The organism is Micromonospora sp. NPDC005367, from assembly GCF_040606825.1.
In the GTDB taxonomy this organism is placed as follows: Bacteria; Actinomycetota; Actinomycetes; order Mycobacteriales; family Micromonosporaceae; genus Micromonospora.
The window spans coordinates 1-56,814 of sequence record NZ_JBEXFP010000042.1; the positions used below are offsets into that span (position 1 = coordinate 1).

Genomic DNA, 56,814 nt, shown 5'->3' on the forward strand with positions numbered 1-56,814 from the left:
GCGGCGCTGGGCGCCGCCGACGCCCGGCTCGCCCCGGTCGCGGCACCCACCCTGCCCGCCCCGCGCCGTCGCCCGGCCGCGGTCCGCGCCGAGTTCGGCGTCCACGCCGAGCAGCCACTGATCCTCTCGGTCGGTCGGCTGCACCCGCAGAAGCGGTACGACGTGCTGATCGACGCGGCCGCGCGGTGGCGTACCCGCGACCCGGCGCCCGTCGTGGTGATCGCCGGCAGCGGCCCGGCCTACCTGGCGCTGGCCGCGCGGATCTCCGCGGCCCGGGCGCCGGTGACCCTGCTCGGTCACCGCACCGACGTGGCGGACCTGCTCGCCGGTGCGGACCTGGCCGTGGTCACCAGCGACTGGGAGGCCCGCCAGCTCTTCGCGCAGGAGGCGCTGCGTGCCGGCGTACCGCTGGTGGCGACCGCCGTCGGTGGCCTGCCGGACCTCGTCGGTGACGCGGCGGTGCTGGTGCCACCCGGCGAGGTGGACGCCGTCGACGCCGCGGTACGGGAACTTCTCGACGACGCGGATCGGCGGGCCGCGCTGGGCCGGCGCGGTGCGGAGCGGGCCGCCACCTGGCCCACCGAGGCGGACACCGTCGCCACGCTGGCCGCGCTCTACGCCGAACTCGCCGCGCACCCGGACGGCCCGGCCGCCGCGGACGCCGGCACACCCGGGTCGGGACCACGCTGATGCTGCGCCGACTTCTCCCCGTCGTGCTGAGCATCATGGTGGTGGTGCTCGGCGTCACGGCGCTCGCCGCCCGGCCGCAGCGCAGCCTGCCGCACCGCACCGCCGACTTCGTGGTCATCGCCGGGGTAGCCGGGCTGCGCTGGGAGGACGTGGACCCGCAGACCACGCCCACGCTGTGGCGGATGGCCGAGCAGGGTTCCATCGGTTCCCTGTCGGTGCGCTCCGCGCACCGCCCCACCTGCCCGGTGGACGGCTGGCTGACCCTCGGCGCGGGCAGCTTCGCCGCGTGGTCCGGTGACCGGCCCGCCGGCAGCTGCCCGGTCCAGACGGTGGCCGTGGAGCGGCCCGACGGCAACGGGGCGAACCTGCCCGACCAGGAGACCGTGGTCCACTTCAACCAGGAACAGCTGCCGTGGGGGGCCGTGCCCGGATCGCTCTCCGAGTCGGTGCGCTGTTCGGTGGCGGTCGGCCCCGGCGCCGCGGTGGCCGCCGCCCGGCCGTTCGGCCGGGTGGACCGGTACGCGTCGGCGCTGCCGGACGACCCGACGAAGTTGCTCGGCTCCTGCGTGCTCAGCATCGTCGACCTCGGCACCGTCGACGGCGCCACGAAGGCGCAGCGGGTGGCGGCGGCCCGGGCGGCCGACCGGCAACTGGCCCGGGTGCTCGCCGCTCGTCCACCGCGTTCGCTGGTGCTGGTCGCCGGGGTCTCCGACACCGACCGGTCGGCCCGGCTGCACGTGGCGGTCGCCGACGGGCCCGGCTGGGAGGGCGGGTGGCTGACCTCCGCGACCACCGGCCGGGACGGGTACCTGCAGCTCGTCGACCTCGCGCCGACGGCGCTGGCCGCGCTGGGCAGACCGATGCCGGAGCGCCCCTTCGTGGGTCGCCCGGCGGTGGCCGTCGACGGTCGCCCCGACCTGGCCGACGCGATCGCCCAACCGCTGGACGCCGAGCGGGAGGCGGCGAACCAGCGGGGCGTCGCCGGCTGGTTCTTCGCCCTGCTCGCCGCCGCTCTGATGCTGCTGGCCGTGGCGGTGCTGCCGCTGCTGCGCCGGGCGCGCCGACACGCCGGCCCGTACGGCCCGGAGCCGGTCCCGCGGCGGGTGGTGGTGCTGGTGGAACTGCTCCTCATCGCCGCCGCGCTGACGGTGCCGGCCGCGCTGCTCGCCGACGCGGTGCCTTGGTGGCGGGCGGACCGGCCCGGCCTGGTCTTCGCCGGGGTGACCGCGCTGCTGGTGCTCGCCGGCACCGCGGCGGTCCGGATCGTGCCGGGCTATCGCAGCACCCTCGGGCCGTTGGGCGCGGTCGCCGCCCTCACCGTGCTCGTCGTGGGGGCCGACGTGTTGACCGGGTCGCGGTTGCAGCTCAACGGTGTGGTCGGCTACTCGGCGCAGGCGGGTGGCCGGTACGCCGGGCTGGGCACCGTCGGGCTCGGGGTGTTCCTGGCCGCCGCGCTGCTGAGCGCGGGCTGGCTCGCCCAGCACGTACGCAAGGGCTGGCGGCCGGCGGTGATGGTGGCGGTCACCGGGCTCGCCGTGGTGATCGTGGGCAGCCCGTACCTGGGTGCGGATCCGGTCGGGGCGATCGCGTTGACCGCCGGGCTCAGCGTCGCGGCGGTGATCAGCGCGGGCGGCTGGCTGACGGTGAGCCGGTTGGCCTGGGCGGTCGTGGCGGCGATGGCGGTCACCGTCGGCGTCACGGTGGTCGACCTGCGCCGCCCGGCGGCGGAGCGGGGCAGCCTCGGTCGTTTCCTGGCCGCCATCGGCGACGGCTCCGGCGGGCTCACCCTGCACCGTTCCAGCGCGGCCAACTTCGACACCCTCGTGAGCAGCCCGCTGACCGTGCTGGCCCTGGCCGGCGCGTTGCTGGTGTGGTTCGCCCTGTTGCAGCCCTGGGGCGGGCTGATGCGGCTGTTCGGCATCTACCCGGCGATCCGGGCGGCGATGGCCGGCACCGCGGTGGCGGCGGTCATCGGCGGGGTGCTCGGCGGCGTGGCGCTGGACGTGGCCGGCGCGGCGGCCGCCCTGGTGGTGCCGATGGCGGCGTTGGCCGCGCTGCGGGTGCTGGACCACTCGACCGACCGGACCGTGCCGGCCGCCGGGCGGACCCGTGCCGAGGACGCGGGTGTGGCCGGCGACGGACCGGCCGACCCGTCCAACCCACCGGCCCGTCCGGCCCCGTCCGGGCAGGAGCCACCGGCCACGGATCAAGGCACGGGTTCCGGCTCGACCGCCGAACCGGGCGAGGCCCGGGCCGACCGGCGGCCGTCGGTGCCGTCGCCCCGGCCGTCGCGCCCGGTCACCGCGCGCTGACCGACCGCCGATCGCCGCGCCGTGACGGCCGTGACCTCGGTGCGGCCTGCGTACCACCGCCGTGGAGGTGTTACCGTGGAATCCCGTGGATCGCGTGATCACTTTGCTGATCGGCTCGGCGTTCTGCACGACCGCTACGGACGACACGGGAGCAGGCCTTGGCCCCTTCAGCACGGACGACCAGGCACATTTTCGTCACTGGGGGCGTTGCCTCCTCGCTGGGTAAGGGGTTGACCGCCTCCAGCCTCGGCAACCTGCTCACCGCGCGGGGTCTTCGCGTGGTGATGCAGAAGCTCGACCCGTACCTGAACGTCGACCCGGGGACGATGAATCCGTTCCAGCACGGTGAGGTCTTCGTCACCGAGGACGGCGCGGAGACAGACCTCGACGTGGGGCACTACGAGCGGTTCCTGGACCGGGCGTTGTCCGGGAAGGCGAACGTCACCACCGGCCAGATCTACTCCGAGGTGATCGCCAAGGAGCGGCGCGGCGAGTACCTGGGTGACACGGTGCAGGTGATCCCGCACATCACCAACGAGATCAAGTCGCGGATCCTCGGCATGGCCGACCCGGACGCCGACGGTGTGGTGCCGGACGTGGTGATCACCGAGGTGGGTGGCACGGTCGGTGACATCGAGTCGTTGCCGTTCCTGGAGGCGATCCGGCAGGTCCGCCACGACCTGGGCCGGGACAACTGCTTCTACCTGCACGTGTCGTTGGTGCCGTATCTGGCGCCGTCGGGTGAGTTGAAGACGAAGCCGACGCAGCACTCGGTGGCGCAGCTGCGCAGCATCGGTATCCAGCCGGACGCGTTGGTGCTGCGCTGCGACCGGGACATCCCGGACAAGGTCAAGGAGAAGCTGTCCCTGTACTGCGACGTGGACCGGGAGGCCGTCACGGCCGCGCCGGACGCGCCGAGCATCTACGACATTCCGAAGGTGCTGCACCGAGAGGGCCTCGACGCGTACGTGGTGCGCCGGCTCGGGTTGTCGTTCCGGGACGTGGACTGGGCCAGCTGGGACGATCTGCTGGAGCGGGTGCACCAGCCGCGGCACACGGTGACCGTCGCGGTGGTGGGTAAGTACGTGGACCTGCCGGATGCGTACCTGTCGGTCAGTGAGGCGATCCGGGCGGCCGGGTTCGGTCACCGGGCGCGGGTGCAGCTGCGGTGGGTGCCCAGCGACGAGTGTGTGACCGCCGCCGGCGCGTCGGCGGCGCTGGCGGGGGTGGACGGCATCGTCATCCCCGGTGGGTTCGGGGTGCGGGGCATCGAGGGGAAGATCGGTGCGTCCCGGTACGCGCGGGAGAACCGGATTCCGCTGCTCGGTCTCTGCCTCGGCCTGCAGTGCATGACCATCGACGTGTCCCGGCACCTGGCCGGTCTCGACGGGGCCAACAGCCTGGAGTTCGACGAGAAGGCCCGGCACCCGGTGATCGCCACGATGGCCGACCAGCAGGACATCGTCGCCGGTAAGGGCGACCTGGGCGGCACCATGCGCCTGGGCGCGTACCCTGCGAAACTCACCGACGGTTCGCTGGTCGCCGAGGCGTACGGCAGCACGGAGATCAGTGAGCGGCACCGGCACCGCTACGAGGTGAACAACGCCTACCGCGACAAGCTCGCCAAGGCCGGCCTGCACATCTCCGGCACCTCGCCGGACGGCCGGCTCGTCGAGTTCATCGAACTCGACCGCAGCGTGCACCCGTACTTCGTCGCCACCCAGGCCCACCCGGAGCTGAAGAGCCGACCCACCCGACCGCACCCGCTGTTCGCCTCGTTCGTCAAGGCCGCGATCACCTATTCGCAGGCCGACCAGCTCCCCGTCGACCTGGACGCGCCGGCCGCCGAGAAGGCCGCCCGCAACGGGGCCGCGGCGAAGGCGGCGTCGGCTTCGTGAGCGCCGTCGAGCACCGCTACGAGGTCCGTTCCCGCGAGCAGCGCTGGTCCGGCCGGATCTTCGACGTGGTCACCGAGGAGGTGACCATGCCGGGCGGCGGCACCGCGCCGCGCGACATCGTCCGGCACGTCGGTGCGGTGGCGGTGGTGGCGTTGGACGACGCCGGCCAGGTGGTGCTGATCCGCCAGTACCGGCACCCGGTCGGGCGGCACCTGTGGGAACTGCCGGCCGGACTGACGGACGTCTCCGGGGAGGACCTGGCCGCCGCGGCGGCGCGGGAACTGGCCGAGGAGGTGGACCTGACCGCCGGGCGGATGGACGTGCTGGTCGACCTGCACAGCTCGCCCGGTTTCACCGACGAACTGGTCCGGGTGTTCCTGGCCCGCGACCTGGCGGGCGTGCCGGCCGAGCGGCGGCACGAGCGGCGCGACGAGGAGGCCGACCTGCAGGTCGTACGGATCGACCTGGACGAGGCCGTGGCCATGGTGCTGGCCGGTGAGATCACCAACGCGTCCTGTGTGGCCGGGCTGCTCGCCGCGGCGCGGGCCCGCGACACCGGCTGGTCGGCGCTGCGCCGGGCGGACGCCCCGTTGGTGCGCTGACCTGGGAGTCTCTCGCGACGAGAAGGGGCCGTGCGGTGCGCCGCACGGCCCCTTACGTGTTTCCGGATGTCAGTCGCGCAGCGGGCGACCCTGTCCGTCGACGCCACCGTTGACCAGGATCAGGATGCCGTCGATGAAGCCCCAGAGGGCGCCGACGCCGCACGTCACCAGGGTCACGACGAGCTGCAGCACGCCGATCTTGGTGTGGCCCATGTAGAACCGGCCGACGCCCAACGAACCGAGCACGATGCCCAGGATGCCCGCGACGACCTTGCTCTTGTCGGAAACGCCCTGGGGATACCCGGGCTGGTAAGGAGGAGTGGTCATGAGGCGACACCCTAGTGATCCACAGGCGTCCTGTCCGCAGCGGCACCCTGTTGATGGGACGATGACGGACGAACACTGTCCTGACGGCTGATGGCGATGTCCACCGTGTGACACCTGACAGTCCGTCAGGGGGCTCCCGCACCGGATATCACTCTGCTGGCCCGCACGGGGTCACGGCGCGCCTAGACTGCCGCCGGCGGGACCGGTGGACCGCGGCGGCAAAGGGGCCGTCGCGCACCGCGCAGTCGGGGGAGTGCGCCGCCCCGGAGAGAGGTGTCTGCATCGTGAAGGTCGGAATCCCACGCGAGGTCAAGAACCACGAGTACCGCGTGGCGATCACGCCGGCGGGCGTCAACGAGTTCGTCCGCAGCGGTCACCAGGTCTTCGTCGAGGCCGGTGCCGGCGTCGGATCCAGCATCTCCGACGACGACTTCACCGCCGCCGGCGCCAAGATCCTCGCCACGGCCGACGAGGTGTGGGAGACCGCCGAGCTGGTGCTCAAGGTCAAGGAGCCGATCGCCGAGGAGTACCACCGGATGCGCGAGGGGCAGGTGCTCTTCACCTACCTGCACCTGGCCGCGTCCAAGGAGTGCACCGACGCGCTGCTCGACCGCAAGGTGACCGGCATCGCGTACGAGACGGTGGAGCTGCCGGACCGGTCGCTGCCCCTGCTCGCCCCGATGTCCGAGGTGGCCGGTCGGCTCGCGCCCCAGGTGGGCGCGTACCACCTGCAGGCGCAGGGGGGCGGTCGCGGCATCCTCATGGGCGGTGTCTCCGGGGTGTACGCGGCCAAGACGGTGGTCATCGGCGCCGGTGTGTCCGGCATGAACGCCGCCGCCATCGCGCTCGGCCTGCAGGCCGAGGTGCTGCTGCTGGACAAGAACGTCGGGCGGCTGCGCCAGGCCGACGCCATCTACCGGGGCCACCTGCAGACGGTCGCCTCCAACGCGTACGAGGTCGAGCGTGCGGTGCTCGACGCGGACCTGGTGATCGGCGCGGTGCTGGTGCCCGGCGCCAAGGCCCCGACGCTGATCTCCAACGAGTTGGTCTCCCGGATGAAGCCGGGCAGCGTGCTCGTCGACATCTCCATCGACCAGGGCGGCTGCTTCGAGGACTCCCGTCCCACCACGCACGCCGACCCGACGTACCGGGTGCACAACTCGATCTTCTACTGCGTGGCGAACATGCCCGGCGCGGTGCCGCACACCAGCACGTACGCGCTGACGAACGTCACCCTGCCGTACGCCCTGGAGCTGGCCAACAACGGCTGGCGCGAGGCGCTGCGCCGTGACCCGGCCCTCGCCCTGGGCCTGAACACCCACGACGGTCGCGTCACGTACGGTCCGGTGGCCGAGGCGCACGGCATGGGCGTCCTCCCGCTGGCCGACGTCCTCGCCTGACAGGGCCGCGGTCTGAGCGCTACGGCGGAGCGGGCCGGGGCGGGCGTGGAGCCCGCCCCGGCCCTGCGCCGTGCCGTGCGCACCTACCTCGACCACCTGACCGTCGAACGAGGACTGTCCGCGAACACCCTCGCCTCGTACCGCCGGGATCTGGAGCGCTATCTCGCGACCCTGGCCGGCGCCGGCATCGGCGACCTCGCGTCGGTCGGCGCCGGTGTCGTCGAATCACACCTGGCCCGGTTGCGCAGCGGGGACGACGAGCATCCGCCGTTGGCCGTCTCCTCGGCGGCCCGCGCGGCGAGCGCCGTGCGCGGTCTGCACCGCTTCGCGCTGCGTGAAGGGATGGCCGGGGCCGACCCGAGCCGGGACGTCCGCCCGCCGAAGCCGCCGCGCCGGCTGCCCCGCGCGCTGCCGGTCGACGACGTGGTGCGGCTGCTGGAAACCGCCGGCCCGGTCGCCGTGACCGGTGCGGAAGCGCCGCTCGCGTTGCGTGACCGGGCGCTGCTGGAGTTCCTGTACGGCACCGGGGCGCGGATCTCCGAGGCGGTCGGCGCCGCGGTGGACGACGTGGACCCGGACGAGGGCACGGTGTTGTTGCGCGGAAAGGGCGGCCGCACGCGGCTCGTGCCCGTCGGCGGGTACGCGGTCGAGGCGCTCCGGGCCTACCTGGTGCGGGCCCGCCCCGGGTTGGCCGCCGCTGGCCGCGGAACCCCGGCGGTCTTCCTGAACGCGCGCGGCGGCCCGCTCTCCCGGCAGGGCGCCTGGACGATCCTGCGCCGGGCCGCCGAACGGGCCGGCCTCCCGGTCGACGGGCCGGCCGCCGTCTCCCCGCACACGCTGCGCCACTCGTACGCCACCCATCTGCTCGACGGTGGCGCGGACGTGCGGGTGGTGCAGGAACTGCTCGGCCACGCGTCGGTGACCACCACGCAGGTGTACACACTGGTCACCGTCGAACGGTTGCGCGAGGTGTACGCCACGGCGCACCCGCGAGCCCACGGCTGACCGGGGTAAGTCGTCGTGGACCGGCTCGGGCGGGGCCCCGCCCGACACGCCGAACGGGTAATGAACCGCCTGCTGGCCGGTGGCGTACAGTCGGCATCGGCGCGGATCCCCTAGAGCTGTCGGGCCGGGGTGCGCAGCGGCGCCGCGAAGGACGTCGGAGGGCTCCGGCGCCGGGTGGTCGTCGGGAGGGGGCAACGAGGACATGGCTGGCAACGAGAACCGTGCCGAGACGTGGACGTCGGAGCTCCGCGAGCAGCAGGCCGCGCTCGGCAACGACCTCGGACCGGCGGATCCCGCCGCCTACACGATGCGCAAGCCGATCCCCGAGCCGATGCCGACCGACCGGCACGGCCCGGCGCGGATCATCGCGATGGCCAACCAGAAGGGCGGCGTCGGCAAGACCACCACCACGATCAACCTGGGTGCGGCGCTCGCCGAGTACGGCCGCAAGGTGCTGCTGGTCGACTTCGACCCGCAGGGCGCGCTCTCGGTCGGGCTCGGGGTCAACCCGCACAACCTCGACCTGTCGGTCTACAACCTGCTCATGCAGGACGACATCACGGCCGAGGACGTCCTGATCAAGACGGACGTGGCCGGGCTGCATCTGCTGCCGGCCAACATCGACCTCTCCGCCGCGGAGATCCAGCTGGTGAACGAGGTCGCCCGGGAGATGGCCCTCGCCCGGGTGCTGAGGTCGATCCGCAAGGAGTACGACTACATCCTGATCGACTGCCAGCCGTCGCTGGGCCTGCTGGCCATCAACGCGCTGACCGTCGCGCACGGCGTGCTCATTCCGCTGGAGTGCGAGTTCTTCAGCCTTCGTGGTGTCGCCCTGCTGCTCGACACCATCGACAAGGTCCGCGAGCGGCTCAACTTCGACCTGGAGCTCGAGGGCATCCTCGCCACCATGTACGACAGCCGCACCACCCACTGCCGGCAGGTGCTGCAGCGGGTGGTGGAGGCGTTCGGCGACAAGGTCTACCAGACGGTGATCACCAAGACGGTGAAGTTCCCCGAGTCCACCGTCGCGGGCGCCCCGATCACCACGCTCGATCCGGCCTCGTCCGGTGCCCGCAACTACCGCCAGCTGGCCCGTGAGGTGATCGCCGCGCAGGCCGAGCGGTAGGTGCCGGTGCCCTTTCGCGTCCCGTCAACTACGGTCGTCGGGTGACCGCCCCGCCCCTCGACCAGCCCGCCGCGCCCGAGCAGCCGTCGTCCGGGCCCGCCGCCCGCCCCGGTGCCGCCGCGTCGGACGCGTCGCACGTCGGGCCTCCATCGCAGGTTGAGCCGTCGTCACCGGCGGAGTCGCCGGAGGGCCCTCCAACCGGGCCTGGGGGTGAGCCGTCGTCGGCCGGCCCGCAGACCGAGCCGGTGGGCGAGTCGTCGGCCGAGGAAGCGGGGGAGAGCAGCGGCTTCACGGTCCGGCTGGCGAACTTCACCGGACCGTTCGACCTGCTGCTCCAGCTCATCGGCAAACACAAGCTGGACGTCACCGAGGTGGCGTTGCACCAGGTCACCGACGAGTTCATCGCCTACATCCGGGCCATGGGCGACCAGTGGGACCTCGACGAGGCGAGCGAGTTCCTGCTCATCGCCGCCACCCTGCTGGACCTGAAGGCGGCCCGGCTGCTGCCCGCCGCCGAGGTGGAGGACGAGGAGGACCTGGCCCTGCTGGAGGCGCGGGACCTGCTCTTCGCCCGGCTGTTGCAGTACAAGGCGTTCAAGGAGGCCGCCGCGTTCATCGCCGACCTGGAAGCGGTCGGCGGTCGGCGGTACCCGCGCGCGGTCTCCCTCGAACCCCGGTACGCCGAGGCGCTGCCCGACCTCGTGCTCGGTATCGGCGCGGAGCGGCTGCGTACCCTCGCCGTCCGAGCGATGACGCCGAAAGTGGCCCCCGAGGTCTCCATCGCCCACGTGCACATGGTCCGGGTCAGTGTCCGGGAACACGCGGCGATCATCTCCGAGCGGCTGCGCCGGGCCGGTACCGCCACCTTCTCGGCGCTCTGCGCCGACTGCGAAGCCACCCTGGAGGTGGTGGCCCGGTTCCTGGCGCTGCTGGAGCTCTACCGGGAGGGCCTGGTGGCCTTCGTCCAGGAGCAGGCCCTCGACGAGTTGACCATCCGGTGGACCGGTCCCGCCGACGGCGGCTCGGACCTGCAGATCGACGAGTACGCGGGCACGCCAGCCGAGGCTGGCACTCCGGGCACAGCACCTGCCGGACCCGCAGACCCCGCAGCCGGCCCGACCGGAAGCCGCGACCTGGGCACGAGCGAGGATTGACGCGATGAGCAACGAGGAGACCCGCAACTCCCTGGCCGACCAGGCCGCCGCCTGGGTCCCACCCTGGCAACGTCCCAGCCCACCCCGGAACGCCCCGGAACCGCCCCGACAGGAAGACCGCGCAACGGAGGCACCCCCGGCGGGGCCACCGGTTTCCGGGGGCGCGGAACCGGTCGACGTCGCGAGGACGGCCGAGCCCGACGGCATGCCGGCCGAGGAACGTGCGGCGGCGCCGGGGACGGCCGCCTCCGACGGCGTGCCGGCCGAGGAACGTGCGGCGACGCCGGAGACGACCGCCTCCGCGCCCGCGGCCAGTGACGCCGCGGCGGGGGAGGGGACGGCTGCTCGCGTACCCAGGAAACAGCCGGCGCCCCGACGGCGGGTGACCGCGGCCCCGGAACCCGCGTCGCAGCTCGACGAGGGCGAACTGCGCGGGGCGCTCGAGGCGATCCTGCTGGTGGTGGACGAGCCGGTCAGCGAGGCGACCCTGGCCGAGGTGCTGGAGCAGCCGGCAGCGCGGGTCGGCGCGATGCTGGACCAGATCGCCGCCGGCTACACCGCGTCCGGGCACGGTTTCGAGCTGCGCCGCGCCGCCGGTGGCTGGCGTCTCTACACCCGCCCGGAATACGCGGGATACGTGGAACGGTTCGTCCTTGACGGGCAGTCGGTACGGCTGACCCAGGCCGCGTTGGAAACGCTCGCCGTGGTCGCCTACAAGCAGCCAGTCACCCGCTCACGAATCTCGGCGATCCGGGGTGTCAACTGTGACGGGGTGATCCGTACCCTGGTCACCCGCGGCCTGGTGGAGGAGTGCGGAAGTGAGCCGGAAAGCGGCGCCTTCCTCTACCGGACCACCACCCTGTTCCTTGAGAAGCTGGGTTTGAACACGGTCGACGAGCTGCCGCCGCTCGCGCCGTTCCTACCCGATGATGTGGAAGAGCTGAGCGATGTCACGCGATGACCGCACCCCTCACACCGACGCCCCCGAGGGCGCCGAGCGCCTGCAGAAAGTGCTGGCCGCCGCCGGTGTGGGTTCCCGACGCGCCTGCGAGGACCTGATCTTCCGACGCCGGGTCACCGTCAACGGGCGGGTCGCGCAGCTCGGTGACAAGGTCGACCCGGCCACCGCCGTGATCCACGTCGACGGGGAGCGACTGGTCACCGACACCCGGCTGGTCTACCTGGCCATGAACAAGCCACGCGGCGTCGTCTCCACCATGGCGGACGAAAAGGGACGCACCGCGCTCGCGGACTTCCTCGGCAACCGGGTCGAGCAGCGCGTCTACCACGTCGGGCGGCTCGACGCCGACAGCGAGGGCCTGCTGCTGCTCACCAACGACGGCACCCTGGCGCACCGGCTCATGCACCCCTCCTACGGCGTGCCCAAGACGTACCTCTGCGAGGTGTCCGGGCCGATCCCGCGCAACCTCGGCAAGCGGTTGATGGCCGGCGTGGAGCTGGAGGACGGCCCGGCGAAGGTGGACTCGTTCCGGGTGGTGGACACCCTGGGACGAACCGCCCAGGTCGAACTGACCCTGCACGAAGGACGCAAACACATCGTCCGGCGAATCCTGGGCGAGGCCGGGCACCCGGTGTCCCGGCTCATACGTACCTCGATCGGCCCGATCCGCCTCGGTGACCTGCGCGCCGGGCGGACCCGCCGGCTCACCAACGCCGAAGTCGCCGCGCTGTTCAAGGCGGTGGGTGACTGACCCCGCCGAACGGGGTACGGCTGCCGGTAGGCTCCGTGGCGGTCGGGTGCCGGCCGCGCGGTGGCGCGGGTCGCGCCCGGCGGCGTCGCGCGCGCTCCGCTCGGAGCGGCGGGCATCATTGACCAGGAACATCCGCTCGCGGCGCCGGAAGGCCGGCGATCCGTGAGGTACGGGCTGAGGAGGACGACGGTGGAAGACAACGTGCGGGCCGGGCGATGTGTGGTCGCTGTGGACGGGCCGTCCGGTTCGGGAAAGTCCACCGTCTCCCGACGGCTGGCCGCTGGTATCGGCGCCCGCTACCTCGACACCGGGGCTATGTACCGGGCGGTCACCTGGGCGGTGCTGCGCTCCGGCGTCGACCTCACCGACGCCGAGGCGGTGGCCAAGGTCGCCCAGGAGGTGGACCTGCGCATCGGGACCGACCCGCAGGGGTACGGCGTCACCGCTGACGGTGTCAGCGTGGACGCGGACATCCGTGGACCCGAGGTGACCAAGGCGGTCTCCGCCGTGGCGGCCGTGCCGGCCGTACGCGCGCTGCTCGTCGCCCGGCAGCAGGAGATGATCGCGAACGCCGGACGGATGGTGGTGGAGGGACGGGACATCGGTGCCGTGGTGGCGCCGGACGCCGACCTCAAGGTCTACCTGACCGCGTCCGAGGCCGCCCGGGCGGCCCGGCGCAGCGCCGAGGACGCCACCGATGCGGTGGTCACCGCCGCGGACCTGGCCCGCCGCGACCACCTGGACTCGACCCGCAAGACCTCTCCGTTGCAGCAGGCGTCGGACGCGGTCGTGCTGGACACCACCGAGCTGGGCATCGACGAGGTCGTCCAGCAGTTGCACGCCCTGCTCACCGAGCGGGGAGTGGCATGAGCGAGCAGAACATCGGAACCAACGCGGTTGAGCCTCGTGCCGGCGCGGACCGGAAGGAGGTGTCGGCATGAGTGACGGCGGCGGTTGGGTCGAGCTTCAGGAGCCGGACCTCGACACCGAGGAACCCACCGGCCCGCAGCCGGTGGTGGCCGTCGTAGGCCGACCGAACGTCGGCAAGTCCACGCTGGTCAACCGGATCATCGGCCGCCGGCAGGCGGTCGTCGAGGACGTCCCCGGGGTGACCCGGGACCGGGTGCCGTACGACGCGCAGTGGGCCGGCCGGACGTTCACCGTGGTGGACACCGGCGGTTGGGAACCGGACGCGAAGGACCGGGCGGCGGCGATCGCCGCGCAGGCCGAGACGGCCGTGGCGACCGCCGACGTGGTGCTCTTCGTGGTCGACGCGATGGTCGGTTCGACCGATGTGGACGAGGCCGCGGTGCGGATGCTGCGCCGCAGCGCCAAGCCGGTCATCCTGGTGGCGAACAAGGCCGACAACACCTCCATCGAGATGGAGTCGACCTCCCTGTGGTCGCTCGGCCTGGGCGAACCGCTGCCGGTGTCGGCCCTGCACGGCCGGGGCTCCGGTGACCTGCTCGACGCGATCATGGCCGCGCTGCCGGAGGCGCCGGCGATCGTCGAGCACGGGCCGCGCGGCCCGCGCCGGGTGGCGCTCGTCGGCCGGCCGAACGTGGGCAAGTCCAGCCTGCTGAACCGTTTCTCCGGCGAGCAGCGGGCAGTCGTCGACTCGGTCGCCGGCACCACCGTCGACCCGGTGGACAGCCTCGTGCAGATCGGCGGCGAGACCTGGCACCTGGTCGACACCGCCGGCTTGCGCAAGCGGGTCGGCAAGGCCAGCGGCACCGAGTACTACGCGAGCCTGCGTACCGCCTCGGCCATCGAGGCGGCCGAGGTCGCGGTGGTACTGCTCGACGCGAGCGAGCCGATCAGCGAACAGGACCAGCGGATCCTGTCGATGGTCACCGAAGCCGGCCGGGCCCTGGTGATCGCCTTCAACAAGTGGGACCTGGTCGACGCCGACCGCCGGTACTACCTGGACAAGGAGATCGACCGGGAACTGCGCCGCATCCCATGGGCGATCCGGCTGAACCTGTCGGCGGAGACCGGCCGCGCGGTCGACAAGCTCGCTCCGGCGCTGCACAAGGCGCTCGCCAGCTGGGAGACCCGCATCCCGACGTCGCGGCTCAACCAGTGGCTCACGGCACTTGTACAGGCCACGCCGCACCCGGTGCGGGGAGGTCGGGCGCCGCGCATCCTCTTCGCCACCCAGGCCGGTGCGGCGCCGCCGCGCTTCGTGCTGTTCACCACCGGGCCGCTGGACGCCGGCTACCAGCGGTTCGTCGAGCGCAAGCTCCGCGAGGAGTTCGGCTTCGAGGGCAGTCCGATCGAGATCTCGGTACGCCCGCGCAAGAAGGTCGGCCCCGGCGGCCGCGGCAAGGCGCACGGCTGACCATCTGCTCCACGAAGCGGGCCGGGTCGGGGAATCCCCGACCCGGCCCGCTTCGTCCACTCGCCCTTGTCCCGTCCCGCCGGTTCGGCCTTGTCCCGGCCCGGTTCGGTCTTGTCCCGTTTCGGGCTGCTTCGGCCTTGTCCCGTTTCGGCTCGCTTGGTCCGCTCGGCCTCCCGCGTGTGCGCCCCCGGTTGATCCACTCGGGTTCATTGAAGTCGCGGTAACCAACCCGAGCCGACACCCCGACTCCATGGATCCCGAGTGGATCAAGCCGCCACCCGCTATCAACGGTGACCCGGATCGCTTGCCCGGCGACCTGGCCGACAGCCCAGAAACACCCTCCAACCTATCTCCCTAGGACGCTTCAGTGGTGGTGTGGCCGATCATGCCGGCCGCGGTGCCGAGGGGGCTGTGCGTGACCGGTGGGGCCTGTGCGGACGGCGTGAGGAAGCTGCGCTAAGCTGTACCGGCTGCCGCAGGGGAGACCAGGCGGGGGCATCGGGACGTGGCGCAGTTTGGTAGCGCACTTGACTGGGGGTCAAGGGGTCGTCGGTTCGAATCCGGCCGTCCCGACAGGTAAAGCCCTGACCAGCGGAAACCCTGGTCAGGGCTTTTGTATTCGTCTATGAGGTTTTGAACCTCCCCGAAAGCCCCTTGCGGGGCGACCACGACCACGTCACGACGGAATCCGGCGGGAACGCCTCCGGCATGACAGACATCCCTCCAGCGAGGAGCACATCCTCACAGGTCAGGAGTCGACCGAATCGGGGCAGTCCCTCTACCGCCGCGTCGGGCATGGCGGGCAGACTGCCGGCATGAGTTACGACTTGGCGGTCTGGGAAGGCGAGCTGCCGGCCGACGACGGTGCTGCTGGCAAGGTCTATGACCAGCTCTACGCCGCGTACATCGAGGGTGAGGAACTGCCACCGACCCCGCGCATCCGCGCCTACGTCCTTGCGTTGCTTGACCGGTGGGTCGACATGCCTGACGACGAGCACGATGTGAGCCGTTGGTCCGTTGGTCCGTTGATGGACGAGGCATCGGGGTCTTTCGTTTACTTCACGGTGCGGTACCGCATGTGTGAGGAGGTGTCGGCCGAGGCGGCGTGCATGGCGGCAGACCGCGGGCTGGTCTGTTACGACCCGCAGTGGGAACGCCTTCGCCCGACCGTCGACGAGCGAAACGTCGCATTCCCCTCGCGGGCCCGTTCGGTGGTTGACGACGGCCAACGCCGTTCAGCTCCTGGCATGGCTGCCAGCGTGGTGACTCAGGTCGAGCCAGGTCACTGCCGAACGACTTTCGACCGTGTCCACACTTCCTAAACCGTTGCGGATTCCTTCGCTACCTGCGCCGATCTTGGGGACCGGGTGGTCCTCGACGGCGCCATCGCCCGCACCGGCACGGGCTGCGTCCACGGCATCGCCTGGTACGCCGCCAAGCTCGGCTCAGCTCTCGCCGGTCTGTGCGCGGACCGCGACTCAGAGCCGGCCAACGCGCTGATGTACGGCATCCGGTTCACGGCAGACCAGCACCGCGACACCTGCGACCCCAGCCACCCGGCACCCTCGGCCGCGACTGCCACGCGCACGCTCAAGGACACCGCATTGGAGTACTCGGTGCTCGGCGACACGCCGACCCGTGCTGCATGAAGTGGGCGCACAACAAGCGCAGCGACGACACCACCGCCGTCTAAGCCACCCTGAGCAGCCAATACACGCGGAGAGCCGGCCGGCTGCCGGCAATGTCGGTCTCAGGACCTGCGTGACGGATCAGTCTCGGGACGTGAGTGGCAAGTCCGGCTAGGGACTGCATCGAAGTCCGGCGAGGTAGCTCTTCTCGGCCTACTCGGTGAACGCGGGGAATGAGCGCATCTTGTCGAAGCGGCCGGCGGCCAGGTCGCCGAATCTGATCAAAAAGCGTCCGAAGTGAACATCGTATTCGGTGGGGAACTGGGCGAGCGGCACCCATTCCCGAATCAGTCGGGATTCCTCTTCGCGACGCCAGCGGATCCTCTCGGACCGCGGAAGGTCAGGTTCGGTCTCCAGTCGGGCCCGGAGGCTGGCACGCGCCATCTGCTCCTCCGGAGAGTACGAGCCTCCGATTCTTTTCGTGTATCCACCGATGCGTAGGGATGACAGGCCCATCCCCGTCGGCCAGAGATCCTGGACCAGTGCGATGAGTTCATCGGTGTGTGTCAGCTCACCAACCAGCTGCTTCACGGTGTCCGACGCGAACATGAGGCGGTCGTCCATGTCCTCGTCGTCGGGCTCGAGCCCGGGTGGCAGCTCCGGTACGACCTCGGCATAAAGCCTGTACTCGGGGTAAGGGCGCAGGACCTCACGGTCGGACGGCAGCTGCCGGACCGCTGTCTCGGTGCCTGCGGGGACGTACAGGACCCGCGCGTACGCGTCGTAGCCGCGACTACACGCGTCAAAGGCTTTCTCAGGGTCCAGGAAGAAGAGCAGCGAGCCGTCCACCGGCAGGGGAAGCTTCTCGACCTTCGGAAGGGCCGCGCAGTGGAGGGACGCGACGAACGGCAACGGAATCCCGCGCTCGGACGGCCACTCCGTGCGGGCAGGTAGCCGGGGCAGCCCGCCGCTCTGCCCGACAGCATCCTCGCCGCCGTCACCGCCACCTACCCAGATCGCGAATCGCAGCTGCTCGGCGAACCTGTCAACCTGATCCGCCGGAAGGCCCCGCTCAATCGCTTCGCGGCGAAACGACCCGTACAGTTCCATAGCGGAGCATCATCCCAGAGGCGTTCCGGGTCCATTACATGCCGGTCAGCCACTTCGACATGGGCCCCTAGATCTGATGGATGCGGACTCCGTCTCAGGTGGCAGCCTGTTGTTGTGTTTGCGGAGCCGTGGAGTGACTACTCCTGGTTGTTCGACCTGACTGCGGTTGATCCCGTCGTTCGCAGCCAGGCGCTCGCCCGCCATAGGGCATTGATCGCTGCGGCCCTCGCCGCGTTGCAACGGGCGATTGCCCTGATGGCCACGACGACCCTGCGACGCGCGTCCAGCCTCAGCCGGTCGCTGACGGACCAAATTCGCGCGGAGCGGCGCTGCCACAAGGAACAGACGGGTTACGCGCACCAGCTGGCCGCGTTGGCTCAATACCGGGTAAGGGACCTGCCGACCTCGGCTTCACCATCAGCCCGCCAAGTGTCACGCAGGTCCCGAGGCCGACGGCCGGCTGCCGGCGTTGCTGGGCGGCGGATTGATGATGAAGGTCTTCTCGGCTCGGTTCATAGGTAGTCGAAGTAGCGGGTCCACCACGTGTCGCCGGGGCCGTCGTAGCGCTTCCAGAGGGGGCCTTCGGGGATGAGGGTGTAGCCGAGGTCGTCGACCGCGGCGGAAATGTCGATGCGGCCGTGGAAGCTCGCGTCTTGCACCTCCCGGTCAACGTCGCATTGGCAGCCGAAGCCGCGGTTGATTCGTTCGGCCAGTTGGTTGAACCGTGCCCTGGCTCGCTGATGGTTGTAGTTCGCGGGGAACTCGAGGTGGTTGCGGTCGTTGAGGGAGCACAGCAGCTGCCAGAGCTGGGCTTCGTCGGCCGGCATCCGGTCATTGTGCCTGCGTGTCCTTAATCTGCTGTGCTGAGGTTTGCGGGCCGTGAACCGGGCGATGAGCTTGGTGGTGGTCCGGGCGACTTCGGTGAGGCGCTGATCGCCGTCGTAGACGCGGAAGGTGGCGTCGGCGGCTTCGACAGTGACGGTGCGTCCGGCGTGGGCGATGCCGGGGCGGATGCGCCAACCAGAACGCGCCTTCGCCGCAGGGGATGCGGGTGGCCTCGGCAACCCACAGGCGGTTCGGCGCCTCAGCGGTGAACTGCCGGTTGATCAGATCCGGAGCCGGTGTCGCCTTCGGGTTCGGCCGGGTCGACGGGATGCGTCACTTCCTGCGCAGGAATGCGCCCTGCAGCCAGCGTCGCGCATCAACCGCTCGACCCGCTCGCGGCCCACTCGGCGGCCTTGGCGGCGCAGCATGGCGTGCACCCGCGGACTGCCGTAGGTGTCGCCCGACACGTGATGGATCTCCGCGATCTCCACTGCCAGTTCTGCGTCCTCGCGTGGCCGAGCGGACGGGTGGGCGACCTGGGCGAGGCAGCCGTGGTAAGTGGAGACGGCCACGCCGAGGACCCGCAGGACGGGCTCGACCCCGAAGCGATCGCGCAGCTCGTCGACAAGCGTCACGACCGCTGCCGAGTCGGGTCGAGTTCCGAGGCGAAAATGCCGACCGTGGCGGTCACGGCTGAACCTGGGCGAAGGCCTGGCCAGCCGTGCTCAGGCGAACCTGAGCCCGGCTGGCCAGGTCACGTGCGGCTAGGCGCCGCCGGACTCTGCGCCGGGCAGCCTCCGCACGACGGTCAACGTCACATCGCCGTCCTGGTAGGACACCCTGAACATGTGGCGGCCCTCGTTCAGGACCCGCCGTTCCGGCAGGGAATGGAAGTTGCCCTTGATCGAGTCGCCGCTCATGATCGTCAGTACCGTGCCCGGAGTGAGGGGCGCGCGAACGTCCAGGGTGAGTTCGCCGTCCAGCACCAGGTCACCCGCGGCGCGCACGCTCGTGTAGTCGTGGTCGCCGGAGATGGTGATGGCGAGGCGACCCGCTCGGCTGATGGTCACGTTGCCGCCGACGTTCAGGACGTTGCCGGGCGCGACGTCGGTGAGGGTGATGGACACCGCGGACGCCGCTTCCTCGGACGACAGACCGGGCTGCAGCACGCCGCGGTCGACGTCGATGCTGCCCGCCACGAAACCGGTGCCGCCGAGAGTGCCGCCCTTGACGTCGATCGAGCTTGCGTGCGAGCCGGTGATCGAAAGCTTGCCGCCTTCGACCGTCGTGCCGCCCTCGTAGGTGTCGTTGCCCGTCATGACCAGCGTCCCGGAGCCTTGCTTGGTCAGAGATGCCGTGTAGCGGTTGTTGTCGATGTTGTTCTGGATGTAGGCGGCGCGCTTGTCCATCCATTCCTTGCGCCACTTGACCGCGTCTTCATAGGTGATCTTGTCGTACAACTCGGGGTGGCCGTCAGTGATGGCCTGGATGTAAGGGTCAGCCAAAATCCCCTGAAGCATGAAGGCCTGTTCGCTGAGCGTGCCGTCTGGGCTCAGCACGTTGGGGCCGAATTCACCGGCGTAGGCCGTGCCTTGCTCCTTGTAGCCCGCCAGCCACTCCAGGTCTTCCCTTTCCCGTTCCTTGATCGCCACCTGGCCGATGTCGTTCGACCAGACGTCCAGGGGCGCTTTATCCATCTTGTAGGTCATCGGGCTCAGGAACTGGCCGGGACCGTACATTCCCTTGGCCAGATCGGGAATCCCCCAGCCCCAGCGGTCGTCCGGAAGGCCGTCGGGAGCGGTCCAGGCGATGGATGCCCCGGAGGGGGAGGTTTGCCCGGTGCCAAGGAACCTCACGCCGTCGGACATCTTGTTGTTCGCCGTGGTGAACATCAGCTCACGCACCTGCTTGGCGTCCATGTTCGGGTAGCGGGAGAGTAGAACCCCCATCGCCGCTGTCGCGACGGGTGTGGCCGGTGACGTCCCGCTCGAGTTTGAATAGTTGGTGTCACCACCGCTGTTCGTGGTCCGGACGCTGTTTGAAGGGGTGGACACGGTCCACCATTTGGCGAGCCCCCCCTCGTTGTACCCCGACTGCTTCGTGTATTCGGGATTGGCCGCCGTGGGCGGTTGCACCCCGCCGACGGATACCCACTGCCGTTCCGCCGGGGGATTGAAGAAGGGGTACGCCGGGCGGAAGAACGGGTTGCTCCAGTCGTTGTTACCGGCCGACCGTACGTTGACGGTGCCACTGTCCTTGATGGCGTCCCAGATGGCATCCATGAAAGAGCGTCCGGGGTAGTTCGGATTGTATTGAATGCCGTCTTCCAAATAGCTCTTCTTGAACAAGAAGAACTGGTACTCCAGGTCCTTCAGGTACTCGTTGGGGAGGACGGTCGCCATCGCCGTGGCGCTGGCGCTGTCCTTGCCACGCAGTTGGTAGGCGTTGGCGAGGTTGCCGTTGACCCCAAGGTCGTTCCCCAGGCCGTCGAAGCGGGTTCTGTCAATAGTCCGGACATAAGAGCCCCAACTGCTGTTGATGACCTGGGCACCTGCGTCGACCAGGGCCTTGTTGGCTGTGTGCCAGTACACGTAATCGTGGAAGGGGCCGTGGGACTGGGTATCGGAACCGCCGGTCTTGGCGACGTACATCGTCGACCCGAAGACGATGCCGTGCTGGTCCTTGCCGTCGCGGATGCCGGAGGTGACGCCAAGCATGCCGGTCCCGTGCGAGTAGTCGCTTGTTCTCGCCTGATCGCCGGCCACAGTGAAAGGCTCGCCCGCAGTGAACGGGTTGCCCGGGGTTGCTGCGTTGCGATACCCGAAGCCGGACGTGCCGTAGACACCCTCCGCTCTCACCGGAACGATGAGCCCGGTCTGGAATGCTTCGTGTGTAGTCCGGTAGCCCGAATCCATCATGCCCAGCGCGACGCCCTGCCCGAAGTACCCCAGGGCGTAGGCGGTGGACGCGTTTACCGCGACGAGCTGCCACGGTGAATCGACTGCTGTGCCGGGAGTGGCAGGATCATGGCCGGTGTAATATCCATACTCCGGCGTTTCCCAGCTGGCTTTGGCCGCGTCTAGTTCCCCTGGGTTCCTGGCGACAAAGCCCGGGTCTCCCGGGTACGTGCACTGCGTGCAGCCGGTCGGGGACGCCAGTCCGCCGCCCGTATTACCGGGGACCGATGTCGAACCTGTTTTGGGTGATGCCGAGGCGAACCCGGCCGGGAAGAGTGCGACGCCTGCCCCGGCGGCAAGGGTGCCTCCCAGCCGCTGCAGGAACTGCCGCCGACTCGTGGACCTCATGCTCATTTCGGTTCCTTCCCAAATTGGGCGATATCTCTAACGAGCGGGTGCGACCGGTTGCGTCCGAGCCGCATGATCCACACACGCTGGTCGAGACAAAATAAGGAAACACTGCCACGTCAGAACGGCGAGCTGGAACTCTCCCACGCGTGGCCTCCCCTACATGATCACCAATTAGACTGCGACGGATGTGCCTCGTCAAGAGGGCAAAATCCACCCGCCGGAAGCGACTTGAGCGACTCCTCCGCATCGATTCGCGCAACTTTCAGGGACCGGCGCTGGGGCTCCTCACGGGCCCGGACGAGTGACGGTCCTGGTCGAAACTCGACCGGTGCTGAGCTGGGGTTTCATGTCAGGGCGGGGAGTGCGGCCTGTCGTCCACGGCAGCCCGGCGTGCGCGAGGCGCGCGTGGTCTCGGGTTGCCTCAGCCCAGCACTGCCACCTCCTGACCGCAGCAGCAGGATCGCCGCCTCCTCCGCACGGATCCGCTTGCTTCAGCTCGACGGCAGGCCATCCAAGACCGGCGGGCAATGGCCCGGCTGCAGGTTGACGACATGCCCCGTCAGGTCCGCGCGATGGCTCGAACGAACGACGACGACTGCGGGCCGACCTTTTCCAACGCTGGGCGCGGGCACTGCCGACACGTTTCGGGTGGGGTTCACGCCGACTGGCCGCGACAAGGGTTCGGCCTGTTTCAGCTCTAGATCGAGGGCATCCCGATCGGAGGCGCCAGTACAACGGCGCTGCCCCGGTGCGAGCAGCTCCGGTCGCGTGTCAGTATCACCCGGTGCGGACCTGGGACCAGCTGAGTCACGCCGCGCAGTGCCTCATGGTTAACGCGCGAGAGCACGACTTGCTGCCCGCTGTGCTGTACGACTGGCGTACCGATGTCGATTTCACGGTCAGGCTACGTCTGGCGCCCGCGGAACTCGCCCCGGTCTTGATCAGACTGGTCAACGAGGGGCTCATCGAAGTACGCCGCCTGACGCCCGAAAAAGATGCCCTCGGCACCTACGAAACCGTATCGCCGGCTGACCTGCCCAGCGTCCTGGCCGACGTCGCAGTATGGGATTACTCCGACCGAGGGTGGGATGACCGAGACGACGGCCTAGCGATCGTGGAAACGCCGGCCGGACAGCAACTATCCCGGACAGACCGTTCAGGGGTGCCCAACCCCCAAGCCTCGAACCCCTACCTCAAGTAATCGAGACCGGGACACCCCTCTGTGCCCGTTGGGTGCCCCGATGCAGGGGTGAGAAGGGCCCAACAACGACGGCAGGCGCAACGCCTCGACCAGCGTGGACACCAGGTAACCGGACTGCCGACGGCAAATGATCGACAAATCCTAAACCGTGTCGCAGGTTCGCATCCTGCCGGTGGAACGATCACCGGTCAGTCACGCTGGCGTTGCCGTGGATCGGATGGACTGCATGGACGGCATGGACGGCATGGTGGTGCTGCCCAGTGTCCTACCTCGCGACCTGCCGAATTCCTCTTCAGGATCACGGCGGGCGACAAAGCGGGCCGCGCCGGCCCGGCCCCGCCCTGCTGGCGACCTGCGGCCGGTATCGGCCGGACCGGCGGGCCACGCTGGCGGACTACAAAGCTATTGCCCTCCGGGCGGGGATCTTCGAGGGAGATGGAGCAGGCCGTCCGGATGGTGCGGTGGTCGGTGGTTACGCGGGCCGCCACCTCCTTCATGAGTGCCAGGCGGAGCCGAGAGACCATGGGCCAGGGTGTGTGGGACTCATGGCGGAGATGGCTCTGAGTACCACCGTGTGACAGCAGGACCGGAAGCTCGCGGTGAGACGGTGGGATCCATCATCATCAACCGGTTTTCATCGGCAGCCAGATCATGCAGGATCAGCCCTCGGAGCGCCGAGACGTGGAGGCATCGCCATGGACGCCGACAATGCTGAGAAGGCCGCGAGGATGAGATTCCTCGTCGCCGGGACTGCCTTTTTCCGCGCCGGTCAGGTGGCCGCGTGGGCCGGAGTGGTCTACGCCCTTGTGGCGGTGGTGCAGCGGGTCATCGGCTAAGAGCAGGGCGAGCGTTCCGCATCCAGTCCGCAGGAGGTCGGCGAACGGCGGGGGAGTGGTGCGAGATGCCGAGAGGCGTTTCCGCTGCTAGAAGCTCGTTCGTACAGCTCGCCGGGTCGCTCAACTAGTGCCCCGTCATGCAGCTTTGAACGGGTAATCCGGGTGGCGGATCTTGGAGTTGATTGCGAATCCGGATTTCGGGTGTGCTCGCTGGTTGCGCCAGCGGATGTAGTCGCCGATGGCGGCGTCCTGCTCGGCGTGGCTGCGGTGGTCGGTGCCGTTGAGAGCGAAAGTACCGCACCGCGGCGAACTCGGCCTCGATCCAGTTCAGCCACGACGCGTACGTGGGCAGGAACACCAGCTCCACCTGGTTGGCGGCGCACCAGGCGCGGACCTCGGGATGTTTGTGCGGGGAGAAGTTGTCCACGATGAGGTAGAGCCTGTCGTCTGGCCAGCGGCGGCGCAGGGTCTTGAGGAAGCTGAGGAACTCGCGCCAGCGTTTGCGGTCGCGGATGCGGTAGTGCAGACGCCCGGTGGTCAGGTCGAGCGCGGCGATCATGTGCCGTACGCCCTGGTCGCGGGTGTAGGTGGCCCGCAGCCGCACCGGCTGGCCCTGCGGGCGCCAGGCACGGCCGGGGCGGGGTTGCAGGTTCAACGGGCCGAACTCGTCGACGCAGATCACCCGCCCGTCCGCTGGCGGGTGGTCGTAGAGGTCCAGGACCCGGCGCATCTTGGCCGTGAAGTCGGGATCCGTGCTGGCCTTCCACGTCTTCGTGGCCTGCCACGACACCCCGCGCTCATGCAGGATTCGCCGGATCGTCTCGACGCTGATCGTCGTGACGTAGCCGGCCTCGATCAGGTAGTCGCGCAGCTTGACCAGGGACCAGCAGGAGAACGGTTTGCCGAGGAAACGGGGGTCGCACCGGGCGATGACGCAGATCCAGTCGCGGGTCTGCTCATCGATCCGTCTCGGTGCGCCCCCGCTCCATTTTGGGTCCAGCGCGTCGAACCCCCGATCGTTGAACGCGTGGATCACATCGCGGACGTAGTCCTCGCTGGTCTTGAGCAGGTGCGCGATGTCCGGCGCCGGCTGCCCCTGAGCCGACATCAGCACCACGATCGCCCGACGTAGCTTCACCGGATCCTTCGCCGTCCTGGTGATCCGCTGCAACCGCTGACCCTCGGCCATCGACACCTGCCGGACAAACACCTCCGGGCGTCTACCCACCCGGCACCACCTCCCACAGCCTCAAACACTGGGAGACAGCCTGCCTGACTGGTCATCAGAACCGTTGGATTGCCCGATCAAGGTTCAAAGACGCGGCACTAGATCTTATGATTCGTCCATGCGGTCAAGCCAATCCGAGAGCACCAGCGCCTGGTCGTGGCTCAGCTGTTAGCGACGCGGACCAGGTGATCAGGCCGGCCAGCCAACAGCATCGAGGAACTCTTCCACGGCGACCACGACTTGACTGAGCACCGCGATCGACTCGGTGAGTGGGCCGGGCACGTACATGCCGTGATCCGCGCCTTCCACTTCCAGCAGGTGGGGCGTCAGTCGGCGGGCGATGTCACCGTCCCATCTCTTGTCGGCCGTGCCACCCACGAGTAGGAACGGCGCGGTCGCGCGGGCCAGCGCGTCGGCCACCCACGGCAGGTCGAGCAGGGGTGTGAGCCACACGGCGGGCAAGGATCTCTCGGCGGCGATCGCTGCCGCGTTGGTGCCGAGCGACTTGCCGATCAGCAGTGGGCGACCGCCGATGGTGTCGATCAGCGGAACCACGTCACCGGCGACCCAGCTTTCGATTTCGGGCTGACTGGCTGCCGGAAACTTCGGGGACCACGAGTGTCGGTGTACCGTTGCGCCCCGTTGCTCCGCAACATCGCCGGAGTACATCAGCAGGGGAGCGCCGGGTCCGTACATACCGCCTGGAATCACGACAGCGTCAGCCATGCGCGCGACCCTAACTCAAGGCACTTCCCGCGGCGCTCCACATCTGGCAAGACGGCGTCGTCGGGCCGTTCACGGGCCACAACGCGGCAGGGACACGATGCTGTGCCCGCAACTCGCGGGGGTCCGGTCGCGCGGGTCGAGGCCCGCACCGGCGACGGCAAGGCGCACGGCCCGCGGCACGCTGTGCCGGTCGAGGGCGGTGGCGGCGGGGAGGACTGAGGCGGTCGGCACCGGACCGGTGGCGATCTCAGTAGGATGCTGAGATGCCTCGACCAGTGATCTTCGATCTCTTCCACACTCTGGTCGAGGGGGCCGACGAGGAGCGTGACCGGGTAGTCGGCGAGATGGCGGTCATGGTCGGGGTGGCTCCCGCCGATCTGGTCGCCGCGTACCACGCTACCTGGCGGGACCGGCTGGTCCGGTGGGACGTGGAGGAGACGATCCACCTTCTCGCCGGACGCCTCGGCGGCACACCGACCAACGAACAGGTGGCACGGGCCGGTGAGCATCGGCGGGCCCTCGGTTGCCGGGTGCTGGCCGGCGTCTCGGCCGCCACCCTGGACGTGCTCGAGGCGTTACGCGGCGACGGGCATCCGCTGGCCCTCATCAGCAATGCCACCTCGGACACCGCCGAGGCATGGCCGGAGAGTCCGCTCGCCCAACGGTTCGACGTCGCGGTCTTCTCCTGCGATGTCGGGCTGGCCAAGCCCGATCCGGCGATCTATCACCTTGCTGCCGAGCGCCTGCTTGTTCGGCCGGCGGAGTGCGTCTTTGTCGGCGACGGCGCAGACGGCGAGCTGGCCGGGGCGGCAGCGGTCGGTATGACTGTCTTCCGGACCACGGAGTACAACGACACCGACCCGGGCTGGGGCGGGCCGACCATCGCTACTCTGCGCGACCTGCCCGCCATACTCGGAGGAAAGGTCGCCGGTGACCATAGGACGACGGGCGTTCCGGGCGTCACGACCGGATGAGGAGGTATTTCCAGACTCGCAGGGTGTGCTGGAGCATGCGCTGCCAGCGACCGCGCCGGCGTCCTGTTCGGACAGCGCGTGGGCCGAGACGGGCGCCTTGAGGTGGATGTCGCCTATGACGGGGCCGGACATGGTGGTGGCTTCGTGGCCGCCGAGATCCACGTCCGGCTCTGCGTCCGGCTGTCAGGGGTGGCGGGCAAGGACCCGCACGTCGACATGGTCGACATAGCCTGTGGTTCGGAGTTGGACGAGCGACCGGGGGTCGGCCTGACCAGATCGTCGCACTGCACGGGTGACCCCCTCTGGCAACGCGACCGGGACGGGGGAACGCCGGTGATCGACGCGGTCTTCTTCGACATCGGCGGGACGATTCTCGACGAGTCCCGCGAGTTCGGGGCCTGGGCGGACTGGCTCGGCGTTCCACGGCACACGTTTTCGGCGGTCTTCGGTGCGGCGATCGCGCGAGGTTCGGACTGGCAGGAGCCGTTTCGGGTGTTCCGGCCCGATTTCGATCTCGCGGTCGAACTCGAACGCCGGGCGGCCGCGGGTGAGCCGGAGTGGTTCGGGGAAGAGGATCTCTACCCGGACGCGCGATCATGTCTCGCCGCTCTGCGGAGCCAGGGCCTGCTCGTGGGCCTGGCCGGCAATCAGCCGGCCCACGCCGAGGCGATTCTGCGCGCTCTCGACCTGCCCGTGAACGTGATCGGCACGTCGGAAGGTTGGGGTGTGGCGAAGCCGTCCCCGGCCTTCTTCGGGCACGTCGTTCGCGAAGGCGGTGGCGATCCATCCTCGATCCTGTACGTCGGCGATCGGCCCGACAACGACGCACGCCCGGCCGTTGCGGCCGGTATGAAGGCATGCCTGATCAGGCGTTCTCCGTGGGGTCACATCCTCGACATCCCGGCCGTGTCGGAGCAGTGCCTGTTCCGCATCGATTCGCTCGAGGAACTCCCGGACCTGGTTGCGAGGCACAACGCGCCCTAGGGCGGCGAGCTGCGGTGGTGACCCAGGCTCCGGTCAGGCCGCCGCCGGTGGATCAGGCGGCGGCAGGAACCGTCCGCGCGCCGCGGCCACGATCGACCGTACGGCGATGCCGCCGATCAGCGCCGAGATGGCCGCCAGCACGAGGTACGAGTAGACGCGGTGGCCTGGCGGTTCGCCGCTGGTGAGCCAGTCCAGAGCCATCGTGGCCACTGCCGACCAGGAGAACGTGAACGCCCAGAAGCTCGGGGCGAAGCGCAGCCGCAGGTAGAGCGCTAGAAGGCGGATCTGCGCCAGGACCAGCAGCAGCCCGTACCCGGAGATCAGCATCACCCAGATGTCGATCTGGCCGCCGTTGCGGGCGAGGAGCGCGAGCCCGGCAACGGCGGGGGGTGCCACCTCGATCGCGAGGGTCGGTACGAGCGGTGCCGGCAGCTGCGGCCGGGTGAAGAGGCGGTTCAGGATCATCGACCCGAGCATGAGCCAGCAGATGAGCCCGAGCCCGAACATGACATCCGCCAGGGTGTGCTGACCGACGACGTGCGCGGCCCCCGAGGCGACGAATCCGCCTGTCACGGTGGGCAGGAGATAACCGGGATGGATCTGGTCGATGGCGACCCGGCCGTAGATCCACTGCCCGGTTATCCAGCCACCGTAGATGACGGTGAGGACCAGGAACACGTCGACGAGGATCCGCGCGACGCCTCTGTCGTACGGGGCGACGCCCTGGGCGGCGAGCAGCATCGGGGTGATGACGGCGAGCGAGACGAACGGGCCGGTGATCGGGTCCGCCATGTCGCCGGCGAGGGTTCTCGGTTTCGGCAGGACGTACGTCGCGTACGCCGCCACGACGGTGAGCCAGGTGAGCGCGGCGAGCGCGAGCACGGCGTTGCCGATCCACGTCGGCGCGCCGCGGTGATGTCCGGCCACGATCCAGGTGTTGCCCAGGCCGGCGAGGCCGAAGGGGATGCCGAAGAAGTTCGGCGGAATCCGGACGGCGGCCATGACACCTCCCCTGGCGGGGGTGGTCCCGCTCGGACGATCCGGCCCAATCCTGCCCGGCGCCCGATCCGCCGGGCGGCCGTTTCGGTCAATCGGCAAGTGGTCGGCTGGATTCGGGCCGGGCGGATCCTACGCGTGGATGCCGTGTGACACCTCGTAGCGGTCAGCCGACCAGTGCGAACCCGAGGAAGACGATCGCGGCCAGGGGCAGGGCGGTAACCAGTGCGAGCGCTCGCTGCCGGAACGTCCGTCCGATGAGCGCGACGATCAGGACGGCGAGTGCGACGTCGATGGCGACGTTCCACCAGTAGCCCGAGGGATAGTCGGGGTCGTTGGCGCGGCGGGCGAACCTCGCCGCTTCCTCGAAGAACGCCGCGGCCGGCAGCGCGATTCCGACGATCTGTCGCCAGCCCGTCTTGCGGGCCCAGGCGCCGCCGGTGCCGAAGACGACCCCGGCGAGGACGCCGAGGAGCATCCAGAACAGCGACGACGGTTGCCACAGCACGGCCAGCGCGTCGCCTTAGATGAGCGCCGCCGCCAGGTAGTAGCTGGGTACGGCCACGACAAGCAGGACGGCGGCGGCGAGGGCCGGGCGTACCCGGCCGGATCGGACCCAGTAGCCGAAGGCGAAGGCCGCGACCGCCCAGGTGGCGGTGGAGTTGCCGAGTTCGGCGAAGGGGTACGGCACCGACGTGATCCACAGAAAGTCGAGGACGCCGAGCAGGATGCCGCCCGCCACGGCGGCGAGTGCTGTCGTTCGCTGATCAGGGTGCACGGCGGGAAGCATACTCAGTATGCTTTCGCGCGGGCCTCGGCCGTCGTGAGGGCGTTTCACGGAAGACCCGAGGACCGACGTGCGGCGGGAACGCCACCGCCCCGATCATCCGGTTCGGGACGGAACGCGGAGGTCGAGGCGGTGCCCGACGCCACAGGCGCGGCGGCATTCCCGCCGTCCCGCCGGTCGTTCAGCGGCGGGCGGCCCCGTCGACGATCTCGGCGATGGCGTCGAACGGCTGGTACTGGCCGATCTCCTTGGCGAGGACCTCGACCCGGGTGCGGTAGGCCGGATCGCCGAGGACCGTCCGCACCGCGGTACGCAGGTCCGCCACCTCAGGGTTGCCGGTACGCAGGTTGACGCCGGTGCCGGTCCACTCGACCCGGTCGGCCACCTCCGGCTTGTCCTCGCTGGCGCCGGCGACCACCAGCGGCACCTCGTGGTACAGGGCGGTCTGCACGCCGCCGTAACCGCCGTTGGTGACCAGCACGTCGGCGTGGGGCAGCAGCCGATCGAACGGCACGAAACCGGCCAGCCGAACATTGTCCGGTACCTCGGGCAGCGCCTGGCGCACCAGGTCCGGCCCGTCTTCGCGTGCGGTGGCGGCCACCACGAGGACGTCGAGGTCGGCGAGGGTACGCAGCGTGGGGATGACCAGTTCGTTCAGGTCGACGTTGGCGACCGTGCCCTGGGTGACGACCACCACCGGACGGCCGGCCGACAGCTCCGGCCACCACGCCGGCTCGACGTAGTCGCGGCCGGAAGTCGGGGGCAGCATGCCGACGAACCGGAAGTTCGCCGGAAGGTTGTTGCGGGGGAACTCGAAGCCGGGCACGGTCAGCTGCAGGTAGTGGTCCGTGCGCTGTAGGGGCGCCTGGAAGAGCGGGTCGGGCAGCGTCGCGCCCAACGACTCGAACGTCGCCTCGGTGAACTTCTGCAGCTGGACGAAGATGTCGGGCACCTCAGCGTTCTGCGCCGCGTTGCCGCTGTCCGCCTGCTCTTCCGGCGTCGGCTCGGCACCGGCGTCGACCGCCGCGGTGTCCTCGCGCGGGAGCAGTACGGGGATGGTGCCCAGCGTCACGAGCGTCGGGCGTTGCTTCGGCGGCGTGGAGAGGTAGAGCACCGGAATCGACAGGAACCCGAGCTCGCCGATGATCACATCGGCGGGGAACTCGGCCAGCAGCGCCCGCAGGCCCCGCACCTGCGCGGGCAGGTGGCCGACGAAGACGTTCTCGAAGTCGAACGCCAACTGGGCCGGGCCCGGCGGGAGGGTGGCCCGCACCGGGTAGAGCTTGTCGAACTCCCGGTCGTCGAGGTCGGCCTCCGGCGGCAACGCCTGGAACCGTGCTCCGATCGCGAGCGCGTGCTGCTCGAAGCGGGACCCGGTGTACACGACCACCTCATGGCCACGCCTGACCAGCTCCGCCGCGACCGTGAGGACCGGGCTCACGTGCCCCTGGAAAGGGGTCGCCCCAGCTATTACCTTTGCCATCCGGATCTTCCTCGTCTCGAAGTTGCCGGGCCCGGCGCGGTCCGACCAACACCTCCAGCACGGAAGATTTGGTGCGGGCGTTCACGTGATCCGCGCTACGTCGACGACGAGCGGCCGCACCGCGCCGGGGTGCCGAACCGGGCGGCGCGGCCGGCGTACCTGTCGGGTGCGGCCTCGGGACGGCACGATGCGTCACCTACTGGCGGACCTTGCGGCGGGCCGCGCCGGCCAGCAGGTAGATGCCGGCGACGAGGGTGACCAGGCGTACGACGAAGATCACCGCTCCGATGATCGCCGCCAGCGCGCCCATGGCGATGATGCCGTAGGGAAGCCAGTCCGTCTCCGGGATGATGCGCGCCGACTCCGGGTCCTGCGGCAGGTAGGAGACCGTGGCGGTGGAACCGACCTGCGGGCGCTTGCTGCTCTGTTCCGGCTCGGTGAACTCCACCGGCCGGTTGTCCGAGGTGGTGAACGTCAGGATCCGCGAGTACATCGTGCGGCCGTCGGTGTCGCGAGAGCTCGTGACCCTGGTGACGGTGGCGGTCGCCGATGTCCCGCCGGCGTACGGCTGATGCTGGCCGTGCCACCACCAGCCGATCCCGACGAACAGCAGGCCGACGGCGAGCACCACAAGGGAGCCGAAGACGCCGGTCCGCTTGCGTCCGCCGGGAACGTCGATGCCGACCAGCCCGTCGGCGATGAGCGTCGCACCGGCGGCGGCGCGTGCTCCCCTGCCGGTCAGAATTCCGGCCAGGCTCCTCATGATCTGGTTGGGCATGTCAGCCGTCCTCCGGTCACCGATCAGGTCCAGGGTTGTCACCGCACCCACGTGACGAGGACCGCGCCGGTTCGGCCGGCCGCCACTCAAGTGATCCGGATCTCGTGCTCGTGTGGTCGGTTGTGCACGCGGCAAGGGCAGGAGGGGATGGTGCCCCGGCGTTGCGGAACCGTCGGCTGACCTCCTACGGATTCGGGGTGGGCAGACGATGCGCCGGGTCGCGGTCAGCGGAGCACGAGCAGGTCGAGGGCGTCGACCACAGCCCCGGTGGTGGTGCTCGCCGCCGCCCGGAGCCGGGCGACGCCGGCGGCGTACTCGGCATCTGTGATCAGTTGCAGGGGAGTGTGTGCCTCCCGGCGTAGCGCCGCGGCGGCCGCCCGCAGGGACGTGGCGGTGACCTGGGGTACGGCTCCGAAGGCGACGGTCTCGAAGCCGGCGGCCGCGAAGGCGGTCTCGACCTCGGCCACGCTGGGGTAGGTGTCGAGCACGCGGACAGCTTCCGGGAAGTACCGGAAGAGGCTGATCGCCTGATGCCGTCCCGCGAACGCGGAGCGGATCAGCAGCGGGGCGCCTGGGCGCAGGACGCGGCGCAGTTCCCGGGCGGCGACGCCGAGGTCTGGTATGTGGTGGATGACCGTGGACATCCAGGCCGCGTCGACGCTGTCGTCGGCGAGCGGAAGGCGGGTGGCCTCACCGGCCACCATGGGCTGGTGCACACAGCGGGCTCGCATCGCCTCGGACGGCTCGACGCCGACGACCTCCACGGCGGCGAACCAGCCGGTGAAGCTTTCCGCCCAGTGGCCGGTGCCGGAGCCCAGGTCGAGAAGCCGCATTCCGGGGCGCGGGTCGATGTGCCGGGTCACGGCCTCGCGCCAGGCACTGAGTCCCTCGTCGGTGAGGTGCCGGGTCGCCGCGAACGCCGCGGCGTCCCAGTTGTCGTACGCGATTCGCGCCATGCGTCCGACTAAACAGCCAGGAGCCGGCGAGCGGTAGACACGATGCACCGGATCACAGCCGCCAACTGATCGCCGGGAGCAGCGCTACCGTGGCGCGGCCATCGGCTTGGAGCAGAGCACGTCGGGGAACGGCAGGTAGCCGAGGGCCTGCCAGAACCGCAGCGCCTCGTCGTCCTCCGGCAGGACCAGCAGGTTCACTCGCGGGCAGCCCAGCGCCGCGAACCGCTGCTCTAGTTCACCGATCAGACGGGTGGCGACGCCCTGTCGGCGGCGCGCCGGATCGACCGCCAGCCGGAGGATCCAGCCTCGCCGGCCGTCGTAGGTGCCCAGCACCACGCCCACGACTGTCTCGTCGGCCTCAGCCACGAGGAAGAGCTGTGGGTCGCGCCGCAGCTTCGTCTCCAGCTCGTCTCGGGACAGGACGTCGCGGCCGGCCGCCGCCACAGCTCAGCCACCGTGCCGTAGTCCGGCCAGCGGAACTGCCGTACCCCGATCGTCACGCCCGTCCTTCCCACGGCGACGGCGGTGAGCGTAGCCTGCGGTCTTTCGAGGGTGCGCGGGCAACTTGTGGCGCGGCCAGGCTGGTCAGGCCGGCGTCCGGTCAGCGGGGGCTTCCGCCGAATCCGATCTCGTTGCCGTCGGGGTCGACGTACGTGATCTTCCGTACGCCGTTCTCGTACGTCTCCCGTCCGGCCGGTTCCAGCCCCCGCTCGGCCGCCGCGGCCACCCGGCTGTCGAGGTCGTCGACGAAGACGGTGTGCCGGGCGTGGCCGGCGTGCTCGGGTAGCCGTTCGATGTAGACGAACCGGTGTTCGGCGAGTTCCCACACGGCTTCGGTGTCGTTCGGGAGGAACGCCGGCGGGGTGCCGAGCAGCCTCTCGTACCAGGTCAACGCCGCGCCGTAATCGCTGACGGGGATCCCTGCGAACAGGTCGACGGCCATGCGGCCAGGTTAATTGGACATCGGATCCGGGCGGGGGAGGACACGGCCGGCGCAGTGCGCGTCTTCTGCGCTTCGAGTAGGCGTCGAGGCCCGATCGCCTGCCCGCTGCGGTCCGTTCGTGCCATGTCAAGATCACTGCCATGAATCTCGATGATCTCGCCCGTCAGATCGACACCCGGGCCCGGCTCACCGGTGAATTCGTGCTCCGTTCCGGGCGGCTGGCGACCGAGTACTTCGACAAGTACCAGTTCGAGGCCGACCCCGTGCTGCTGGACGCCCTGGCCGAACAGATGGTCGCCCTCGTGCCCGCCGGCACCGAGGTGCTCGCCGGGCTGGAGATGGGCGGGATCGCCGTCGTCACGGCGCTCGGCCGGCACACCGGGCTGCCGTGCGCATTCGTCCGCAAGGCGGCGAAGCCGTACGGCACCTCGCGGCTGGCCGAGGGCGCGGAGGTTGCCGGGCGGCAGGTGCTGGTGGTCGAGGACGTGGTGACCTCCGGTGGGCAGGTCGTGCTCTCGACAAAGGAACTGCGGCAGCTCGGCGCGCGTGTCGACGCCGCCGTCTGCGTGATCGACCGCCAGGAGGGCGGAGCCGAGGCGTTGGCCGCCGAGGGCATCGCACTGCGTGCGCTGCTCACCCGCGCCGACCTGGCCTCCACCGACCAGAGCCGCTGACAGCGAGATCGCAAGACTCCGACTCCGGCGCCGTCCGGACGGGGGGTCAGGTGCGTGGACACCGGGGCTGATGGATAGCTCAGCACCGTCCGAAGCCGGTCCGTCCAGCTGCCACGGCGGCACGGCCCGCTGCGGCTGGGCGGTCCGGTCGTGCGTTGGTAGCCTTGACCTGCGCGACTGGCGAGGGTGGCTAACCACCGGGGAGCGCTGTCAGCTGGAGCATCGTCCGCCTGGGTGCTCATCACCACGAGGGTGAGGAGCCGCACATGACCGCGACGTTGATGGACGGGCAGACCCTGTCCCGGAAGCTGCTCGACGAGACCGCGGAGCGTGCCGCGGCGTTCGAGCGTACGCAGGGACGACGGCCGTGCCTGGCCACGGTTCTCGTCGGGGACGACCCCGCCTCGCACACGTACGTGCGGATGAAGGTGAACCGCTGCGCGGCGGTGGGCATCGAGTCGCGCCGGGTGGACCTGCCGGCTTCCGCCAGCACCGAGGAACTGGTGGGGGTGCTGCGGGAGATCTCCGCCGATCCCGCCGTGGACGGCATCCTGTTGCAGCACCCGGTGCCGGCACACGTCGACGAGCGTGCCGCGTTCGAGGCGATTCCCGCGGACAAGGACGTCGACGGGGTGACCGGGGCGTCGTTCGCGGCGATGGCGTTCGGGGAGCGTGGATTCGTGTCCGCCACGCCGGCCGGCATCATGCGTCTGCTCGACGCGTACGACGTGCCGCTGCGCGGGTGCCGGGCGGTCGTCGTGGGGCGCAGCGCGATCCTCGGCAAGCCGGTGGGGATGCTGCTGCTGGCGCGGGACGCGACCGTGACGTACTGCCACTCCCGCACCGTCGACCTGGCTTCCCATGTCGTGGAGGCGGACGTGGTGGTGGCCGCGGCGGGTGTGCCGGAGCTGGTGCGCGGCGAGTGGATCAAGCCAGGGGCGGTGGTGGTGGACGCCGGCTACAACCCGGGCAACGTGGGCGACGTGGAGTTCGCCGGCGCAGCCGAACGGGCGAGCCTGATCACCCCCGTGCCGGGTGGGGTGGGGCCGATGACCATCGCGATGTTGCTGTCGCAGACCGTCGACGCCGCCGAGCTGCACGGCTGACCCCTGGCCGCTGTGAGCCGGCCGTACCGGCGCCCGGAGTCGGCGGCGCGCCGGTCCCGCCGGTAGGCGGCGGAAACAGATCGGGCGGCGGGTGAACCAGCCGGGCCGGCGCACCGTCGTGCATGCGGAGACGGTACGCAGGGAGGAACAACAGAAATGCGACCCACGCCCGGCGCCGGTGGCTCGTCGAAGCTGCGCCGCCTGCTCACCGACGTGTCCCGTCGTGCGCGACGAGGCTTGACGCCGTCGTACCCGGCGGCGCGGGTGCTGCGCGGCGGGTGGGCGCGGCTGGACACGCCGGTGCGGCGGGGCGTCGCGGCGGGTGCGGTGTTCGCGCTGGCCGCCGCGGCCGGAGTCGCGGCCGTGTCCGGGTTCGGCGCGGCCACCGCCGACGACGCGCGGACCGGTCAGCCGGTGCCGGCCAGCCAGGTGCAGACCATCTCCGCGGCCGCGCTGGCCTGCCCGACGTTGACCCCGGCGCGTCTCGCCGGGCAGGTGATGGCCGCGTCCGGGTTCGATCCGGCGGCCCGCACCGAGGGCGGCGGTACGGGGGTCGCCGGTCTGACCGACGCGGTGTGGGACGAGTGGAAACCGGGAGCGGACGCGCGACGGGAGGACCCGGAGGCGAACATCGTCGCGCTCGCGCACTACATGTGCGACCTCGTCGGGCGGGTGCGGCAGACGGACCCGAACGGTGACCGGTGGCAGCTGGCGTTGGCGGCGTACCGCTCCGGGCTGTCCGCTGTCCGTGACGCGGGCGGCGTGCCGGACGAGGCCGAGCGGTACGTCGGTGTGGTGGCGGGCTACGCCACCTGGTACGCGCGCCAGCCGGAGTTCACCCAGAGCAACCCGACCCGGTCCCCAGGGCCGGTCGGTGGGGTGGAGCCGAGCACGGGTACGCCGGCGACGCCGGTGCCGGACGCCTACCTGCCGGCGATCCTCGCCGCCGGGAAGGCTTGCCCGGCGGTGCCGTCGACGCGGGTCGCCGCCCAGCTGATGGCCGCGTCGGCGTTCAACCCGAACCTGTTCGGCTCGAACGGTGCGCAGGGCATCGCACAGTTTAACCCCGAGGTGTGGGCGCGGTACGCCCCGAACGCCGCCACCGCCTCACCGTGGGATCCGCACCAGGCGATCGGGGCGCTCGGTGCGGTGATGTGCCGGCTGGTCCGGGAAGTCGGCCAGGTGGGACAGGGCGACGCGTACCAGATGGCGCTCGCCGCGTTCCAGTGGGGACCGGAGGCGGTGCAGCGGGCCGGCGGTGTCCCGGACTCGCCGGCGGTGCGCAGGTTCATCGCGTTGACCGAGGCGTACACCACCAGTTACCAGGGCGACTCGCGGCTGCCGGGTCCGCGCCCGACCAAGCCGGCGGGTGCTCCGTCGCGTTCGCCCGCCGGGCCGGGTGGCACCGCGCCGACCCGGCCAGCGCAGGGTGGTCAGGCCACGGGCGGCACGGCCACCGGGGGACCGGCCCACACCGGTGGTCCGAAGACCGCCGCGCCGCCGCCCGCGACGACGCCGAAGCCGCACACCAGTACCGCGCCGGCGAACCCGGGGCCGCAGCCGGTGAGCGGCGCCGGTCCGATCATCGGGTACGGCAGCGGCCGGTGCATCGACGTGACCGACGGCGCGTACACGAGCAACCCGCAGTTGCAGATCTGGACGTGCAACGGCGGCCCGAACCAACGGTGGACGTTCTACAGCGACGGGACTGTCCGAGCGTTCGGCCGATGCATGACGGTGGCAGGCGGGTCGACCGCGGACGGCGCGCGGATTCTGTTGAGCGGCTGCAACGGCAGTTCCTCGCAGAAGTTCACGTTGAACAACGCGCACGACCTGGTGAACAAGCGTGCCGACAAGTGCGTCGACGCCACGGACATGCAGACCAGCAGCGGTACGCGGTTGCAGCTGTGGTCCTGCGGTGGCACCTCCAACCAGAAGTGGCACCGCTGAGTCGGGTCGCGGCACGAAAAGGGGGCGCAGTCGTTCGGCTGCGCCCCCTTTTCGCGCAGGTCACCGCTCGGCGACGACAGGACGCCCGGCGCCGTCCACGGGTGCGGCAGGGCGGGCGATCTCGGCGTCCAGAGTGGACGACGAAGCGGTTCATCTATGTAAACAGGCTCACTTTTGCGGCAAGAATTGATCATCTGTGGCGAGTCGGGCGTTAGTCTGCTCGAGCTCGTCAACTCCGGCGGCGCCGGCAGGGCGGGTTTGCCCATTTTGCCGGTACCTGCCGGCGCAGGAGAGGTCGTGAGGCGTTCCGGATGTCCCAGTTGCTGGACTTCGCCGTCGTCGGCATAGCCACCGGTACGACGTACGCGATCGTCGGTCTCGGAATCTGTCTCGTGTACCAGGTGACCGGGGTCATCAACTTCGCCCAGGGCGACTTCGTCATGGTCGGCGGGCTGACCTTCGCGGTCGCCGAGGAGTCCGGACTCGCGGCGTTGCCGGCGGCGGCGCTCGCGGTGGTCGCCACCACTGTCGTGGGTGGCCTGGTGCAGCTCGGGGTGATCGCCCCCGCCCGGCGGGCGACCCACGACCGGTTGGTCATCCTCACCATCGGCGCCTCGATCACCTTGCAGGGGGCGGCGCTGCTGGCGTTCGGCGCCGACCAGCACTTCGCCAGACCGTTCGGCGGGGAGGACCACGTCGCGTTGTTCGGGGCACGGATCTCCAGCCAGTACCTGTGGTGCGCGGCGGTCACCGGACTGGTCATGGTGGGGATGTGGCTCGTCCTGCGGCACACCGGTCTCGGCCGGGCGATGCGGGCGACCGCGCTTGACGTCGAGACCGTACGGCTGATGGGAGTCTCGCCGCAGCGGATGAGCCTGCTGGCCTTCGTGCTCGCCGCAGCGCTGGCCGCGATCGGCGGGATCGTGCTCAGCCCGCTGCAGCCGCCGGACGCCACCATCGGCGTCGCGCTGGGGCTCAAGGGATTCACCGCCGCAGTCCTCGGCGGGCTCGGCTCACCGGCCGGCGCCGTGGTCGGCGGACTCGCGGTCGGCCTCGTCGAGGCCGGGGTCACGGGGTACGTCAGCAGCGGCTACCGCGACCCGATCGTCTTCGGCATCCTCGTGCTGGTGCTGCTGGTCCGGCCGACCGGGCTGCTGCGGCGCGGGGCGGTGGTGCGGGTATGAGGTCGCTGCGCACCCGCGCGACCGGGTACGTCGTCTTCGTCGCGGTGCTGCTGACCGTGCCGGCGGTCTTCACCCGGGTGCCGTTCTTCACCATGTCGACGGCCGTCGTGATGGCGTTGTTCGCGCTCGGTGCGCTGGGTCTCGTGCCGCTCACCGGGCACGCCAACCAGATCTCCCTCGGGCAGGCCGCGTTCTACGGCATCGGCGGGTACACCTCGGCGATCCTCACCACCCGGCACCACGTCACGCCGGTGCTGGGGATCCTCGCCGGCGCCCTGATCGCCGGGGTGATCGCCTGGCTGATGGGGTTGGCGATCTTCCGCGTGCAGGGTCACTACTTCGCCCTCGCGACGCTCGGCATCGGCGTCGCGCTGACATTCACCGCCAACCAGCTTTCGTACACCGGCCGCAACGCGGGCATCGCCGACCTGCCGCCGTTGACGCTCTTCGGCCACCGGTTCACCACGGACCTGTCGACGTACTACCTGGTCGCGGCCGTGCTGCTGCTGGCTGTGGTACTCGTCGACGCGGTGCTGCGCTCGAGCCTGGGCAGGTCGCTGACGGCGGCCGGCGACAGCCCCGTCGCCGCGGCGGGCAGCGGTGTGGACATCGCCGGCCTGCGCCGTACGGCCTTCGTGCTCGCCGCCGTGCTCGCGGCCGTCGCCGGCGGTTTCTACGCGCACTGGTACCGCTATGTGGATCCGAACCTGATGTGGATCCTCAACTCGGTCCAGTTGCTGCTGATCGCCACCGTCGGCGGGCCGCGCAGCGTCTGGGGCGCGCCGCTCGGGGCGTTCACGGTGATCACCCTCGCCGAGGCGTCCAAGCTGTACGTACCCGTGCTGGTGCCGAACGCGAGCGGCAACTACGAACTGGTCGTGTACGGCGTCGCGTTGATCGTCGCGCTGCTGTTCCTGCCCACCGGAGTGGCCGGCGGGGCGTCCGCTCTGGCCCGCCGGGTCGCCGGGGCGCGTCGACGGGCCGGCGGCGCGCCGCCGGCGTCGCAGACCGAACCGGACGTCGGGCACGCGCCGACCGGTGGTGTCCGGTGAGCGCCATCCTGGAACTGCGGGGGCTCACCGTTCGCTTCGGTGGTGTGTCCGCCCTCGACGACGTGTCACTGCGGCACGACAGTGGAGGCGTCGTCGGGCTGATCGGCGCCAACGGCGCCGGCAAGACGACCCTGCTGAACGTGCTCTCCGGCGTGGTGTCACCCACCCGGGGCGGGGTCCTGCTGGACGGGCGTGAGCTGACCGGCAGGCCGGCGTACCGGATCGCCCGGGCGGGCGTCGCGCGCACCTACCAGAACCTGCAGGTCTTCCACTCGCTGAGCGTGCTGGACAACGTGCTCGTGCCGCGACTTGCGAGCCAGCGTTGGATCGGCCCGGCCGCGATGCTCGGGCTGCCGATGGCGCGGCGCGAGGAGCGCCGCCACCGCGAGTACGCGGCCGACCTGCTCGCCGAGGTGGGCCTGGCCGGCCGGGAGACGCAGCCCGCCGGCAGCCTGCCGTACGGGCTCCAACGGCGGCTGGAGATCGCCCGGGCGCTCGCCGGTGGGCCGCGGCTGCTGCTGCTCGACGAGCCCCTCGCCGGGCTCGCGCGGGGCGAGGGCGCGGACCTGGTGGAGCTGGTGTCGTCCCTGGCCGGGCGCGGGATCACCGTGCTGCTGGTCGAGCACGACGTCGCCAGTGTGTTGCAGGTCAGCGATCGGCTGGTGGTGCTCGACCACGGGACGCTGCTCGCCGACGGGGATCCGTCCACCGTCGTGGACGACCCGGCGGTGCGCGCCGCCTACCTGGGGGAGGAGGTCGAGCATCGTGACTGAGCGGGTGGAAGACGCCAGCTCGCCGGCCGGCGACGCTCCGCTGTTGGAGGTCACCGGCCTGGCGGCCGGATACGGCGGGATCGAGGTGCTGCACGGCGTCGACCTGGCGGTGCGGGCGGCGACCGCGACGACCCTGATCGGCAGCAACGGGGCGGGAAAGACCACGCTGCTGAAGACGATGGTCGGACTGGTCCGGCCGTCCCGCGGCCGGGTGCGGCTGCGCGGCGAGGACATCACCGACTGGTCCGTCCAGCGGCGCACCCGCGCCGGTCTGGTGCTCGTGCCCGAGGGACGGCGGGTCTTCGCCGCGCTCTCCGTCCACGAGAACCTGCTCCTCGGCGCGTACGGCCGCCGGCGCTCCGCCGTGGCCGCGAGCGCGGACGAGGTGTACGGCCGGTTCCCTCGCCTGGCGGAGCGGCGTCGCCAGCCGGCGGGGACGCTCTCCGGTGGTGAGCAGCAGATGCTGGCGATCGGGCGCGCACTCATGGCCGCACCGACGGTGATGCTGCTGGACGAGCCGTCGCTCGGGCTGGCTCCGAAGGCGGTCGCCGAAGTGACGGGCATCCTCACCGCGCTCGCCGGCGCCGGCACCACCCTGGTGCTGGTCGAGCAGAACGCCTCGGTGGCGTTCCGCGTGGCGAGCGCGGGCTATCTGCTGGACCGCGGTCGGATCAGCCTGGCGGGCGAGGTCGCCCGGCTACGCGCCGACCCGCAGGTTCGGGCCGCATACCTCGGGTTGGGGACCGCCGAGCGGCGCTGACCCGGTGTCAAAGAGATCCAATAGGGGGGATCGATGCGTTTACGTGCTGTCCTGTCGCTGTCCGTGGCGACGGCGCTGGCTGTGGTGGTGAGCGGCTGCGCCGCCGACGAGCAGGCTCAGGACGAGAGCAAGGGGGACATCGTCATCGGGGCGAACCTCGAGTTGTCCGGCCCGACGGCGTCCATCGGTACGACGTACAAGAAGGCGCTCGACCTCAAGGTCAAGCAGCTCAACGACAGCGACGCCGCGGGGGGACGGAAGATCCGGCTGGTCGTACGCGACAACCGCACCGACAACAACACGTCGGTGGCGAACGTCAACCACTTCATCAAGAACGAGAACGTGACGGCGGTCATCTCGGGCGGGTGCAGCGCCTGCATCGTCCCTGCGATCCCGACGATCACGGAGAACAAGGTGCCGACGATCGCGCTCGCTTCGGCCAGTGCCATCACCAGTCCGGTCGCCGAGCGCCGCTACGTTTTCAAGATCTCACCGAACCCGGCCGAGGACGCGCAGGTGATCGGCGCCGAGTTGAAGCGGAAGAACCTCGGCACGGTCGGCCTGCTGTACGTCAACAACGTCTATGGTCAGGACGGTGAGAAGGCCGTGACGCAGGAGGCCGCCAAGGTCGGTGTCAAGGTCGTCCACGAGGAGCAGTTCGGCCAGGCCGACACCAACATGACCATCCAGGTCTCCAAGATCGTCGCGGCGAAGCCGGCCGCGGTCGTGATCTGGGCGGTCATGCCCGCCGCGGGGCTCATCGTCAAGGCGCTGCGCGACGCCGGCTACCCAGGCGCCGTGTACCTGGACGCCGGCGCCGGCGCCGAGTTGTTCGTGAAGGGCACCGGTGACGCCGCCGAGGGCACGAACATGGTCTTCCCGAAGGTGCTGGCGGTCAACGAGATCGATGCCTCCACGCCGCAGGGTGCCGCGCAGAAGCAGTGGGTCACCGCCTATCAGTCCGCCAACGGGCCGTACTCCGGTTTCGCATCGTTCGCCGCCGACGCGCTGCAGACCATCGTGGACGCGGTGCAGAAGGCCGACAGCACCGACCGGGAGAAGGTGCGGGACAACATCGAGGCCGCACAGTTCGACGGCGTGAGCGGGCCGCTGCACTTCACGGCCGAGAATCACTCCGGTCTGACCCCGGAGGCGCTCGGCATCCTCGTTGTCCGGCAGGGTGACTGGCACCTCGCCGGCTGACCTGGATTCGGGGAGTGGCGCGTCCGGCCGCGGTGCGAGCGGCCGGACGCGCACTCGTGCCACAGTACGTCACACCGTCCCTCATCTTCGCGGACGTCGGTCGGGTCACCGGGTACGGGTCCGCGCGCGAACGCTGTCAGCTTCCCGGTGCGGTGGGTAAGCCCGTTGACGGAGTGAGTACTCACTCCGTATGGTTCGGGTATGACGAACACGCCTGCCCGGCGACGCGCGCCGGGAATGAGTCCCGAACAACGACGAGAAGCCGTGGTACGGGCGGCGCTGCCGCTCGTCGCGGAGCACGGTGCGAGCGTCACCACGGCCCAGGTGGCCCGCATGGCCGGCATCGGCGAGGCCACGATCTTCCGGGTTTTCACCGACAAGGACGAGTTGCTCGACGCCGTGATCGCCGCGGCGCTCGATCCGGCGACCGTGCTGGGTGAACTCCGCTCGATCCCACTCGACCAGCCGCTGGTGGACCGGCTGGTCGAGGCCGCCGACGCTCTGGAGGCCCATCTCGGACGGATGGGCACGGTGCTCGGCGCCCTGCACGCGTCCGGCCATGGTCGGACGCGGCGGCGAGGCGAAGCGCCGCGCGAGCGGTCGGCCGGGCGGGACGCGAGCCAGGCGGAGACCAGAGAAGCCGTTGCCGCCCTGCTGGAGCCGGAGCGGGAGACGCTGCGCCTGCCGGTCGAGCAGTTGACCGAGGTGTTCCTCACGTTCGTGGGCGGCCGCGGCCGGTTCTCGGGCGGCGGCGCCCCGGAGCTGTCCAACCGGGGAATGGTGGAACTCTTCCTGCACGGTGCCCTCCGCGCGGCGGGATGACCGGACGATCCAGGCGGGTGGCCACCCCGGAATCAGGAGTCCCGCAGCGGCGCGGCGGTGAGCCGGGCCGGGTGAACTCCCCGGGTCGTTGCGGAGGGCAACGATTCGACCGGTAGCGTCTTGCGGCGGAACCACGGTTACATCTGAGGAGGCTGCGGTGCAGACGACGACGGTCGACGTCAAGACCAGCGACGGGGTGGCGGACGCCTACCTCGTACGCCCGGACGGTGAGGGTCCCTTCCCGGCCGTGCTGGTCTTCATGGACGCGTTCGGGCTGCGGCCCCGGATGGTCGAGATGGCCGAGACCATCGCCGCCCGCGGGTACGTGGTTCTGATGCCGAACCTCTTCTACCGGGCCGGCCGGTCGCCGCTGTTCGACCTGTCGAGGCTCGACGACGCGGAGCAGCGGGGCAAGATCTTCGAGAAGATCGGTCCGTACATGGCCGCGCTGACCCCGGAGGTCGTCACCCGCGACGCCGGCGCGTACCTGGACTTCCTGGCCGCACACGACGACGTCGCGGCCGGGCCGGTCGCCATCGTGGGCTACTGCATGGGCGGCATGAACGCGCTGCGGGCCATCGAGGCGTACCCGGATCGGATCGCCGCGCTGGGCAGCTTCCACGCTGGCCGGGTGGTCACCGACGCCGCCGACAGCCCGCACCTCGGGGTCGGCTCGGTGACCGGCGAGCTCTACTTCGCGCACGCCGACCAGGACCACTCGATGACCGCCGACCAGATCGCCACCCTGGAGCGGACCCTCGACGCCGCCGGCGTCCGGTACCGCTCCGAGGTGTACGAGGGCGCGACCCACGGGTTCACCATGTCCGACACCGCCGCCTACGACGAGGCCGCCGAGAAGCGGCACTGGGCCGCCATGTTCGACCTGCTCGACCGCACGATCAGCCGCTGAGTCACGAAGCGTGTGCCGGGCCCGACCGATCGGGCCCGGCACAGCTGCTCGTCCTCACCTCCGCAGGCGGTCCCGGTTTCCGCGCCGAGCGCATCACCCTCCGGCCACTGGCGGCTGATGCGCTGGTCGTCCCCATCGGACAGGATGACGGGGACGACCAGCGTCGTGCTGCGCGACGACCACGGCCCGCCGAACGTCCCGCAGGCTACCCGTGAGAGGAGACCCGTGCCGTCCACCCTGCTCTCCCGGCGCGATCTGCGGTTCCTGCTCTACGACTGGCTGGACGTGACGCGGCTGACCGTCCGCCCCCGCTACGCCGAGCACTCCCGGGAAACCTTCGACGCCGTGCTGGAACTGGCCGAGCGGGTGGCCACCGAACACTTCGCCCCGCACAACCGGGCGGCCGACCTCGACGAGCCCACGTTCGACGGCCGGCAGGTACGGCTGATCCCCGAGATCAAGGCAGCGCTGGACGTCTTCGCGGAGACCGGCCTGCTGGCGTCCACGTTGGACGAGTCCGTCGGCGGCATGCAACTGCCGCACACCGTGGCCGCCGCCTGCTTCGCCTGGTTCCAGGCCGCGAACGTGGCCACCTCGGCGTACCCGATGCTCACCCTCGGCAACACCAACCTGCTGCTCGCCCACGGCAGCCCGGAGCAGATCGACACCTGGGCGCGCCCGATGATCGAGGGACGCTTCTTCGGCACCATGTGCCTCTCCGAGCCGCACGCCGGCAGCTCGCTGGCGGACATCACCACCCGGGCCGAGCCGCAGGCCGACGGCACCCACCGGCTGTACGGCACCAAGATGTGGATCTCCGGAGGGGAGCACGAGCTGGGCGAGAACATCGTCCACCTGGTACTGGCCCGACGTCCCGACGGCCCGCCCGGGGTGAAGGGGATCTCACTGTTCATCGTGCCGAAGCTGCTCCCCGGCCCGGACGGCGAGCCCGGCGAGCGCAACGACGTCGCGCTGGTCGGACTGAACCACAAGATGGGTTACCGGGGCACGACCAACACCCTGCTCAGCTTCGGCGACGGCGCGCACCACCCGGCGGGCCGGGCGGGCGCCGTCGGCTACCTGGTGGGCGAGCCGCACCAGGGGCTGGCGCAGATGTTCCACATGATGAACGAGGCCCGGATCGGGGTGGGCGCCGGCGCCACCGCCCTCGGCTACACCGGCTACCTGAAGTCTCTGGAGTACGCCCGGCAACGCCCGCAGGGCCGGCCTCTGGCCGACAAGGACCCGACGACACCACAGGTGCCCATCGCCGCCCACCCCGACGTGAAACGGATGCTGCTCGCGCAGAAGAGCTACGTGGAGGGCGCACTGGCGCTGGTGCTCTACAGCGGGCGGCTGCTCGACGAGGAGAAGAGCGCCCCGGAGCCGGCCGACCGGGCCCGCGCCCACCTGCTGCTCGACACGCTCACCCCGATCGTGAAGAGCTGGCCGTCGCAGTGGTGTCTCGCCGCCAACGACCTGGCCATCCAGGTGCACGGCGGCGCCGGCTACACCCGCGACCACGACGTCGAGCAGCACTGGCGCGACAACCGGCTCAACCCGATCCACGAGGGCACCCACGGCATCCAGGCGCTGGACCTGCTGGGCCGCAAGGTCACCCGGCGTGACGGGGCGGGCCTGGCCGCGCTGGTCGAGACGATCGGCGCGACCGTTGACCGGGCCCGGAAGATCGGCGGCGAGACCACCGAGCTGGCCGAGCAGCTCGCCTCGGCGGTGCGGCGGCTCACCGACGTGACCCGCCGGCTCCGGAGCGCCGGTGACCCGCAGCTCGCGCTCGCCAACGCCAGCGTCTACCTGGAGGCGGCAGGTCACGTGGTGATCGCCTGGATGTGGCTGGAGCAGCTGCTCGTCGTGGAGGCGGCCGGCGCCGCCGCGCCGGACGCCGACCTGTACGCCGGCAAGCGGCACGCCGCGCACTGGTTCTTCCGGTACGAGCTGCCCCGCACCGGTCCGCAGTTCGACCTGCTGGCCGGTCTGGACCGGACCACCCTGGAGATGCGCGACGCCTGGTTCTGACCGACGCCCACCCTGCCCGGGCAGGGCAGGCCGTGCGCGGTCAGGCCCTGCGCGGCCAGGCCGTGCGCGGTCAGGCCCTGCGCGGTCAGGCCCTGTGCCGGGCGACGTAGACCGTGTTGCTGGACTCACCGCCGGTCAGCGGATTCGGAAACGGCACGACGTGCGCCTGCGCGGTGGCGAAGACCTCGGTGAGGGCCTCCTCGAACGCCGGGTCGGGCGGATCGTCCGACCAGAGTGCGAACACCCCGCCGGGGTGCAGGCGAGCGGCGAGCCGCCGCAGCCCGGCCGGCGTGTAGAACGCGGCGTTGCGCGGGTGCAGCACGTGCCGCGGAGAATGGTCGATGTCCAGCAGTACGGCGTGGAAGCGGCGTTCCGGCCGGTCCGGGTCGAACCCGTCGCCCTCGACGGCCGCGAAGAAATCGTCCCGTACGAGACGGGTCCTCGGGTCGTCGGCCAGGCCGGCGGCGAACGGCAGCAGACCCCGCCGGTGCCAGTCGATGACGTCCTCGATCGCCTCCACGACGATCAGCGACCGCACCCGGTCGTCGGCGAGCGCGGTGCGCGCGGTGTAGCCGAGACCGAGACCACCGACGACCACCTCCAACTCGCCGCCGACCAGCGGGGCCAGGCCGAGCCGGGCCAGCTCGATCTCCGCGACGGGGAAGAGGCTGGACATCAGGAACTCGTCGTCGAGCTTGACCTCGTACACCTCGACCTGAAGTGCCGGGTCGCGGCGCCGGCGCAGGCTGATCAGGCCGATCGGCGTTTCCCGCCAGGCCAGTTCCTCGAAGCGCGCGCCCACACAGTCCTCTTCTCGCCGGTTCAGTGCCGGATGCTACCCGGGTTCGCGGTCAACCCGGCCTGAGCGCGCACGCCACCACCACTGCCGTCATCGCGATCACGACCGGGCCGACCGGGCGGCGCAGCGCAGGCCGCCGGCGCAGCAGGACCAGCAGCGTGCCGGCCGCCGTGCGAGGGATTCACGGCGGCGACTGTACGGCGCACCACCACCGAGGTGGCGGCGGACGTTACCGAAGGTTCACGGAAGATCGACGCAGCGCATATCCTGTGCCCCGAGCGAGCACGGGAAGGGACGTCATGCCGTCGCGGCAGGACCAGCTGCACTCGTACCAGTTCACCGTCCAGCGGGCCGTCGCCGCGCTGGTCATGCGGGAGACCGATCCGGCGCAGTCGCCGTTCCGGCGGCTCGCCGGGGCCGCGCTGGCCAGCGTGCTGGTCGCCGCGATCGGGCTGGGCGGCTTCGCGCTGTACGGGCTCTTCGCGGGCGGCGGGAGCAACTGGCGGGACACCGGCGCGGTCATCGTGGAGAAGGAGTCCGGCGCCCGGTACGTCTACCGGGACGAGAAGCTGCACCCCGTGCTCAACTACGCCTCGGCGTTGCTGATCGTCGGCGCCGAGGAGCCGAGGACGGTGCTGGTGTCCCGCCGGTCCATCGAGGGTGTGCCGCGCGGCCTGCCACTGGGCATCGCCGACGCTCCGGATTCGCTGCCCGCGCCGGCCCGGCTCGCGAACGACCCGTGGACGGTCTGCTCGGCAACGCCCACCGACGTCGGCCGCGCCGTCCCGCGCTCGGTGCTGCTGATCGGCGAGGACGCGCGCGGTGGCCGGCAGCTCGGCGACGAGGCGCTGCTGGCGCGGGATCCCGACGGCGGGTTGCACCTGGTGTGGCATGCGCGCCGCTACCTGGTCCGCGACTCCGCCCGGGTGCTCGCCGCGCTGGCCACCACCCGGGCGCGGGCCGTGCCGGTGGCGGCCGCCCTGCTCAACACGTTGCCGGCCGGGGCCGATCTCGCGCCGCCGACGCTGCCCGGCCTGGGTCAGCGGTCCACCCGGGTACCGGACGCAGAGATCGGCGACGTCTACCTGGTGCGGAACTCCGGTGGGGGCCGGCAGTACGCGGTAGCCGTCCGCGACGGGCTGGCCGGGATCACCGAGTTGCAGGCGAGCCTGCTGCTGGCCCGCACCGGTCAGGGCGAGGCGGAAGCAATGACCCTCGGCCGTTTCGCCGAGCTGCCCGAGGTGGCCGACCTGGCCCCGTCCGGCTCGGCCGCCCCGCCCCCGGCGCCACCACGGCTGGCCGCCGTCGACGGTGGCGGAGTGTGTGCCACGGTGCGTGACGACGCCGGGGTGGCGGAGCTGCGGGTGGGCGTACGCCCGCCGGATGCCGCCGCCGCGCCTCGCTCGGGCGCGACGGGCGGAGCGGTCCACGCCGACCAGGTCGTCGTGCGGCCTGGCCGGGGCGCCGTCGTCGAGGCGGTCGCGGCGCCCGGTGCCACCGGCGGGGCGGTGTCGATCGTGACCGACCTGGGCCGGCGGCACGTGGTGGCCGACCGCGAGGTGCTGGCCATGCTCGGCTACCGCGACGTGCGCCCCACCCGGCTGCCAGCCGGCGTGGTGAGTCTGGTGACCGCGGGGGCCACGCTCGATCCGGCGGCGGCGCGGGCCGTCGCCGCGCCGAGCTGACCGGTCGCGCGCCGTCCGGCCCGACCCGACAAGCCGCGCGGCCCGGCCGGGCTCAACAGGCCGGCGGCGCTGGGCTCGACTCGACGGGCCGGGCGGTGTGGCCGGACTCATCGGGCCGGGCGGCATGTGGCCCGACTCGACGGGCCGGCGGCGCTGGGCCCGGCCGGTGACGGCGAGTGGCCCGCAGCGTGGCGAACATCCGGTCCACCTCGTGCTGGCCTGCTTTTCGGTCGGCAGGCCGGTGCCCGGGTCAGTCGGCAGGGCGGCGCAGCAGGGTGACGGCGAAATCCGCGTCGTCACGCCAGCGGCGCAGGTCCCAGGTTGCGAAGCGGTGTTCCAGCCGCAGGCCGGCGGCGACCGCGTCGGCGTCGAAGTCGTTCAGCGGGTAGCCGCGGTCGGTGCCGAAACCGACCGCCAGCACGCCGTCGGGACGTAGGTGTGCGGCGAGGCGACGCAGCACCTCCTGCTCGGTGCCCGGCGCGACGAAGGTGAGCACGTTCCCGACCAGCACCGCCGCGTCGAAGGGCTCGGCCTCGCCGACCGCGGGCAGGTCCAGCTCGGCCAGGTCACCGACCAGCCAACGCGGGCCGGGATGATCGGCCCGGGCGGCCTCGACCAGCGCCGGATCGGCGTCCACCCCGATCACCGTGTGACCCCGGGCGGCCAGCGCGGCGCCCACCCGGCCGGTGCCCGATCCGGCGTCGAGGATCCGGGAACCGGGCGGCACCAGCGCGTCCACCAGACGAGCCTCGCCGGTCAGGTCCGCCCCCTCGGCCGCGAGTCGGCGGAACCGTTCGATATACCACTGCGAGTGCTCGGGCCCGGTGTCGGTCTCCCAACGCGTCGCGTTTCCCATGGCCCCCACCGTAACCAGCCCCATCCGCGCCCCCTCACGCAGTCTGGGCCCTCTTTCACGGAAAGAGTGGCCATTCCACGAGGAATGGCCACTCTTTCCGTGAAAGTGCGTGGGGCCTGGGGGTCAGGCCTTTTCGGCGCCGGTGGTCAGGCCTTCGGTCAGGAGACGTTCGGTGGCGAAGAAGAGGAGCACGATGGGCAGCGTGAGGACCACCGAGCCGGCCATCAGCACCGTCTTCGGCACCTCCACCCCGTCGGCCAGTTGCGCGAGTCCCAGCGACACCGTCCACCGGTGTGGTTTGTCGACGAGGAAGAGCAGCGCGAACAGGAACTCGTTCCAGGCGATCATGAAGTCGTAGAGGGCGACCGCCATGATCGATGGGGCGGCCAGGGGCAGGCTGATCCGGCGGATGATGCCGAGCCGGCCGGCGCCGTCGATCGCGGCGGACTCCTCGAGGCTGACCGGGATGGTCTCGAAGTAGTTCTTGAGCATGTACACCGAGACGGGCAGGGTCTGCGAGATGTAGACCAGCACCAGTCCGACCAGCGAGCCGCGCAGCCCCGCCCGGGTGAAGACCACGAACAGTGGGATGGCGATCACGATGGACGGGAAGAGGTAGACCGCCAGGAAGAGGAAGTCGACCTGGCGGCGGCCGAAGAAACGCAGCCGGGACACCGCGTACGCGCCGGGGATCGCCACGACCAGGGTGAGCAGGGTCGCGGCGACGGCGACGAGGCCGCTGTTGCCGATGAAGGCGAGGAATCCCTGGCCGCCGTCCTCGGTGGCCTTGAGCACCTCGGCGTACGTGCTGACGGTCAGCTCGCCGAGGCCGACCACCAGCGCGCCGGGGTCGAGCAGGAGCCGCTCGATCGGGCGTACCGAGAGCACCAGCATGTAGTAGAAGGGGAAGACGGTGATCAGCAGGAACGCGGCGATGACCAGCCGGCGCAGCCAGCGCAGCCAGCGCAGCCCCACCGTCTCGACCCGGTCGCGGTCCATCAGTCCACCCTCCGGGCGAAGAAGCGCAGGTAGATCAGGACGAACACGACGAGTACCACTGCCAGCACCACCGCTTGCGCCGCGGCCGCGCCGATGTCGGTACGCGCGGTGAGGAACTCGTAGACCCGGATGCTGACGACCTCGGTGCCGGCGGCGCCTCCGGTCAGCAGGTAGACGTCGTCGAACTTGTTGAACGTCATGATGAACCGCAGCACGCCGAGCAGCGCGATCACCGGCATCAGCTGGGGGAGCAGGATGTGCCGGAAGCGCTGCGTGGGGGTGGCTCCGTCGACCCGGGAGGCCTCCTCCAACTCGCCCGGCACCGCTTGTAGGCGGGCCAGCAGGAAGAGGAAGGCGAACGGGAAGTAGCGCCACGCTTCGAACGCGATCACGGTGGCCAGCGCGGTGGACTCCTGGGACAGGAACGGCACGGCCGTGTCCCAGCCGAGCAGCCGCTGACCCCAGTGGTTGACGATGCCGAGCTGCGGGTCGAGCATCACCTGCCAGACGAAGGTCATGGCGACCACCGGCGCCACGTACGGCAGCAGCATCGAAGCCCGTACCAGGGTGCGGCCCCGGAACGGGCGGCGGACGACCAGCGCCGCGACCAGGCCGAGCGCGATCGACCCGGCGGTGCTGCCGACGCTGTAGAGCAGAGTGGTGAGCAGCGTGTCTGCGAAGCCCGGGGTGTGCAGCACCCGTTCGATGTTGTCCAGGGTGAACTCGCCGAAGAGGCCGGTGCGGCGCAGCGTGGCGAGCCGGACCCGCTGGAAGGCGAGCACCACGGTCCAGACGATGGGGATGCCGATCACGGCGAGCACGACGAGCACTGTCGGCGCGACCAGCGCGAGTCCGGCTCGGGACTCGCGTCTGCGCAGGGTCAACGGGCGGTGCGGTCGCCGGCCGGCGGGCTGCTCCCGGGTGGGGGAGCGGCCCGTGCCGGGCGCGGTGGTGGTCAATTGACGCCCGCCTTGATCGCCTCCACGTCCTTCTTCGCGCGGCCCGCGGCCGCGGCGGCGTCGGACTTGCCGGCGATCACGTCGTTGAGCGCCTTCGGCACCGGCAGTTCACCGAGGATCGCACCGACGAGCTTGCCCTGCCCCTGGGTCAGGCCCCAGCGTTGGAACGTGTCCGGGCTGGCGCGCAGGGCGTCGAGGACCTCGTCGCCGTACACGTCGGCGAGCGGCTTCTTGACGTCCACCCCGGCCTGGCTGGAGTTCCAGGCGGTGAGGAACTTCTCCGGTTCGTCGGCGGTGCCCTTGCGTACCGGGAACCGGCCCTCCGGGGACATGCCGAACCAGCGCGGGTAGGCATCGCCGAGCAGGTACTCGACGAAGTTCTTCGCCGGGTCGGCGGCGGCGCCGTCCAGCACCGTCCAGGAGCTGATCTCGCCGTACTGGGCCGGCGCGCTGTTCGGGCCCTTGATCGCGGTGACGAACCCGCTGTTCTTGGCCAGGAAGGCGGGGTCGGCCGCGCACTGCGGGCAGGTCGGTCTGGCATCGTCACGGAGCCCGGCCAGTTCGTCGAGGATGAACGGCGACCAGATCAGCATGGCCGCCTTGCCGGCGAAGTACGTGGCCCGGGTGGTGTCCACGTCCTGCGCGCCCTTGATCGAGTGGTCGCGCAGCAGGTCGCCGTAGAACCGGAACGCCTCGACGCACTGCGGCGAGTCGAGCGTCACGGCGCCGGAGCCGTCGGTGAGCTGGCAGCCGTTGGCGAGCGCCAGATGTTCGAACGTCTGCTGGGTGAAGACGTCGCCGGGCGCGGTCGCCGCGGTGATGCCGGCGATTCCGCCGGTGTTCAGCCGGGCCGCCGCGGCGGCGATCCGCGCGTACGTGTCGGGCGCGGGGAGCCCGGCCGCGTCGAAGAGATCCTTGCGGTAGACGAGCAGCTGACCCCAGCCGTCGCTGGGGACAGCGAGCTGACGACCGTCGTCGGCGGTCAACTCCAGGGCCCGGGGGGAGAATGTCTGCCGGCCGAGCGCCTGCACGATCTCGCCGTTGGCGTCGGGGTGCAGCAGCTCGTTGCCGGCGAGGGTGCGGATGCCGGCCAGTGAGACGGAGCCGACCACGTCGGGCAGTTCCCCGGCGGCGGCGCCGGACGCGATGAGCGATGGGAACTGGTCCTCGTTGACGGTGACCAGCTCGACCTGGATCCCGGTCCGCGCGGTGAAGTCGGCGATGATCGCCCTGGTGGCGGTGACCCGGTCGGCGACGTCCTCCAGGCTCCACACGGTGATCTTCTTGTCGTTGCTGTCGGGCTCGTCGTCGCCGCAGGCCAGCAGGGTGGACCCGGCCAGTGCCAGGACCAGGGTGGCGGTGAGCGTCCGCATCGGAGTGAATGACATCGGCGGCACTCCTCTCGAAGGGTACATCGCGGATTCAACCCCTTCGATTGATCAATTACAAGACATATGCCGATTTTTTGTTTTACGATGGAGCTCGGCGCTACCGGGATGTGACTCATGGTCAATTGGGTTGTCTCTCTCGCCGGGCCCCGACGGATCAGCCTGGAGCCCTGCCCCGTGGACCCACTCGGTCCGGGCGAGGTCCGCGTCCGCACCCGCTACTCCGGCATCTCCGCCGGCACCGAGCTCACCCTCTACCGCGGCAGCAACCCCCGGCTGAGCAAGGACTGGGACGACATCTCCCGGATGTTCGTGCCCCGCCAGACCCCCGTGCCCTATCCGCTGGTCGGCTTCGGCTACGAGGAGGTCGGCGAGATAGTCGAGGTGTCGCCCGAGGTGACCGACCGGCACCCGGGGCAGACCGTCTGGGGCATCTGGGGGCACCGGGCCGAGGCGGTGGTGGCCGCCGACACCGTCCAGCCCCTGGCACCCGGTCTCGATCCGCTCGCCGCCGTCTTCGCCCGACCCGGCGCCATCGCGCTCACCGCGGTGCTCGCCGGCGACCTGCACCTCGGGGACTGGATCGGGGTCTTCGGGCAGGGCGTGATCGGGCTGCTCGCCACCCGCCTCGCGGTGCTCTCCGGGGCGCGCGTCGTGGCCGTGGACCGGGTCGCCGCCCGACTCGTGCACGCCGGTCGATACGGCGCCCGGGCGACCGTCGACGCGGGCGTCGAATCGGCCGCGGACGTGCTGCGTGGCGCCACCGGTGGCCGGGGCGCCGACGTCTGCCTCGAGCTGTCCGGGGCGTACCCGGCACTGCACGAGGCGATACGGGCCACCACCCACGCCGGTCGCGTCGTGGCCGCCGGCTTCTACCAGGGGCAGGCCGCCGGCCTCGGCCTCGGCGAGGAGTTCCACCACAACCGGATCCAGTTGGTGGCGGCCCAGGTCTCCGGGCCGACACCGGCGCCCGGCCTTTCCGGCCGGTGGACCGGGACCCGGGTCGCCCAGACCTTCATGGAGCTGGTGGCCGAGGGAAACGTGGACCCGCTGCCGCTGGTGAGTCACGTCGTCGACGCCGGCGCGGTGGCCGATGCGCTGGCGTTGCTCGATCGCGCTGACGGTGACGTCCTCCAAGTGGTGCTGAGGTTCGCATGACCATCCACATCGCCTGCCAGGAGCAGCTCCTGCCGGGCACCGACCTGATCCAGAAGTACGCGTTGGCCACCTCGCTCGGCTACGACGGGGTCGAGCTGCGTGGGCGTGGCGACCTGGCGTTCGCTCGCCGGCTGCCCGAACTTCGCCGGGCCCGCGCCGCCGGCGTGGTGATGCCCACCGTCTGCGTCGAGATGGACCACTTCATCGGCGACTTCGACCCGGCACGTTCCGCCGACGCCGTACGGAACCTGCGTTCCCAGCTCTCGGTGATCGCCGAGCTGGGCGGGACCGGCGTCATGACCCCCGCGGCGTGGGGGATGTTCTCCCGGCGGCTGCCGCCGTTCGAGCCGCCCCGACCGCCGGCCGGCGACCGGCAGGTGCTGGTGGACGCCCTCGCCGCCCTCGGTGAGCACGCCCGCGCCGAAGGGGTCACTCTCTTCCTGGAGCCGCTCAACCGGTACGAGGACCACATGGTCAACCGGCTCGACGAGGCGGTCGCGCTCTGCGCCGCGGTCGGGTTGCCCTCGGTGCGGGTGGTCGCCGACACCTTCCACATGAACATCGAGGAGGACGACGTGCACCGGGCGTTGCGCTCCGCCGCGCCGTACCTCGGGCACGTCCAGGTCAGCGACTCCAACCGGTACCAGCCGGGCGCGGGCCATCTCGACTGGCCGGCGCTGGTGCGTACCCTGCTCGAGATCGGCTACCGGGGATGGCTGGCCCTGGAGTGCCGGCTCCGCGGCGACCCGGTGCGGGCGTTGCAGCAGGCCGCCACGGTGCTGCGGCACGCCGAACCCCGCCAGGCGGCGGCGTGAGCGCCGGCGGCCCGTCCGGCGGCTCGCTCGACGAGGTGGCGAGCGGGCCGGCTGACGGCGGGGCCGTCGACGGGCCGGGTGGCGACGCCGAACGGCTGCGCCGGCTCGCCGTGGCCACCCTCGAGGCCAACTGGGAGCACGACCACACCGTGCCGTCGCGCACCCTTTACCCCCACCAGTGGAGCTGGGATTCGGCGTTCATGGCGATCGGGTGGGCACACCTCCGCCCCGAGTACGCCTGGCGGGAGCTGGAGAGCCTGTTCCGGGCCCAGTGGGGCGACGGGCGGGTGCCGCACATCGTGTTCAACCCCCGCCTGCCGGTCGGGGCGTACTTTCCCGGGCCCGAGTTCTGGGCGTCGGCGCGGGCCGAGGCGGCGCCGGCCGCCGCCACCTCCGGCCTGGTCCAGCCGCCGGTGCACGCGCTCGCGGCCTGGCTCGCGTACCGGCGGGCCCCCTCAGACCCGGCTCGCGCGGCGTTGCGCCGGCTCTATCCCCGGTTGGTGGCCCAGCAGCGCTACCTGGCCACCCGGCGGGACGTGGGCGGCGCGGGGCTGGCCTGTGTGCTGCACCCGTGGGAGTCCGGGCTGGACAACAGCCCCGCCTGGGACGCCCCGATGGCGGTGGTCGCGGCCGACGAGGCGGTGATGCGGGCGTACCACCGGCACGACACCGCCCGCGCGCCGGCCGCGCACCGCCCCACCGACCTGGACTACGCGCGGTACGTGGCGATCGTCGCCTCGTACCGGGACGGCGGCTACCGGGACGCGGAGCTGGCCCGGCGGCATCCGTTCCTGGTCGAGTGCCCGCTGTTCAACGCGGCGGCGGGGGCGGCCGAGCACGCGCTGGCCGCGATCGCGCCACTTGTCGACGCCGACCCGGGGCCGCACCGGGACCGCGCGGCAGGGATCACCGAGGCGCTGGTACGCCGGCTGTACGACCCGGCCACCGGGACGTTCCAACCTCGGGATCTGCGGACCGGACGACTGATACCGGCGCGGACGGTGCTGGGTCTGGCGCCGTTGATCCTGCCGGACCTGCCGGCCTCGCACGTCGCGGCGATCGTCGCCGAGGCGTGTTCGGCGCGTTTCGGGGTGGCGCGGCGGATGTCGCGGCCGCTGCCCAGCTACGACCGGACCGCGCCGGACTTCGAGCCGCTGCGCTACTGGCGCGGTCCGAGCTGGATGAACATCAACTGGCTGGTCCGCCGTGGCCTGCTCGGCCACGGGCGGGCCGACCTGGCCACCGGACTGGGGCGGTCCATGGCCGAGTTGGTGGCGACGGCGGGCTGCCACGAGTACTTCCACCCGGACACGGGGGCGGGGCTCGGCTCGCCCGCGTTCGGCTGGACCGCCGCGCTCCTGCTCGACCTGCTCGCCGAGGAACGCGAGCCGGCTCCCGCGATTTGAACGGCAGGCCGCGGGTCGCCGCGGTCCGGCCGGTGCACCGGGTGGGCGCGGGCCCCCAGCGCACGCGCCCACCCGGTGGCTCCTGTCGCGGGCCGACGGCCCGGACGACGACCGGTGTACGCGATGGAGCATCGACCAGATGGCCGCTGTCGATGGTCGAACCGGCGCGGCGGACTTGCGTCGTGTCGTAGTTCCGCCATCCCGGCAGTCGTCGGGAACCGGCGCGGGCGGGTGTCTATGATGTGCGCCGAGGCGAGGGGGCGTCATGACCGAGATCGACAAGGTCGCCTGGATCCTGCTGATGGACGGGCGGATCCTCAGCACCCGCTCGCAGGGCCGGGACGTCTGGTACCTGCCCGGCGGTAAGCGGGAGCCGGGCGAGAGCGACCGGGACACTCTGCGTCGCGAGATCGCCGAGGAGCTCAGCGTCGAGGTGGACGTGGCGAGCGCGGTGCACGTCGGGACGTTCACCGCGCAGGCGCACGGTCACGCCTCGGGCGTCGAGGTGCGGATGACCTGCTACACCGCCGAGTATCGAGGTACCTTGCGTCCGTCCGGCGAGATCGCCGAGTCGGCCTGGCTCGGGTACGCCGACCGGGACCGGGTCTCCCCGGTCGACCAGATCATCTTCGATCACCTGCACGCCGCGGATCTGCTGCGCTGATCCGGCGCTGGTTTGCCGGTCGCGGGCAGGGGTAAGCGCCGGGCCGGTGACGAAGGAGGCGCGGCGTGCGGTTTCCCCGCTTCATCGACGCGGTGTCCCGGCGGTCCGGGCTGCCCCCGGAGCAGGCCGGCACGATCGCCCGAGCGGTGCTGCAGACGATGGCGGAGCGGGTCACCGGGCGCCCGGCGGACGATCTGGCCGGGCGGCTTCCGGACGAGTTGGACGGCTACCTCTCCGGACCGGGCGCGGACGCGGACGCGGCGCCCGCCGGCCCCGGTGAGTTC

The 56,814-nt window shown here is 70.9% G+C and carries 53 protein-coding genes, 1 tRNA gene, 1 pseudogene and 1 riboswitch (1 of these 56 only partly in view); of the genes and pseudogenes, 36 read left to right on the forward strand and 19 right to left on the reverse strand.

Features of this window, described 5'->3' with window-relative positions; all coding sequences use genetic code 11:
* From ABZS42_RS24345 to ABZS42_RS24360, 4 genes are all read left to right on the forward strand, one after another.
* Window positions 1–690: glycosyltransferase family 4 protein (locus tag ABZS42_RS24345; RefSeq protein WP_355148909.1), on the forward strand; the 690-nt coding region annotated here is incomplete at its 5' end.
* A complete protein-coding gene (locus tag ABZS42_RS24350; RefSeq protein ID WP_355148911.1) occupies window positions 690–3,002 on the forward strand; it encodes a hypothetical protein in 2,313 nt (770 codons plus the stop codon). The genes ABZS42_RS24345 and ABZS42_RS24350, both read left to right, overlap by 1 nt.
* Window positions 3,003–3,160: 158 nt before the next feature.
* The gene (locus ABZS42_RS24355; RefSeq protein WP_355148913.1) at window positions 3,161–4,900 is read left to right on the forward strand and encodes a CTP synthase; all 1,740 of its coding nucleotides are present in this window, start codon (window positions 3,161–3,163) and stop codon (window positions 4,898–4,900) included.
* The gene (locus tag ABZS42_RS24360; RefSeq protein ID WP_355148915.1) at window positions 4,897–5,502 is read left to right on the forward strand and encodes an NUDIX hydrolase; all 606 of its coding nucleotides are present in this window, start codon (window positions 4,897–4,899) and stop codon (window positions 5,500–5,502) included. Before ABZS42_RS24355 ends, ABZS42_RS24360 begins: the two co-directional genes overlap by 4 nt.
* Window positions 5,503–5,571: 69 nt before the next feature.
* On the opposite strand, the gene ABZS42_RS24365 is transcribed toward ABZS42_RS24360, so the two are convergent.
* Window positions 5,572–5,829, reverse strand: a complete 258-nt coding sequence (locus ABZS42_RS24365) for a TM2 domain-containing protein (protein WP_355148917.1) — start codon at window positions 5,827–5,829, stop codon at window positions 5,572–5,574.
* Window positions 5,830–6,113: 284 nt separating this feature from the next.
* Between ABZS42_RS24365 and ald the strand changes: the two genes are divergently transcribed.
* From ald to ABZS42_RS24420, 11 genes are all read left to right on the forward strand, one after another.
* A complete protein-coding gene (ald, locus tag ABZS42_RS24370) occupies window positions 6,114–7,229 on the forward strand; it encodes an alanine dehydrogenase (protein ID WP_355148919.1) in 1,116 nt (371 codons plus the stop codon).
* 12 nt (window positions 7,230–7,241) lie between these two features.
* Window positions 7,242–8,234, forward strand: coding sequence for a site-specific tyrosine recombinase XerD (locus ABZS42_RS24375; protein ID WP_355149008.1), 993 nt, complete (start codon window positions 7,242–7,244; stop codon window positions 8,232–8,234).
* Between the two features lie 202 nt (window positions 8,235–8,436).
* A complete protein-coding gene (locus ABZS42_RS24380; protein ID WP_350793057.1) occupies window positions 8,437–9,360 on the forward strand; it encodes an AAA family ATPase in 924 nt (307 codons plus the stop codon).
* A gap of 245 nt (window positions 9,361–9,605) precedes the next feature.
* Window positions 9,606–10,514 carry a ScpA family protein gene (locus ABZS42_RS24385; protein WP_355149010.1) on the forward strand — a complete coding sequence of 303 codons (909 nt, stop codon included), beginning with the start codon at window positions 9,606–9,608 and terminating at the stop codon, window positions 10,512–10,514.
* A gap of 4 nt (window positions 10,515–10,518) precedes the next feature.
* A complete protein-coding gene (scpB, locus tag ABZS42_RS24390; protein WP_355148922.1) occupies window positions 10,519–11,475 on the forward strand; it encodes an SMC-Scp complex subunit ScpB in 957 nt (318 codons plus the stop codon).
* Entirely contained in the window at window positions 11,462–12,226 is a 765-nt protein-coding gene (locus ABZS42_RS24395; RefSeq protein WP_355148924.1) for a pseudouridine synthase, read from the forward strand. The genes scpB and ABZS42_RS24395 overlap by 14 nt, the downstream gene beginning before the upstream one ends.
* Before the next feature lie 189 nt (window positions 12,227–12,415).
* Window positions 12,416–13,096 (forward strand): (d)CMP kinase, encoded by a 681-nt coding sequence (gene cmk / locus ABZS42_RS24400; RefSeq protein ID WP_355148926.1) that lies wholly within the window; start codon window positions 12,416–12,418, stop codon window positions 13,094–13,096.
* A gap of 67 nt (window positions 13,097–13,163) precedes the next feature.
* Entirely contained in the window at window positions 13,164–14,567 is a 1,404-nt protein-coding gene (der, locus tag ABZS42_RS24405) for a ribosome biogenesis GTPase Der (protein WP_355148928.1), read from the forward strand.
* A 499-nt stretch (window positions 14,568–15,066) separates the two neighbouring features.
* Window positions 15,067–15,140, forward strand: a tRNA-Pro gene (locus tag ABZS42_RS24410).
* Window positions 15,141–15,382: 242 nt separating this feature from the next.
* A complete protein-coding gene (locus ABZS42_RS24415; RefSeq protein ID WP_355148930.1) occupies window positions 15,383–15,889 on the forward strand; it encodes a hypothetical protein in 507 nt (168 codons plus the stop codon).
* Between the two features lie 45 nt (window positions 15,890–15,934).
* Entirely contained in the window at window positions 15,935–16,216 is a 282-nt protein-coding gene (locus tag ABZS42_RS24420; RefSeq protein WP_355148932.1) for a hypothetical protein, read from the forward strand.
* A gap of 192 nt (window positions 16,217–16,408) precedes the next feature.
* On the opposite strand, the gene ABZS42_RS24425 is transcribed toward ABZS42_RS24420, so the two are convergent.
* From ABZS42_RS24425 to ABZS42_RS24440, 4 genes are all read right to left on the reverse strand, one after another.
* Window positions 16,409–17,305, reverse strand: a complete 897-nt coding sequence (locus ABZS42_RS24425; protein ID WP_355148934.1) for a DUF1963 domain-containing protein — start codon at window positions 17,303–17,305, stop codon at window positions 16,409–16,411.
* Between the two features lie 512 nt (window positions 17,306–17,817).
* On the reverse strand, window positions 17,818–18,369 hold the full coding sequence (locus ABZS42_RS24430; protein ID WP_355148936.1) for a hypothetical protein: 552 nt from the start codon (window positions 18,367–18,369) through the stop codon (window positions 17,818–17,820).
* Between the two features lie 42 nt (window positions 18,370–18,411).
* The gene (locus ABZS42_RS24435; protein ID WP_355148938.1) at window positions 18,412–18,765 is read right to left on the reverse strand and encodes an IS3 family transposase; all 354 of its coding nucleotides are present in this window, start codon (window positions 18,763–18,765) and stop codon (window positions 18,412–18,414) included.
* A 129-nt stretch (window positions 18,766–18,894) separates the two neighbouring features.
* Entirely contained in the window at window positions 18,895–21,441 is a 2,547-nt protein-coding gene (locus ABZS42_RS24440) for a S8 family serine peptidase (protein ID WP_355148940.1), read from the reverse strand.
* A gap of 781 nt (window positions 21,442–22,222) precedes the next feature.
* On the opposite strand from ABZS42_RS24440, the gene ABZS42_RS24445 reads away from it, so the two are divergent.
* On the forward strand, window positions 22,223–22,639 hold the full coding sequence (locus ABZS42_RS24445; RefSeq protein WP_355148942.1) for a hypothetical protein: 417 nt from the start codon (window positions 22,223–22,225) through the stop codon (window positions 22,637–22,639).
* A 695-nt stretch (window positions 22,640–23,334) separates the two neighbouring features.
* Window positions 23,335–23,475 carry a hypothetical protein gene (locus ABZS42_RS24450; protein ID WP_355148944.1) on the forward strand — a complete coding sequence of 47 codons (141 nt, stop codon included), beginning with the start codon at window positions 23,335–23,337 and terminating at the stop codon, window positions 23,473–23,475.
* Between the two features lie 124 nt (window positions 23,476–23,599).
* Here ABZS42_RS24450 and ABZS42_RS24455 read toward each other — a convergent pair whose 3' ends face one another.
* Together ABZS42_RS24455 and ABZS42_RS24460 are read right to left on the reverse strand one after the other, a co-directional pair.
* Entirely contained in the window at window positions 23,600–24,703 is a 1,104-nt protein-coding gene (locus tag ABZS42_RS24455; protein WP_355148946.1) for an IS630 family transposase, read from the reverse strand.
* A gap of 189 nt (window positions 24,704–24,892) precedes the next feature.
* Entirely contained in the window at window positions 24,893–25,429 is a 537-nt protein-coding gene (locus ABZS42_RS24460) for an alpha/beta hydrolase (protein WP_355148948.1), read from the reverse strand.
* A gap of 263 nt (window positions 25,430–25,692) precedes the next feature.
* On the opposite strand from ABZS42_RS24460, the gene ABZS42_RS24465 reads away from it, so the two are divergent.
* The gene (locus ABZS42_RS24465) at window positions 25,693–26,403 is read left to right on the forward strand and encodes an HAD-IA family hydrolase (RefSeq protein WP_355148950.1); all 711 of its coding nucleotides are present in this window, start codon (window positions 25,693–25,695) and stop codon (window positions 26,401–26,403) included.
* A 333-nt stretch (window positions 26,404–26,736) separates the two neighbouring features.
* On the forward strand, window positions 26,737–27,387 hold the full coding sequence (locus ABZS42_RS24470) for an HAD family hydrolase (protein ID WP_355148952.1): 651 nt from the start codon (window positions 26,737–26,739) through the stop codon (window positions 27,385–27,387).
* A 33-nt stretch (window positions 27,388–27,420) separates the two neighbouring features.
* Here the strand turns inward: ABZS42_RS24470 and ABZS42_RS24475 are convergent, their stop codons facing one another.
* From ABZS42_RS24475 to ABZS42_RS24505, 7 genes and pseudogenes are all read right to left on the reverse strand, one after another.
* A complete protein-coding gene (locus ABZS42_RS24475) occupies window positions 27,421–28,389 on the reverse strand; it encodes a hypothetical protein (RefSeq protein ID WP_355148954.1) in 969 nt (322 codons plus the stop codon).
* A 160-nt stretch (window positions 28,390–28,549) separates the two neighbouring features.
* Window positions 28,550–29,173: pseudogene (locus ABZS42_RS24480) on the reverse strand (DUF6518 family protein).
* Between the two features lie 178 nt (window positions 29,174–29,351).
* Window positions 29,352–30,653, reverse strand: coding sequence for a nucleotide disphospho-sugar-binding domain-containing protein (locus ABZS42_RS24485; protein ID WP_355148956.1), 1,302 nt, complete (start codon window positions 30,651–30,653; stop codon window positions 29,352–29,354).
* A 196-nt stretch (window positions 30,654–30,849) separates the two neighbouring features.
* The gene (locus ABZS42_RS24490; protein ID WP_355148958.1) at window positions 30,850–31,431 is read right to left on the reverse strand and encodes a DUF3592 domain-containing protein; all 582 of its coding nucleotides are present in this window, start codon (window positions 31,429–31,431) and stop codon (window positions 30,850–30,852) included.
* Window positions 31,432–31,655: 224 nt separating this feature from the next.
* Complete coding sequence (locus ABZS42_RS24495) at window positions 31,656–32,387, reverse strand: methyltransferase domain-containing protein (protein ID WP_355148959.1); 732 nt, start codon at window positions 32,385–32,387, stop codon at window positions 31,656–31,658.
* A gap of 84 nt (window positions 32,388–32,471) precedes the next feature.
* The gene (locus ABZS42_RS24500) at window positions 32,472–32,831 is read right to left on the reverse strand and encodes a GNAT family N-acetyltransferase (RefSeq protein ID WP_355148961.1); all 360 of its coding nucleotides are present in this window, start codon (window positions 32,829–32,831) and stop codon (window positions 32,472–32,474) included.
* 157 nt (window positions 32,832–32,988) lie between these two features.
* Window positions 32,989–33,330: a VOC family protein gene (locus ABZS42_RS24505; protein WP_355148963.1), complete on the reverse strand. Its 342-nt coding sequence runs from the start codon at window positions 33,328–33,330 to the stop codon at window positions 32,989–32,991.
* 140 nt (window positions 33,331–33,470) lie between these two features.
* On the opposite strand from ABZS42_RS24505, the gene ABZS42_RS24510 reads away from it, so the two are divergent.
* From ABZS42_RS24510 to ABZS42_RS24560, 11 genes are all read left to right on the forward strand, one after another.
* Window positions 33,471–34,004, forward strand: a complete 534-nt coding sequence (locus ABZS42_RS24510) for a phosphoribosyltransferase family protein (RefSeq protein WP_355148965.1) — start codon at window positions 33,471–33,473, stop codon at window positions 34,002–34,004.
* A 163-nt stretch (window positions 34,005–34,167) separates the two neighbouring features.
* Window positions 34,168–34,247, forward strand: a riboswitch (ZMP/ZTP riboswitch).
* Between the two features lie 23 nt (window positions 34,248–34,270).
* A complete protein-coding gene (locus tag ABZS42_RS24515; RefSeq protein WP_355148967.1) occupies window positions 34,271–35,110 on the forward strand; it encodes a tetrahydrofolate dehydrogenase/cyclohydrolase catalytic domain-containing protein in 840 nt (279 codons plus the stop codon).
* A 156-nt stretch (window positions 35,111–35,266) separates the two neighbouring features.
* On the forward strand, window positions 35,267–37,060 hold the full coding sequence (locus ABZS42_RS24520; protein ID WP_355148969.1) for a ricin-type beta-trefoil lectin domain protein: 1,794 nt from the start codon (window positions 35,267–35,269) through the stop codon (window positions 37,058–37,060).
* 311 nt (window positions 37,061–37,371) lie between these two features.
* Window positions 37,372–38,244 (forward strand): branched-chain amino acid ABC transporter permease, encoded by an 873-nt coding sequence (locus ABZS42_RS24525; RefSeq protein WP_355148971.1) that lies wholly within the window; start codon window positions 37,372–37,374, stop codon window positions 38,242–38,244.
* The gene (locus tag ABZS42_RS24530; protein WP_355148973.1) at window positions 38,241–39,296 is read left to right on the forward strand and encodes a branched-chain amino acid ABC transporter permease; all 1,056 of its coding nucleotides are present in this window, start codon (window positions 38,241–38,243) and stop codon (window positions 39,294–39,296) included. Before ABZS42_RS24525 ends, ABZS42_RS24530 begins: the two co-directional genes overlap by 4 nt.
* Window positions 39,293–40,069 (forward strand): ABC transporter ATP-binding protein, encoded by a 777-nt coding sequence (locus ABZS42_RS24535; protein WP_355148974.1) that lies wholly within the window; start codon window positions 39,293–39,295, stop codon window positions 40,067–40,069. Before ABZS42_RS24530 ends, ABZS42_RS24535 begins: the two co-directional genes overlap by 4 nt.
* Entirely contained in the window at window positions 40,062–40,829 is a 768-nt protein-coding gene (locus ABZS42_RS24540; protein ID WP_355148976.1) for an ABC transporter ATP-binding protein, read from the forward strand. The genes ABZS42_RS24535 and ABZS42_RS24540 overlap by 8 nt, the downstream gene beginning before the upstream one ends.
* A 33-nt stretch (window positions 40,830–40,862) precedes the next feature.
* A complete protein-coding gene (locus ABZS42_RS24545) occupies window positions 40,863–42,032 on the forward strand; it encodes an ABC transporter substrate-binding protein (protein WP_355148978.1) in 1,170 nt (389 codons plus the stop codon).
* A 201-nt stretch (window positions 42,033–42,233) separates the two neighbouring features.
* A complete protein-coding gene (locus ABZS42_RS24550) occupies window positions 42,234–42,854 on the forward strand; it encodes a TetR/AcrR family transcriptional regulator (protein WP_355148980.1) in 621 nt (206 codons plus the stop codon).
* A gap of 157 nt (window positions 42,855–43,011) precedes the next feature.
* A complete protein-coding gene (locus ABZS42_RS24555; RefSeq protein WP_355148982.1) occupies window positions 43,012–43,764 on the forward strand; it encodes a dienelactone hydrolase family protein in 753 nt (250 codons plus the stop codon).
* 144 nt (window positions 43,765–43,908) lie between these two features.
* Window positions 43,909–45,801, forward strand: coding sequence for an acyl-CoA dehydrogenase (locus ABZS42_RS24560; protein WP_355148984.1), 1,893 nt, complete (start codon window positions 43,909–43,911; stop codon window positions 45,799–45,801).
* Window positions 45,802–45,886: 85 nt separating this feature from the next.
* Here ABZS42_RS24560 and ABZS42_RS24565 read toward each other — a convergent pair whose 3' ends face one another.
* The gene (locus ABZS42_RS24565) at window positions 45,887–46,603 is read right to left on the reverse strand and encodes a spermidine synthase (RefSeq protein WP_355148986.1); all 717 of its coding nucleotides are present in this window, start codon (window positions 46,601–46,603) and stop codon (window positions 45,887–45,889) included.
* 296 nt (window positions 46,604–46,899) lie between these two features.
* Between ABZS42_RS24565 and eccB the strand changes: the two genes are divergently transcribed.
* Complete coding sequence (eccB, locus tag ABZS42_RS24570) at window positions 46,900–48,285, forward strand: type VII secretion protein EccB (RefSeq protein WP_355148988.1); 1,386 nt, start codon at window positions 46,900–46,902, stop codon at window positions 48,283–48,285.
* 250 nt (window positions 48,286–48,535) lie between these two features.
* Here eccB and ABZS42_RS24575 read toward each other — a convergent pair whose 3' ends face one another.
* The 4 genes from ABZS42_RS24575 to ABZS42_RS24590 all read right to left on the reverse strand — a co-directional run bounded on the left by ABZS42_RS24575 (window position 48,536) and on the right by ABZS42_RS24590 (window position 52,487).
* The gene (locus ABZS42_RS24575; protein ID WP_355148990.1) at window positions 48,536–49,141 is read right to left on the reverse strand and encodes a class I SAM-dependent methyltransferase; all 606 of its coding nucleotides are present in this window, start codon (window positions 49,139–49,141) and stop codon (window positions 48,536–48,538) included.
* Between the two features lie 123 nt (window positions 49,142–49,264).
* Window positions 49,265–50,140, reverse strand: coding sequence for a carbohydrate ABC transporter permease (locus ABZS42_RS24580; RefSeq protein WP_355148992.1), 876 nt, complete (start codon window positions 50,138–50,140; stop codon window positions 49,265–49,267).
* A complete protein-coding gene (locus ABZS42_RS24585; RefSeq protein ID WP_355148994.1) occupies window positions 50,140–51,099 on the reverse strand; it encodes a sugar ABC transporter permease in 960 nt (319 codons plus the stop codon). The genes ABZS42_RS24580 and ABZS42_RS24585 overlap by 1 nt, the downstream gene beginning before the upstream one ends.
* Window positions 51,096–52,487: an extracellular solute-binding protein gene (locus tag ABZS42_RS24590; RefSeq protein ID WP_355148996.1), complete on the reverse strand. Its 1,392-nt coding sequence runs from the start codon at window positions 52,485–52,487 to the stop codon at window positions 51,096–51,098. Before ABZS42_RS24590 ends, ABZS42_RS24585 begins: the two co-directional genes overlap by 4 nt.
* Before the next feature lie 117 nt (window positions 52,488–52,604).
* On the opposite strand from ABZS42_RS24590, the gene ABZS42_RS24595 reads away from it, so the two are divergent.
* The 5 genes from ABZS42_RS24595 to ABZS42_RS24615 form a co-directional block, all read left to right on the forward strand.
* Window positions 52,605–53,645: a zinc-binding alcohol dehydrogenase gene (locus tag ABZS42_RS24595; RefSeq protein ID WP_355148998.1), complete on the forward strand. Its 1,041-nt coding sequence runs from the start codon at window positions 52,605–52,607 to the stop codon at window positions 53,643–53,645.
* Complete coding sequence (locus tag ABZS42_RS24600; protein ID WP_355149000.1) at window positions 53,642–54,460, forward strand: sugar phosphate isomerase/epimerase family protein; 819 nt, start codon at window positions 53,642–53,644, stop codon at window positions 54,458–54,460. Before ABZS42_RS24595 ends, ABZS42_RS24600 begins: the two co-directional genes overlap by 4 nt.
* A gap of 95 nt (window positions 54,461–54,555) precedes the next feature.
* Complete coding sequence (locus ABZS42_RS24605; RefSeq protein ID WP_355149012.1) at window positions 54,556–55,866, forward strand: hypothetical protein; 1,311 nt, start codon at window positions 54,556–54,558, stop codon at window positions 55,864–55,866.
* Window positions 55,867–56,131: 265 nt separating this feature from the next.
* Window positions 56,132–56,530 carry an NUDIX domain-containing protein gene (locus ABZS42_RS24610; RefSeq protein WP_355149002.1) on the forward strand — a complete coding sequence of 133 codons (399 nt, stop codon included), beginning with the start codon at window positions 56,132–56,134 and terminating at the stop codon, window positions 56,528–56,530.
* Window positions 56,531–56,595: 65 nt separating this feature from the next.
* Window positions 56,596–56,814: the 5' portion of a DUF2267 domain-containing protein gene (locus tag ABZS42_RS24615; RefSeq protein WP_355149004.1), read on the forward strand. The gene runs 180 nt beyond the window's last position; only the first 219 of its 399 coding nucleotides appear in the window; it begins with the start codon at window positions 56,596–56,598; the stop codon falls past the right edge of the window.

What these genes read in the sequence shown, in the direction of transcription:
- ABZS42_RS24350 (WP_355148911.1), top strand. Translation starts at nt 690, where the DNA reads ATGCTGCGCCGACTTCTCCCCGTCGTGCTGAGCATCATGGTGGTGGTG.
- ABZS42_RS24365 (WP_355148917.1), bottom strand. Translation starts at nt 5,829, where the DNA reads ATGACCACTCCTCCTTACCAGCCCGGGTATCCCCAGGGCGTTTCCGAC.
- ABZS42_RS24380 (WP_350793057.1), top strand. Translation starts at nt 8,437, where the DNA reads ATGGCTGGCAACGAGAACCGTGCCGAGACGTGGACGTCGGAGCTCCGC.
- scpB (WP_355148922.1), top strand. Translation starts at nt 10,519, where the DNA reads ATGAGCAACGAGGAGACCCGCAACTCCCTGGCCGACCAGGCCGCCGCC.
- ABZS42_RS24395 (WP_355148924.1), top strand. Translation starts at nt 11,462, where the DNA reads ATGTCACGCGATGACCGCACCCCTCACACCGACGCCCCCGAGGGCGCC.
- der (WP_355148928.1), top strand. Translation starts at nt 13,164, where the DNA reads ATGAGTGACGGCGGCGGTTGGGTCGAGCTTCAGGAGCCGGACCTCGAC.
- ABZS42_RS24415 (WP_355148930.1), top strand. Translation starts at nt 15,383, where the DNA reads ATGAGTTACGACTTGGCGGTCTGGGAAGGCGAGCTGCCGGCCGACGAC.
- ABZS42_RS24425 (WP_355148934.1), bottom strand. Translation starts at nt 17,305, where the DNA reads ATGGAACTGTACGGGTCGTTTCGCCGCGAAGCGATTGAGCGGGGCCTT.
- ABZS42_RS24440 (WP_355148940.1), bottom strand. Translation starts at nt 21,441, where the DNA reads ATGAGCATGAGGTCCACGAGTCGGCGGCAGTTCCTGCAGCGGCTGGGA.
- ABZS42_RS24450 (WP_355148944.1), top strand. Translation starts at nt 23,335, where the DNA reads ATGGACGCCGACAATGCTGAGAAGGCCGCGAGGATGAGATTCCTCGTC.
- ABZS42_RS24460 (WP_355148948.1), bottom strand. Translation starts at nt 25,429, where the DNA reads ATGGCTGACGCTGTCGTGATTCCAGGCGGTATGTACGGACCCGGCGCT.
- ABZS42_RS24465 (WP_355148950.1), top strand. Translation starts at nt 25,693, where the DNA reads ATGCCTCGACCAGTGATCTTCGATCTCTTCCACACTCTGGTCGAGGGG.
- ABZS42_RS24475 (WP_355148954.1), bottom strand. Translation starts at nt 28,389, where the DNA reads ATGGCCGCCGTCCGGATTCCGCCGAACTTCTTCGGCATCCCCTTCGGC.
- ABZS42_RS24485 (WP_355148956.1), bottom strand. Translation starts at nt 30,653, where the DNA reads ATGGCAAAGGTAATAGCTGGGGCGACCCCTTTCCAGGGGCACGTGAGC.
- ABZS42_RS24490 (WP_355148958.1), bottom strand. Translation starts at nt 31,431, where the DNA reads ATGCCCAACCAGATCATGAGGAGCCTGGCCGGAATTCTGACCGGCAGG.
- ABZS42_RS24495 (WP_355148959.1), bottom strand. Translation starts at nt 32,387, where the DNA reads ATGGCGCGAATCGCGTACGACAACTGGGACGCCGCGGCGTTCGCGGCG.
- ABZS42_RS24505 (WP_355148963.1), bottom strand. Translation starts at nt 33,330, where the DNA reads ATGGCCGTCGACCTGTTCGCAGGGATCCCCGTCAGCGATTACGGCGCG.
- ABZS42_RS24510 (WP_355148965.1), top strand. Translation starts at nt 33,471, where the DNA reads ATGAATCTCGATGATCTCGCCCGTCAGATCGACACCCGGGCCCGGCTC.
- ABZS42_RS24515 (WP_355148967.1), top strand. Translation starts at nt 34,271, where the DNA reads ATGACCGCGACGTTGATGGACGGGCAGACCCTGTCCCGGAAGCTGCTC.
- ABZS42_RS24520 (WP_355148969.1), top strand. Translation starts at nt 35,267, where the DNA reads ATGCGACCCACGCCCGGCGCCGGTGGCTCGTCGAAGCTGCGCCGCCTG.
- ABZS42_RS24525 (WP_355148971.1), top strand. Translation starts at nt 37,372, where the DNA reads ATGTCCCAGTTGCTGGACTTCGCCGTCGTCGGCATAGCCACCGGTACG.
- ABZS42_RS24530 (WP_355148973.1), top strand. Translation starts at nt 38,241, where the DNA reads ATGAGGTCGCTGCGCACCCGCGCGACCGGGTACGTCGTCTTCGTCGCG.
- ABZS42_RS24545 (WP_355148978.1), top strand. Translation starts at nt 40,863, where the DNA reads ATGCGTTTACGTGCTGTCCTGTCGCTGTCCGTGGCGACGGCGCTGGCT.
- ABZS42_RS24550 (WP_355148980.1), top strand. Translation starts at nt 42,234, where the DNA reads ATGACGAACACGCCTGCCCGGCGACGCGCGCCGGGAATGAGTCCCGAA.
- ABZS42_RS24560 (WP_355148984.1), top strand. Translation starts at nt 43,909, where the DNA reads ATGACGGGGACGACCAGCGTCGTGCTGCGCGACGACCACGGCCCGCCG.
- eccB (WP_355148988.1), top strand. Translation starts at nt 46,900, where the DNA reads ATGCCGTCGCGGCAGGACCAGCTGCACTCGTACCAGTTCACCGTCCAG.
- ABZS42_RS24575 (WP_355148990.1), bottom strand. Translation starts at nt 49,141, where the DNA reads ATGGGAAACGCGACGCGTTGGGAGACCGACACCGGGCCCGAGCACTCG.
- ABZS42_RS24580 (WP_355148992.1), bottom strand. Translation starts at nt 50,140, where the DNA reads ATGGACCGCGACCGGGTCGAGACGGTGGGGCTGCGCTGGCTGCGCTGG.
- ABZS42_RS24590 (WP_355148996.1), bottom strand. Translation starts at nt 52,487, where the DNA reads ATGTCATTCACTCCGATGCGGACGCTCACCGCCACCCTGGTCCTGGCA.
- ABZS42_RS24595 (WP_355148998.1), top strand. Translation starts at nt 52,605, where the DNA reads ATGGTCAATTGGGTTGTCTCTCTCGCCGGGCCCCGACGGATCAGCCTG.
- ABZS42_RS24600 (WP_355149000.1), top strand. Translation starts at nt 53,642, where the DNA reads ATGACCATCCACATCGCCTGCCAGGAGCAGCTCCTGCCGGGCACCGAC.
- ABZS42_RS24610 (WP_355149002.1), top strand. Translation starts at nt 56,132, where the DNA reads ATGACCGAGATCGACAAGGTCGCCTGGATCCTGCTGATGGACGGGCGG.